The organism is Tellurirhabdus rosea, assembly GCF_026278345.1.
GTDB classification, from domain to species: domain Bacteria; phylum Bacteroidota; class Bacteroidia; order Cytophagales; family Spirosomataceae; genus Tellurirhabdus; species Tellurirhabdus rosea.
Genome location: NZ_CP111085.1, coordinates 433,014 through 490,684, shown reverse-complemented (window position 1 = coordinate 490,684; position 57,671 = coordinate 433,014). Strand labels below are relative to the sequence as shown.

General features: G+C 57.3%; 48 protein-coding genes (2 of these 48 cut by a window edge). 24 read left to right on the top strand and 24 right to left on the bottom strand.

Features of this window, described 5'->3' with window-relative positions; genetic code table 11:
• On the top strand, positions 1-1,835 hold the 3' portion of the coding sequence (locus ORG26_RS01995; RefSeq protein ID WP_266366850.1) for an autotransporter outer membrane beta-barrel domain-containing protein. The gene continues 31 nt to the left of window position 1, outside the view; the window shows 1,835 of its 1,866 coding nt (coding positions 32-1,866); its start codon lies off the left edge, out of view; it ends in the stop codon at positions 1,833-1,835.
• Between the two features lie 70 nt (positions 1,836-1,905).
• On the opposite strand, the gene ORG26_RS01990 is transcribed toward ORG26_RS01995, so the two are convergent.
• From ORG26_RS01990 to ORG26_RS01975, 4 genes are all read right to left on the bottom strand, one after another.
• Positions 1,906-2,208, bottom strand: a complete 303-nt coding sequence (locus ORG26_RS01990) for a DUF3817 domain-containing protein (protein WP_266366849.1) — start codon at positions 2,206-2,208, stop codon at positions 1,906-1,908.
• A gap of 4 nt (positions 2,209-2,212) precedes the next feature.
• Positions 2,213-2,482, bottom strand: a complete 270-nt coding sequence (locus tag ORG26_RS01985) for a nucleotidyltransferase family protein (protein ID WP_266366848.1) — start codon at positions 2,480-2,482, stop codon at positions 2,213-2,215.
• A 229-nt stretch (positions 2,483-2,711) separates the two neighbouring features.
• Positions 2,712-4,157 (bottom strand): Fe-S cluster assembly protein SufB, encoded by a 1,446-nt coding sequence (gene sufB / locus ORG26_RS01980; protein ID WP_266366847.1) that lies wholly within the window; start codon positions 4,155-4,157, stop codon positions 2,712-2,714.
• A 190-nt stretch (positions 4,158-4,347) separates the two neighbouring features.
• On the bottom strand, positions 4,348-4,809 hold the full coding sequence (locus ORG26_RS01975) for an Lrp/AsnC ligand binding domain-containing protein (RefSeq protein WP_266366846.1): 462 nt from the start codon (positions 4,807-4,809) through the stop codon (positions 4,348-4,350).
• Positions 4,810-5,409: 600 nt separating this feature from the next.
• Here ORG26_RS01975 and ORG26_RS01970 point away from each other — a divergent pair.
• Both ORG26_RS01970 and ORG26_RS01965 read left to right on the top strand, forming a co-directional pair.
• Positions 5,410-6,636 carry a DUF819 family protein gene (locus ORG26_RS01970; RefSeq protein ID WP_266366845.1) on the top strand — a complete coding sequence of 409 codons (1,227 nt, stop codon included), beginning with the start codon at positions 5,410-5,412 and terminating at the stop codon, positions 6,634-6,636.
• A gap of 109 nt (positions 6,637-6,745) precedes the next feature.
• Complete coding sequence (locus ORG26_RS01965; RefSeq protein WP_266366844.1) at positions 6,746-8,836, top strand: M3 family metallopeptidase; 2,091 nt, start codon at positions 6,746-6,748, stop codon at positions 8,834-8,836.
• Between the two features lie 108 nt (positions 8,837-8,944).
• On the opposite strand, the gene ORG26_RS01960 is transcribed toward ORG26_RS01965, so the two are convergent.
• Positions 8,945-9,838, bottom strand: coding sequence for a 3-keto-disaccharide hydrolase (locus ORG26_RS01960; RefSeq protein WP_266366843.1), 894 nt, complete (start codon positions 9,836-9,838; stop codon positions 8,945-8,947).
• A gap of 141 nt (positions 9,839-9,979) precedes the next feature.
• Here ORG26_RS01960 and lepA point away from each other — a divergent pair, with 141 nt between their 5' ends.
• The 4 genes from lepA (at position 9,980) to ORG26_RS01940 (ending at position 13,706) form a co-directional block, all read left to right on the top strand.
• Positions 9,980-11,767, top strand: a complete 1,788-nt coding sequence (gene lepA / locus ORG26_RS01955) for a translation elongation factor 4 (protein ID WP_266366842.1) — start codon at positions 9,980-9,982, stop codon at positions 11,765-11,767.
• Between the two features lie 198 nt (positions 11,768-11,965).
• A complete protein-coding gene (locus ORG26_RS01950; protein WP_266366841.1) occupies positions 11,966-12,535 on the top strand; it encodes a Crp/Fnr family transcriptional regulator in 570 nt (189 codons plus the stop codon).
• A 95-nt stretch (positions 12,536-12,630) separates the two neighbouring features.
• Entirely contained in the window at positions 12,631-13,197 is a 567-nt protein-coding gene (locus ORG26_RS01945) for a hypothetical protein (protein ID WP_266366840.1), read from the top strand.
• A gap of 56 nt (positions 13,198-13,253) precedes the next feature.
• Positions 13,254-13,706, top strand: a complete 453-nt coding sequence (locus tag ORG26_RS01940) for a GNAT family N-acetyltransferase (RefSeq protein WP_266366839.1) — start codon at positions 13,254-13,256, stop codon at positions 13,704-13,706.
• 104 nt (positions 13,707-13,810) lie between these two features.
• On the opposite strand, the gene ORG26_RS01935 is transcribed toward ORG26_RS01940, so the two are convergent.
• Together ORG26_RS01935 and ORG26_RS01930 are read right to left on the bottom strand one after the other, a co-directional pair.
• Positions 13,811-14,623, bottom strand: a complete 813-nt coding sequence (locus ORG26_RS01935) for a hypothetical protein (protein WP_266366838.1) — start codon at positions 14,621-14,623, stop codon at positions 13,811-13,813.
• Positions 14,624-14,838: 215 nt separating this feature from the next.
• Complete coding sequence (locus ORG26_RS01930; RefSeq protein WP_266366837.1) at positions 14,839-17,391, bottom strand: TonB-dependent receptor; 2,553 nt, start codon at positions 17,389-17,391, stop codon at positions 14,839-14,841.
• Between the two features lie 159 nt (positions 17,392-17,550).
• On the opposite strand from ORG26_RS01930, the gene ORG26_RS01925 reads away from it, so the two are divergent.
• The 6 genes from ORG26_RS01925 to ORG26_RS01900 all read left to right on the top strand — a co-directional run bounded on the left by ORG26_RS01925 (position 17,551) and on the right by ORG26_RS01900 (position 24,457).
• Positions 17,551-18,318, top strand: a complete 768-nt coding sequence (locus tag ORG26_RS01925) for an oxygenase MpaB family protein (protein ID WP_266366836.1) — start codon at positions 17,551-17,553, stop codon at positions 18,316-18,318.
• Between the two features lie 103 nt (positions 18,319-18,421).
• Complete coding sequence (locus ORG26_RS01920; RefSeq protein ID WP_266366835.1) at positions 18,422-19,705, top strand: Gfo/Idh/MocA family protein; 1,284 nt, start codon at positions 18,422-18,424, stop codon at positions 19,703-19,705.
• A gap of 360 nt (positions 19,706-20,065) precedes the next feature.
• The gene (locus ORG26_RS01915) at positions 20,066-21,814 is read left to right on the top strand and encodes a pyruvate dehydrogenase complex dihydrolipoamide acetyltransferase (protein WP_266366834.1); all 1,749 of its coding nucleotides are present in this window, start codon (positions 20,066-20,068) and stop codon (positions 21,812-21,814) included.
• Between the two features lie 180 nt (positions 21,815-21,994).
• Positions 21,995-22,534 (top strand): ATP-dependent protease subunit HslV, encoded by a 540-nt coding sequence (gene hslV, locus ORG26_RS01910; protein WP_266366833.1) that lies wholly within the window; start codon positions 21,995-21,997, stop codon positions 22,532-22,534.
• Between the two features lie 59 nt (positions 22,535-22,593).
• A complete protein-coding gene (locus ORG26_RS01905; protein ID WP_266366832.1) occupies positions 22,594-24,045 on the top strand; it encodes a sensor histidine kinase in 1,452 nt (483 codons plus the stop codon).
• Positions 23,999-24,457 carry a response regulator gene (locus ORG26_RS01900; protein WP_266366831.1) on the top strand — a complete coding sequence of 153 codons (459 nt, stop codon included), beginning with the start codon at positions 23,999-24,001 and terminating at the stop codon, positions 24,455-24,457. Before ORG26_RS01905 ends, ORG26_RS01900 begins: the two co-directional genes overlap by 47 nt.
• A 126-nt stretch (positions 24,458-24,583) precedes the next feature.
• Here the strand turns inward: ORG26_RS01900 and dacB are convergent, their stop codons facing one another.
• Positions 24,584-26,119: a D-alanyl-D-alanine carboxypeptidase/D-alanyl-D-alanine endopeptidase gene (gene dacB / locus ORG26_RS01895; RefSeq protein ID WP_266366830.1), complete on the bottom strand. Its 1,536-nt coding sequence runs from the start codon at positions 26,117-26,119 to the stop codon at positions 24,584-24,586.
• Positions 26,120-26,511: 392 nt separating this feature from the next.
• Here dacB and ORG26_RS01890 point away from each other — a divergent pair, with 392 nt between their 5' ends.
• The 5 genes from ORG26_RS01890 to ORG26_RS01870 all read left to right on the top strand — a co-directional run bounded on the left by ORG26_RS01890 (position 26,512) and on the right by ORG26_RS01870 (position 31,699).
• Positions 26,512-27,939 (top strand): MBL fold metallo-hydrolase RNA specificity domain-containing protein, encoded by a 1,428-nt coding sequence (locus ORG26_RS01890; RefSeq protein ID WP_266366829.1) that lies wholly within the window; start codon positions 26,512-26,514, stop codon positions 27,937-27,939.
• A 174-nt stretch (positions 27,940-28,113) separates the two neighbouring features.
• The gene (locus tag ORG26_RS01885) at positions 28,114-29,067 is read left to right on the top strand and encodes an acetyl-CoA carboxylase carboxyltransferase subunit alpha (RefSeq protein ID WP_266366828.1); all 954 of its coding nucleotides are present in this window, start codon (positions 28,114-28,116) and stop codon (positions 29,065-29,067) included.
• 97 nt (positions 29,068-29,164) lie between these two features.
• On the top strand, positions 29,165-29,833 hold the full coding sequence (locus tag ORG26_RS01880) for an HAD family hydrolase (RefSeq protein ID WP_266366827.1): 669 nt from the start codon (positions 29,165-29,167) through the stop codon (positions 29,831-29,833).
• A complete protein-coding gene (locus ORG26_RS01875) occupies positions 29,796-30,941 on the top strand; it encodes a site-2 protease family protein (RefSeq protein WP_266366826.1) in 1,146 nt (381 codons plus the stop codon). The genes ORG26_RS01880 and ORG26_RS01875 overlap by 38 nt, the downstream gene beginning before the upstream one ends.
• Before the next feature lie 188 nt (positions 30,942-31,129).
• The gene (locus ORG26_RS01870) at positions 31,130-31,699 is read left to right on the top strand and encodes a 1-acyl-sn-glycerol-3-phosphate acyltransferase (RefSeq protein WP_266366825.1); all 570 of its coding nucleotides are present in this window, start codon (positions 31,130-31,132) and stop codon (positions 31,697-31,699) included.
• Positions 31,700-31,755: 56 nt separating this feature from the next.
• Here the strand turns inward: ORG26_RS01870 and hslU are convergent, their stop codons facing one another.
• The 4 genes from hslU to ORG26_RS01850 form a co-directional block, all read right to left on the bottom strand.
• Positions 31,756-33,153: an ATP-dependent protease ATPase subunit HslU gene (gene hslU / locus ORG26_RS01865; protein ID WP_266366824.1), complete on the bottom strand. Its 1,398-nt coding sequence runs from the start codon at positions 33,151-33,153 to the stop codon at positions 31,756-31,758.
• 152 nt (positions 33,154-33,305) lie between these two features.
• Positions 33,306-34,031: a DUF3575 domain-containing protein gene (locus ORG26_RS01860; RefSeq protein ID WP_266366823.1), complete on the bottom strand. Its 726-nt coding sequence runs from the start codon at positions 34,029-34,031 to the stop codon at positions 33,306-33,308.
• Entirely contained in the window at positions 34,032-34,781 is a 750-nt protein-coding gene (locus ORG26_RS01855) for an LVIVD repeat-containing protein (protein WP_266366822.1), read from the bottom strand.
• A gap of 11 nt (positions 34,782-34,792) precedes the next feature.
• On the bottom strand, positions 34,793-35,326 hold the full coding sequence (locus ORG26_RS01850; RefSeq protein WP_266366821.1) for an LVIVD repeat-containing protein: 534 nt from the start codon (positions 35,324-35,326) through the stop codon (positions 34,793-34,795).
• A 96-nt stretch (positions 35,327-35,422) separates the two neighbouring features.
• On the opposite strand from ORG26_RS01850, the gene ORG26_RS01845 reads away from it, so the two are divergent.
• Positions 35,423-37,009, top strand: a complete 1,587-nt coding sequence (locus ORG26_RS01845; RefSeq protein ID WP_266366820.1) for an acyl-CoA carboxylase subunit beta — start codon at positions 35,423-35,425, stop codon at positions 37,007-37,009.
• A 90-nt stretch (positions 37,010-37,099) separates the two neighbouring features.
• On the top strand, positions 37,100-37,855 hold the full coding sequence (locus tag ORG26_RS01840) for an SDR family NAD(P)-dependent oxidoreductase (RefSeq protein WP_266366819.1): 756 nt from the start codon (positions 37,100-37,102) through the stop codon (positions 37,853-37,855).
• A 78-nt stretch (positions 37,856-37,933) separates the two neighbouring features.
• Here the strand turns inward: ORG26_RS01840 and ORG26_RS01835 are convergent, their stop codons facing one another.
• The 7 genes from ORG26_RS01835 to aceB all read right to left on the bottom strand — a co-directional run bounded on the left by ORG26_RS01835 (position 37,934) and on the right by aceB (position 47,546).
• Positions 37,934-38,848 carry an EamA family transporter gene (locus tag ORG26_RS01835; RefSeq protein WP_266366818.1) on the bottom strand — a complete coding sequence of 305 codons (915 nt, stop codon included), beginning with the start codon at positions 38,846-38,848 and terminating at the stop codon, positions 37,934-37,936.
• 119 nt (positions 38,849-38,967) lie between these two features.
• Complete coding sequence (locus ORG26_RS01830; protein WP_266366817.1) at positions 38,968-39,144, bottom strand: hypothetical protein; 177 nt, start codon at positions 39,142-39,144, stop codon at positions 38,968-38,970.
• 82 nt (positions 39,145-39,226) lie between these two features.
• Positions 39,227-39,610, bottom strand: a complete 384-nt coding sequence (locus ORG26_RS01825) for a hypothetical protein (RefSeq protein ID WP_266366816.1) — start codon at positions 39,608-39,610, stop codon at positions 39,227-39,229.
• 194 nt (positions 39,611-39,804) lie between these two features.
• Positions 39,805-42,597 carry a M16 family metallopeptidase gene (locus ORG26_RS01820; protein WP_266366815.1) on the bottom strand — a complete coding sequence of 931 codons (2,793 nt, stop codon included), beginning with the start codon at positions 42,595-42,597 and terminating at the stop codon, positions 39,805-39,807.
• Between the two features lie 197 nt (positions 42,598-42,794).
• Positions 42,795-44,411, bottom strand: a complete 1,617-nt coding sequence (pckA, locus tag ORG26_RS01815) for a phosphoenolpyruvate carboxykinase (ATP) (protein ID WP_266366814.1) — start codon at positions 44,409-44,411, stop codon at positions 42,795-42,797.
• 98 nt (positions 44,412-44,509) lie between these two features.
• A complete protein-coding gene (aceA, locus tag ORG26_RS01810; RefSeq protein ID WP_266366813.1) occupies positions 44,510-45,796 on the bottom strand; it encodes an isocitrate lyase in 1,287 nt (428 codons plus the stop codon).
• A gap of 139 nt (positions 45,797-45,935) precedes the next feature.
• A complete protein-coding gene (gene aceB, locus ORG26_RS01805) occupies positions 45,936-47,546 on the bottom strand; it encodes a malate synthase A (protein WP_266366812.1) in 1,611 nt (536 codons plus the stop codon).
• A gap of 232 nt (positions 47,547-47,778) precedes the next feature.
• On the opposite strand from aceB, the gene ORG26_RS01800 reads away from it, so the two are divergent.
• On the top strand, positions 47,779-49,290 hold the full coding sequence (locus ORG26_RS01800) for a helix-turn-helix domain-containing protein (protein ID WP_266366811.1): 1,512 nt from the start codon (positions 47,779-47,781) through the stop codon (positions 49,288-49,290).
• Between the two features lie 26 nt (positions 49,291-49,316).
• Here the strand turns inward: ORG26_RS01800 and ORG26_RS01795 are convergent, their stop codons facing one another.
• Complete coding sequence (locus ORG26_RS01795) at positions 49,317-50,432, bottom strand: flavin-containing monooxygenase (RefSeq protein WP_266366810.1); 1,116 nt, start codon at positions 50,430-50,432, stop codon at positions 49,317-49,319.
• A 103-nt stretch (positions 50,433-50,535) separates the two neighbouring features.
• On the bottom strand, positions 50,536-51,015 hold the full coding sequence (locus tag ORG26_RS01790; RefSeq protein WP_266366809.1) for a DUF2147 domain-containing protein: 480 nt from the start codon (positions 51,013-51,015) through the stop codon (positions 50,536-50,538).
• A gap of 145 nt (positions 51,016-51,160) precedes the next feature.
• Here ORG26_RS01790 and ORG26_RS01785 point away from each other — a divergent pair, with 145 nt between their 5' ends.
• Positions 51,161-51,688: an acyl-CoA thioesterase gene (locus ORG26_RS01785; RefSeq protein ID WP_266366808.1), complete on the top strand. Its 528-nt coding sequence runs from the start codon at positions 51,161-51,163 to the stop codon at positions 51,686-51,688.
• A gap of 85 nt (positions 51,689-51,773) precedes the next feature.
• Here the strand turns inward: ORG26_RS01785 and ORG26_RS01780 are convergent, their stop codons facing one another.
• On the bottom strand, positions 51,774-52,880 hold the full coding sequence (locus ORG26_RS01780; protein WP_266366807.1) for a leucine-rich repeat domain-containing protein: 1,107 nt from the start codon (positions 52,878-52,880) through the stop codon (positions 51,774-51,776).
• Positions 52,881-53,436: 556 nt separating this feature from the next.
• Between ORG26_RS01780 and ORG26_RS01775 the strand changes: the two genes are divergently transcribed.
• On the top strand, positions 53,437-53,808 hold the full coding sequence (locus ORG26_RS01775; protein ID WP_266366806.1) for a BlaI/MecI/CopY family transcriptional regulator: 372 nt from the start codon (positions 53,437-53,439) through the stop codon (positions 53,806-53,808).
• 39 nt (positions 53,809-53,847) lie between these two features.
• Complete coding sequence (locus ORG26_RS01770; RefSeq protein ID WP_266366805.1) at positions 53,848-56,010, top strand: M56 family metallopeptidase; 2,163 nt, start codon at positions 53,848-53,850, stop codon at positions 56,008-56,010.
• Positions 56,011-56,065: 55 nt separating this feature from the next.
• On the opposite strand, the gene ORG26_RS01765 is transcribed toward ORG26_RS01770, so the two are convergent.
• Together ORG26_RS01765 and ORG26_RS01760 are read right to left on the bottom strand one after the other, a co-directional pair.
• Positions 56,066-57,019: an L-threonylcarbamoyladenylate synthase gene (locus ORG26_RS01765; RefSeq protein WP_266366804.1), complete on the bottom strand. Its 954-nt coding sequence runs from the start codon at positions 57,017-57,019 to the stop codon at positions 56,066-56,068.
• A 105-nt stretch (positions 57,020-57,124) separates the two neighbouring features.
• Positions 57,125-57,671: the final stretch of a flavin monoamine oxidase family protein gene (locus tag ORG26_RS01760; RefSeq protein WP_266366803.1), read on the bottom strand. 1,049 nt of this gene lie beyond the right edge of the window; 547 of the gene's 1,596 nt are visible here — the last part of the coding sequence; its start codon lies off the right edge, out of view; it ends in the stop codon at positions 57,125-57,127.

The window sequence follows — 57,671 nt, the reverse complement described above, 5'->3', positions numbered from 1 at the left end:
CTGCTTCCATTGCTCTGGCTCTATCCCATTCCCTCTTCGCTCAAACCAAACCGGATTCAGTCGCCAACGCCAATCGCTGCGAACCGACTGAACAGATTTGGCGCAAAACGGATGCCGCCACGCTGACTCCGCTCAGCCGTTCGGCGTTCAGGCAACTGGCACCGGATGTCAAAGAGTTGCAGGATTGCGACACCACCTTGCAGACCTTTATACTGAAGCGGGGAATGTCCCCGTGGCGACTGGCTTTCAACGCCGGACCCAATTTTGCCTACTGCGGTTCGTGGGAAGGGACATTCGGTCCCAACCAGCGGGACAACACCTTGTACAACGGCGCCGGGATTCACCTGTCTACAGGTCTTGACTACTTTTTTCCGCAAAAGAATCGGCTGCGGTTTGGACTGGGCGGGACGTTCGGGTATCAGAACTTCTTTACCCGAAACAGCTACAAGGATTTTCTGGTAGATATGGGCCGCCAGATGGGCATTCCGGAAAGTCAGATAAAACTGAAAAACCGGCCTTCCGAAGATTTTTACCTCACGCTCGGTCCCGTTCTGACCTATGATTTAAAACGGGCTTCTGGGCCTGTCTGCGTACCGTATCTGGAAGCGGCGCTTCGCGGCGGCGTTTACCGGACGGATGCGGCCCTGGTGGGTGCTTATGCCGACGGAACAGATCGCCTGATCCGGTTGGTTTCTCCGGGTTCGCGGCACTATCGCCCCGGGGTAAACTTTTCCCTGGGTGCCTTTTTTCCGCTGCGGAACAACTGGCACTGGGGCGTTCAGGCCCAGGGCTGGCTGACCCGTCAGAACTACTTCATCATTAACGGCCAGCAGGATGTCCTGATGGATTACGACCGGCAGCATGGTGGTTTTAACGCCGCGCTGGCAGTGCGTAAATCGTTCACGGAGAAGAAGCTGGTGCCGCGCAGTATATCCGCGGATTGTAACACCTGCGCCGGTAGCCTGAGCCTGTCGCTGACCGACGGAACGCAGTCCATCAACGGCCGGACGCTGATGACGAGTCAGCTGACCGATAGTTTCAAGCCGCAGCTTTCCTGGAAATCGTCCGCTTCCGGCGCCAATGAGCAGTATACGGTCCGCCTTTACTACCGGTCGGATGCTGATACGGAGCCCCGTGAACTGCCCGGTCTGCTGAACACCACGGAGCTGAGCCTTCCGCTGAACAGTGCCCAGCTGAGTCAGCCCGGTTATTACTATGTGACCGTCGAACATCAGCAGAAAACGGCCTGCGGCTGGCGCATCTGCAGCGTACAGGTTGGCAGCTTCTCGATCAAGGAAGAGCCCAAGCCCTGCCCGACCTGCGAAGTGCGATTTACGTTTACACCTACCCGGATCAACTACCAGGCCCGCTGGAAGGACAAGGTTCTTGTCTGCAAATGCGACGAGAGCGACTTCGATACGCTCGCCCGCAACCGGTACTATTTCAGTTCACTGGCCATTGCCGATGGCGAACCGACGCAGAAGGTTTCGGAGGATGGTTCGCTGCAGCTTCCCGATGGGTTTGACACGAAGTTTGAGCCCTATCTGCAGAAGTTGGCCAGCATGGGCAGCCGACGCGTTCGGGTGCGCGGCAAGCGGTACGAACAAATTTCGGACATTCGTCCGACGACCTACGAAGGACGGTACGTGGTTGAACAACTGGCCTGCGGTGATCGCCCGGCCCGGCAGCTGATGTCGTACGACGTGGAAGTGGTTCGGATAGGGGATATGTTCCAGATTCGTCGTCTGAAGCCAACCACGCCCGTGACGATGCAGGCCAGCAAGCCGACTCCCAGACCGGTAGCCACCGGCAAAGCGGGGAAGAAAAAGAACTGATAACGACTGGATACTTAAAAGCCGGATGGCCCGCAACAGGCGGGCCATCCGGCTTTTTTATGCACGAAAATCAGGCGGTCTGTTCGGCCCGGAGTTTTTTGTCCAGGTAAAACGCCCCAAACGGAATCAGGGAAAGCACAAAAGCGAGCACTACCCGTCCGAATGACCAGCTTCGGTCATGCCAGACGTCGATCAGGGTAAACAGATAAGCGACGAAAAGAGCTCCGTGCGCCCAGCCGACTACTTTCACCGCCTCAGGCATGCCGGCGGCGTATTTCAAAGGCATGGCGATAAAGAGCAGAATCAGAAAGGAAATGCCTTCCAGCACGGCGACGAGGCGGAAACGGGAAAGGGAATCTTTAAAGGAAAGCATGCAGTTACCGGTTGTTTGAAAAGAAAACCCGATGGCAAAAATAAGAGTTCGCCTGATTTTGATTAGCACTCATGACGACGGGCCTTCCGGCGCATCTTTCAGATAACCAATCCCCCAGCGTGTATCCTTCTGCCAGTTCATAAACCAGATCAATATCACTCCTGTCGGTTGCCTCATTCCGGGCGTAGCTTCCAAACAGGCCAATACGGCTGGTGACAAACTCCTCGCGGAGTTGAGGAAGGGCCAGCGTTTGAAGAATTTCGGCGCGCTGCATAAGTAGGAGGAGTTATGATGTTTAAAGAGTCTAACAATCTCGTATTAAGAATTACTATAAACGCCGGAGGATTTGAATAACTCTTTAACGATAGCATCATGGTCAATCCAGTATCTATTCCAATAACAATTGGAATGTGCTTTTTTCTCACCTTGCGTTGGTTATAACCTACAAAAAAAGCCCCTACGCTTCCGCAGGGGCTTCAATATATCAAAACCGGTAACTGAAATCAACCTACTGAACCTTCCAAGCTGATTTCGAGCAGCTTCTGGGCTTCAACGGCAAATTCCATCGGCAGCTGGTTGAGGACTTCCTTGGCGTAACCGTTGATAATGAGCGCCACGGCCTGTTCGGTCGGGATGCCGCGCTGGTTGCAGTAGAACAGCTGATCCTCCCCAATCTTGGACGTGGTCGCTTCGTGTTCGACGGTGGCGGTCTGGTTGCCTACCTCGATGTATGGGAAGGTATGCGCGCCGCATTTGTCGCCCAGCAGCAGGGAGTCGCACTGCGAGAAGTTCCGGGCGTTTTCTGCCCGCTTGAACACCTGTACCAGTCCGCGGTAAGAGTTCTGGCTCTTCCCGGCCGAGATGCCTTTCGAGACGATCCGGCTCTTGGTGTTCCTGCCGATATGGACCATTTTGGTGCCCGTATCGGCCTGCTGCATGTTGTTGGTGACGGCTACCGAATAGAACTCACCGATGGAGTTGTCGCCTTTCAGAATGACCGACGGGTATTTCCAGGTCACGGCGGAGCCGGTTTCGACCTGCGTCCACGAAATCTTGGCGTTCGGCCCGTCGCAGATACCGCGCTTGGTCACAAAGTTATAGATACCTCCGCGGCCTTCCTTGTCGCCGGGGTACCAGTTCTGTACCGTTGAGTACTTGATCTCCGAATCTTTGGCGGCGATCAGTTCGACCACGGCCGCGTGCAGCTGGTTTTCGTCCCGCATCGGGGCCGTACAGCCTTCCAGATAGCTTACATACGAACCTTCGTCGGCCACGATCAGCGTCCGTTCGAACTGCCCCGTGCCCGCCGCGTTGATGCGGAAATAGGTCGAGAGTTCCATCGGGCAGCGAACGCCTTTCGGAATGTAGCAGAACGAACCGTCGGAGAAAACCGCGGAGTTGAGGGCGGCAAAGTAGTTGTCTTTCGGCGGAACCACCGAACCGAGGTGTTTACGCACCAGTTCCGGATGCTCCTGAACGGCTTCGGACATCGAACAGAAAATGATGCCGAGGTCTTTCAGTTTATCCTTGAAAGTAGTCGCAATCGAAACCGAGTCAATAACGGCGTCAACGGCAACACCCGAGAGACGTTCCTGCTCCTGCAGCGAAATACCAAGGCGCTCAAAAGTCTTACGCAGTTCGGGATCAATGTCGTCCAGCGACTTCACTTCCTTCTTCTGTTTGGGCGCTGAGTAGTACTTAATAGCCTGGTAATCAATGGCCGGATATTTCACGTTGGGCCAGTGCGGCTCTTTCATTTCCTTCCAGAGGCGAAAGGCTTTCAGGCGCCACTCCAGCATCCACGCGGGTTCGTTCTTCTTCTCGGAGATAAACCGAACGGTATCCTCGTCCAGACCGGCCGGGGCTTCGTCGGCTTCGATCAGGGTCTCGAATCCGTACTTATATTCGGAATTGGTAATACTTTCTAAAATTTCGACGTCTTTGCTCATGATCGAGGTAGTGGTTCTGAAAAACCGGCAATTCGTTAGGAGTGTAACAAATTGAAGCAGGCAGCCGTTCCGCCCATATTTAGCAAATATCGAAAAATTTTCAACATGATATAAATCAGTCGTAAGTCGCCAGGTCGTAAGTGGCTCCGCCGTTTCCTGATCTGGCGGAGCCACTTGCGACTGATCGACTTTAAAACGGTATCGGTCGGTTGAGGCGTTCTTCGAGAGAGATAAAGGTTTCGGTCCGCTGGATGCCCTGGACTTTCTGGATTTTGTCGTGCAGCACTTCGCGCAGATGCTGGGTGTCGCGGCAGATGATTTTGGCAAAAATACTGTAGTTGCCCGTCGTATAATTAATGTTCACCACTTCCGGGATTTCCAGCAGCTGGGTCGCCACCTCGTCGTAGAGCGAACTTTTGTCGAGGTAAATGCCCAGAAAAGCGCTGATATCCCAGCCCAGTTTGGAGTAATCGATAATCAGCTGCGAGCCTTTCACGATGCCAAACTGCTCCATTTTTTTCATCCGCACGTGCACCGTTCCGCCTGAAACCTGGATGCGTTTTCCGATCTCTGTATAGGGCATATTGGCATCTTCCATCAGAAGGGTAAGGATCTTCAGATCGATGCTGTCAATTTCGGTGTTCTTGTCCATGGGGAAGCTTTTGGTCATTTTAAATTCTTCAACGAAAGACCGAATTTTTTGCCAACAAAAAAATTTTCAAAAAAATTTGTTGAAATATTTGCAATGTATCGGTCCGCGATTCTATCTTTGTAACATCAAAACGGCGAGAGACAACGCAAGAACGTTTTGAACGAGTTCTTTTCCAAACACTGTAGGATGTCGAAACTGGCAGACGTGCCCTCCTGTCTCGGGGGTGGTGATAAAGGATAAACGCAGCATAATGCCCACTATACGTGGACTGGGGTTGACCACCAGGTTTGTGTTGTGGCTAACTGCACCGTGGGTGGTTCGAATCCCCCTCCTACAGCATTAAAACGCTAAAGTTTTGTCGTTTGCTAAGAAAACGATAGAATGTCACTTGACAATCCGACAAAACAAAGTTTTATTTGGTTTTTAGTTTGTTGATGAAGTGTAATCTTGACACGCCGGCTCAGTTTGAGGCCGGCGTTGTTTGTTTATAGCCATCTGAACTTTGATTAATAGTGATTGGATTGATTAACTATGAGTAGCTTCGCCTTCATCTGAATCAGTTCAATCAATAAAATCACCGTCAATCACCGTTCAGACATAATGACCGACACCGTAACCCTTGGCGTCCTCTTTCTCATTCTCGCCGCCGTCCTCCGGCTGGCCGACAGTGCCAGACCTTTCTGGCGGCAGTTTTTTAACTACGTTCCGGCTACGCTTCTCTGTTACTTTATCCCTTCCTTATTAAATACGTTTGGGCTGGTCGACGCCGACAAGACCCAGCTGTATCCCATCGTCTCGCGGGTGCTGCTGCCGGCCTCGCTGGTGTTGTTTACGCTGAGTGTCGATCTGCGAGCCTTTCGGCGGCTGGGGCGAAAATCGGTGCTGATGTTTGCGGCCTCGGCGGTGAGCATCATGCTCGGCGGGCCGCTGGCGGTCTGGCTGCTGGCCCTGCTGGCCCCTGAACTCGTCGGCGGGGTGGGACCGGATGCCGTCTGGCGCGGTCTGGCCACCCTGGCCGGCACCTGGATCGGCGGCGGGGCCAACCAGACGGCGCTCAAGGAGGTTTTTCAGCCGAGCAGCAACCTGTTCTCCGCCATCGTCACGGTCGATGTGTTTGTGTCCAATCTCTGGCTCGGCGCTTTGCTGTACGGGGCGGGCCAGTCCGCCCGGATCGACCGCTGGCTGGGAGCCGACGCTTCGGCGGTGGAGGCGGTCAAACAGCGGGTGCAGCAGCAAACCGAGGCCGCGCGGCGTTTCCCGTCTTCGACCGACCTGATAACCATACTGGCCGTGGGTTTCGGTGCCACGGCGCTGGCGCATTTTCTCGGCGACCGCATTGCGCCCTTCATCGGAGCCAATTATCCGGTGCTGAGCAAATTCAGCCTGGACGCCCCGTTCTTCTGGATCGTCGGGCTGGCCACGGCCATCGGCCTCGGCCTGTCGTTCACCCGGGCCCGGACGCTCGAAGGGGCGGGGGCGTCCAGAATTGCCACCGTCTTTCTGTACCTGATGATCGCCACCATTGGCCTTAAAATGGACATCCTCGCCATTGCCGACCATCCGGGGCTGATTCTGGTCGGCCTGATCTGGATGCTGTTTCATGTGCTGCTGATGATCGGATTCAGCCGCCTGATCCGGGCGCCGTATTTTTTTCTGGCGGTGGGCTCGCAGGCGTGCATCGGCGGACCGGCCACGGCTCCGATTGTGGCGGCGGCTTTTCACCCGGTGCTGGCTCCGGTGGGCGTCCTGATGGCCATTCTGGGCTATGCCGCCGGAACGTACATGGGCTATGTCTGCGGGATTCTGATGCAACTGGCTTCGCCTTAACTCTTTTTATTTCCCAATAAATTATTTTGCCGTAAATCCTGTTTGTAGTTCGTTGTTCCTCCATTCATCATCAATCCGTATGAAAGTAGCCAGTGCTATCTTGGCATCTATGCTAACCTTAACCATGCTGGACGCGTCGGCCCAGTCGCCGGGTTCCGACAATCCGTTCTTTACCGCCTACAACACGCCGTTCGGGGTACCGCCTTTCGACAAGCTGAAGCCCGAACATTTTGAACCCGCCATTGAAGAAGGCATGAAACGGCAGGCGGCCGAGATTGCGGCGCTGACGGCCCAGAGCGCCAAGCCGACCTTCTCCAACACCATCGAAGCCCTCGAACGCAGCGGCGATCTGCTCCGGCGGGTCAACACCGTTTTCGGGAATCTGAACGGGGCCAACACCAACGAGGCGATTCAGAAAATAGCCCAGAATGTTGCCCCGAAGCTGTCGAAGCATGGCGATGACATTTCGCTGAATCCGCAGCTGTTCGCCCGCATCAAAGCCGTCTACGACCAGCGGGCCAGCCTGAAGCTGACCGGCGAACAGCAGCGCCTGCTCGAGAAAACGTACAAGAATTTCGTTCGCGCCGGAGCCGCTTTGCCCGCCGACAAGCAGGAACGCCTGCGGAAGATCAACGCCGAAAGCTCCCTGCTGACGCTTAAATTCGGACAGAACATTCTGGCCGAAAACAACGCCTACACGCTGGTTATCGACAAAAAAGAAGACCTGAGCGGCCTGCCTGCCTCCCTGGTGGCCACGGCGGCCGAAGAGGCGAAAAAGCGGAAACTGGACGGCAAATGGGTCTTTACGCTGCATAACCCGAGCGTGATGCCGTTCCTGCAGTACGCCGACAACCGGGCGCTGCGCGAAAAGATGCTGAAAGCGTATTTGGAACGCTGCAACCACAACGACGAGCGCGACAACAAGGAGAATCTGGCGAAGATTGTAGCACTGCGGGCCGAACGGGCGCAACTGCTCGGGTACGAGAACCACGCCGCCTACGTGCTGGAAGAAAGCATGGCGCAGACGCCCGCCAAGGTGAACGAACTGCTCCAGCAACTCTGGTCGGCCACGGTGCCCGTCACGAAGCGCGAAGCGGACGAACTGCAGGCACTCATGAAGCGGGAAGGCAAAGGAGAGACGCTGGAAGCCTGGGACTGGCGCTACTACGCCGAGAAACTGCGGAAAGAAAAATACGCCCTCGACGAACAGGAATTACGCCCCTATTTTTCGCTCGAAAATGTCCGTGACGGAATCTTCACGCTGACCAGCCGCCTGTACGGCATCAAATTCGAGCAGCGGAAGGACGTGCCCGTCTACCACGACGAAGTGACGGCCTGGGAGGTGAAGGAAGCCGACGGCCGCCATATTGGCATCATGTACATGGACTTCCACCCGCGGGCGAGCAAGCGCGGCGGGGCCTGGATGACGAGCTACCGGCCGCAGTCGGTCGAAAACGGCAAGAAGGTGGCCCCGGTGGTGTCGATTGTCTGCAACTTCTCGCGGCCCACGGCCGACGCCCCGGCGCTGCTGAACCTGGACGAGGTGAACACGTTCTTCCACGAGTTCGGCCACGCCCTGCACGGTCTGCTGTCGAACGTAAATTACCGCAGCCAGTCGGGTACGGCCGTGCCGCGCGACTTTGTGGAACTGCCTTCGCAGATCATGGAAAACTGGTCGGTGGAGCCGGAAATGCTCAAACTTTACGCCAAACACTACAAAACAGGTGAAGTCATTCCGGACGCGTTAGTGGAGAAGATCAAGAAAAGCAGCCTCTTCAACCAGGGTTTTGAAACGACCGAGTACCTGGCCGCTTCGCTGCTGGACATGAGCTACCACACGCTGAAGCCCGGCCAGACGCCGACGGACGTGATGGCTTTCGAGAAAACGGCGATGGACAAAATCGGCCTGATCGGCCAGATTCCGCCGCGCTACCGCAGCCCGTACTTCCAGCACATCTTCTCAGGCGGGTATTCGGCCGGGTATTACAGCTACATCTGGTCGGCCGTTCTGGATGCCGATGCGTTTGAAGTGTTCAAGCAGAAGGGCCTGTTTGACCAGAAGTCGGCCCAGTCGTTCCGCAAGAACGTGCTGGAACGCGGCGGCACCGACGAGCCGATGACGCTCTACAAGAAGTTCCGCGGTGCCGAGCCGGACATCAAACCGCTGCTGAAACGGCGGGGGCTGATGAAGGCGATCTAAAAATGTTTATTTCTCGCAGATGTACGCGGATTTTAAACGCAGATTGTCACAGAAAAACTCTGCGAAAATCTGCGTTTAAAATCCGCGTACATCTGCGAGAAAAGACCCCTACTTCTTCCCGTACCGGCAGTCCCCCGGTTCGTGCTTCACGTAGTATTTCTTGTAATTGACGGCCTTCGGGTCCATGCAGCCTTTCAGGTTCAGCAGTTCGATGTTGCGGAAATCAATCGCGTGACTTTCGGCCTGGAGCGCGATGTACCCTTCCTTCAGCGGCGTATTGAGCTTGCCCGACCACACATCGGCGTTGCTGATGTTCATCATTTTTCGAAAATCGCCTTCCAGATTCCCGCCGACCCGAACGTTCTGGTACGCCAGCACCGTATCTTTTTGGATAACGTGGTAAACCATCGAATCGCCGAGCACGATGGCCTCGGCCTCGATCCACTGGTCGCCGTCGTAGGTTTTGGAGTCGGAGTCGATGCAGTGGGCCGCCCGGAATTTTCCGTCGATGTCTACAATCGTACCCGGCGAGCAGAGGTTACCCGTGTGCCGGACGCCCCGGCCGAGTCCGCCCAGCAACTGCATTTCGAGCGAAACCGGGAAGTGCTGCTCCATCGTCAGGCTCCGGGCCGACTGCGAGTGCATCATGATGCCGCTGTTGCGGACGTTCCAGTTGGCTCCGCCCGGCACCTGCTCGCCCTGGAAGCGGTATTGAAAGCGGACCCGGTAGTAGGAGTAAGGCGTCTTGTAGTAGATATGCCCGTATTTGTCGTTGAACTTGTCGTATTCCTTGTAATTCACCCGCAGCATGCCGTCCTGTACCAGGAAGGTGTTCTTGTAATTGTCGTTCAGCGGCTGGTTGGCAATCTTGATGTCCCAGCCGGTGAGGTCCTTGCCGTTGAAAAGGCGAATCCATTCTTCGCGTTCATTGGCTTTCTGTTTCTGGGCGGAAGCGCCGCTAAGTACGAGGGCGAAAAGGAATAGGAAGGTAAGGTGTTTCATGCCGTAAAAAGGAGCGGAAAGGTTGGGTTTACTAGGCACCAGGCCGATAATATCCGGAAGTCGCGGGGCCGGGCAGGATTAAACTTCTGTTATTTTGAGTAAATTTGCGAATTCAACTTACGAATCGAACGTTATTCCAACGTGAAACATATCCGCAATTTTTGCATTATCGCCCATATTGACCACGGGAAAAGCACCCTGGCTGACCGTCTGCTGGAGTTTACCAAAACCGTTTCTAAGCGGGACATGCAGGCACAGCTCCTGGACGATATGGATTTGGAGCGGGAGCGGGGCATCACCATCAAGAGCCACGCCATCCAGATGGATTACCTCTACAAAGGGGAAAAGTATACGCTGAACCTCATCGACACCCCGGGCCACGTGGACTTCTCCTACGAAGTATCGCGTTCCATTGCCGCCTGCGAAGGGGCGCTGCTGCTCGTCGATGCCGCACAGGGCACCGAGGCTCAGACCATCTCGAACCTGTACCTGGCCATGAACAGCAATCTGGTCATTATCCCGGTGCTCAACAAGATCGACCTGCCGGGTGCCATGCCCGAAGAAGTAAAGGACGAAATGGTGGACCTGCTCGGCTGCGAACGCGAAGACATCATCCCGGCCTCGGGCAAGGAAGGCATCGGCATTGAAGAAATTCTGAGTGCTATTATCGAGCGGGTGCCGCCGCCGAAAGGTGAGCCGGGCGGCGAGCTACAGGCGCTGATTTTTGACTCGGTTTACAACTCCTACCGCGGAATCGAGGTTATCTTCCGCGTCGTCAACGGCTCCATCCGCAAGGGCGACAAGGTGAAATTCATGGCCACGGGCCGCGAATACTTCGCCGACGAAATTGGCACGCTCCGGCTGGAAAAAGAACCAAAGGACGTGATCGAATGCGGCGACGTAGGTTACCTTATTTCGGGCATCAAAGTCGCCAAAGAAGTTAAAGTCGGGGATACCATTACGCAGCTCGACCGTCCGGCCAAAGAAGCCATCAAAGGGTTTGAGGACGTGAAGCCGATGGTCTTTGCCGGGATTTACCCCGTCGAAACCAGCGAGTACGAAGACCTGCGCGAGGCGATGGAAAAGCTGCAGCTTAACGACGCGGCCCTGGTCTGGGAACCCGAAACGTCGGCGGCTCTGGGCTTTGGTTTCCGCTGCGGCTTCCTGGGGATGCTGCACATGGAAATCGTGCAGGAACGGCTGGAGCGGGAGTTCGACATGACCGTCATCACCACCGTGCCGTCGGTACGCTTTGAAGTGGTTACCACCAAGGGCGAAACCATTCAGGTGTCGGCCCCGGCCGAAATGCCCGACCCGTCGAAGATCGACTGGATCGAGGAGCCGTTCATCAAGGCGCAGATCATCAGTAAGTCCGAGTACGTCGGGGCCATCATGGGCCTCTGCATGGACAAGCGGAGCATTCTGAAAAACCAGGTGTACCTGACCGCCGACCGCGTGGAGCTTCAGTTCGAAATGCCGCTGGCCGAAGTAGTTTTCGACTTTTTCGACAAACTGAAAACGATTTCCCGCGGCTACGCTTCGCTGGACTACGAGTTTCTGGGTAACCGCGAGTCGAACATGGTGAAGCTCGACATCATGCTCAACGGCGACCGGGTGGACGCCCTCTCGGCCATCGTGCACCGCGACAAGGCCTACGAGTGGGGCAAGAAGCTCTGCGAAAAACTCCGCGAATTGCTGCCGCGTCAGATGTTCGAAATTGCCATTCAGGCGGCCATCGGCCAGAAGATCATCGCCCGCGAAACGGTGAAAGCCATGCGGAAAGACGTACTGGCCAAGTGTTACGGCGGCGACATCAGCCGGAAGCGCAAACTTCTCGAAAAACAGAAGAAAGGGAAGAAGCGGATGCGCCAGGTCGGCAACGTCGAAATCCCGCAGGAGGCATTTATGGCCGTGTTGAAGATTAATTAACGAACCAACGATAGTTCAGCCAGCTCTCGAAAAGGGCTGGCTTTTTTTGTAACTACGCACCGAATTGACCGGACATCGGACGCGGGCCTGCTCTGATGAAAGCAAACTGGAGCGTTTTAAGGGCAGGATTTGACGGGTGTTTTCTATTCCTCTGAGGACCCTGTTTGTACGGTCCGCTTTTTTTAACCGTAACGAAACGTGATCGCTGCAAAACTTAGACGGGCCTTCGACCCCTACTTCGACGCTCCACTCGACGTCTGGATAGCGTTTGCCGGTTTTTGCGAAGAAATCAGATTCCGGAAGGGGCAGGTCATCAAATCCTCCGGCGCGGTGGAGCGGCATGCGTATTTTCTGCTGAAAGGAGCCTGCGGCGTGTTTTTGTGGCGCGAAAACACGTTTGCCTGTCTGGACATCGTTCTGGAAAACAATTTCTTCGCCGACCACATGTCCCTAATCACCCAGTGCGCCTCGCCCCTGGAAACGGTGGCCCTGGAAGACACCGTCGCCCTGCGCATCAGCAAAGCGAATGTCGATAAACTGAAAAGCAGCCCCTGGGGCGCCCGGCTGTTTCTGATCGGCGCCGAGGAGTCGTTTGTCGAAAAACAGCAGCAACAAATCGACCTCCTGACCAAAACGGCCGAACAGCGCTACCTCGAATTGCTCGAAAAACGACCGGAACTCATCCAGCGCATCGCCCAGAAACACATCGCTTCGTACCTCGGCGTGACGACCCAGAGCCTGAGCCGCATCCGGAGAAAACTCCCCTGACCCCGTTCGCCCCGCTTCATTAATTAACATAAGGTAACTTTTTCGCCGTGCGTGGATTCTAGCTTTACGCCTGAAAATCAACCATCAGGCATTTCATGAAAAAGCTGCTTTTCCTTGCTCTCGTCCTCTGTTTCAGTATCGCCGAAGTCAAAAGCCAGTCGCGGGTGAACCGGAAAGGCATTCTGTTCGGGGCGGCGCTGGGCGCGTCAACCCTGCACCTGCGTTCCGCGCAGCAGGTCAACAGCACCGATCTGGCGATAAACTGGAAGGTGGGGTACGTCCTTACCCCAAAACTGGCCGTTCTGCTCAACGGGACCGTTTCGATTTACGATAGCCACCTGCAGGGAAGAACCCGGAAACGGGATTTCGGCGGCGTTTTTCCTGCCGTTCAATACCTTCCGGCTCGCCGGGTCTGGGTGCTGGGCGGTGTCGGGGTGGGTACGGACGCGCCGGTTTTCTACGATCTGAACCCCGAGAATAAAGAAGAAACAAAATACTATTCCGGTCTGGGCGGGGTGGCCGCCATCGGCTACGAACTGTACCAGAAAGGCAATTTTACCCTGGATGTGCAGGGGCGCGTGACCTACGGCAGTGTCCAGGTGCCGCAGGGCAGGCTGAACGGGCTGACGACGGGCCTTTTGCTGGGTTTTACGTTTTATTAAGCCCGTCAATTTTTTGTAAACTAGAGGCCGGAAGGGTAACGCCCATCGCCTGTGCCATGAACATTCGCGCCCACACCGCCGCCGACGCGGCTTCCATCCTGCACCTGCTCCGCCTGAACACCCCGCGCTATTTCGCCCCGGAAGAGGAGCAGGACCTGACCGAGTATCTGGAACGCCACACCGACCAGTATTTTGTGCTGGAAAAAGAGGGCGAAATCCTCGGTTGCGGCGGTTTTAACCGGATGGACGATGGCGAAACGGTCCGGATTTCCTGGGACATCATCCACCCGGACCACCACGGCAAAGGATTGGGGCGGCGGCTGACGGAGTTCCGGATTCAGAGAATTAGGGAAATCGCGCCCGAACGACGCCTGGTGGTCCGGACGTCGCAGCATGTGTACCGGTTCTACGAACGACTGGGCTTCCGCCTGAAGGAAGTGGTGAAGGATTACTGGGCGGAAGGGTTCGATTTGTACCACATGGAACTGGAAGATTTCGTTGAGAAATGAAGCGGCGAAAAACGCTTGAAAACTGAAATCGCCGGTCATACCGAATGTCGGTGACCGGCGACAGAATCAGGCCCTTTCGGAAAACCGGGCCCGGAAAACAAGGATTAATAAGGTTCGTACTTAATGTCCATGGTTGAAGGCGCAACGATATTGGGAGTGAAGAATCGGGTGGGCAGACCCTCACTGTTATACGTAAGAGTCCTCTCGATGGTGCTGTTGTTTTGACTTATCTGTAAAATGTTGTTTTCGTTTATCTGAAGGTAAGGGGCTGTCAGATTATTGCCAAAAAGGGTCTTGTAAGGATTATACTTATCATCGAACGTATACACTGTTTCAAGCGTAGAAACGGGAGTGGACTGACCGGCCCTGTATTCAGTTGCGGTAATTTTTGTGATGTTCTTTCCGGTGTAGGTATACTGATATTCAGTTCGTTGGTCGCCGGATGCTGAACGACTGGTGTATCCGGTCATTTGGCCAGTCGAACTGTAACTATATTCGTGTGTGCTGTTTAGATTGGCGGTTTGCGAACCGGCGGTAAGACTGTAAAAGGCGACTGTCTGCGGCAGACCGGCGGTATTGTAAGTGATCAGGGTCCGTTCATCCGCTATCTGATTCTCGTCCAAGGATTCAATCCTGACAAGGCGGTTGTTTCCGTCGTAATAAAACAATCGGGTATCGAGAACTCTTCCCGTGACGGGATTAAAACTTACATGCCGGGCAAGGCGCTTTTGCGCATCGTAAAAAAAATCATCGAAGACAAGATTCCGGCCAGCCGAAAGCTGAAACTGAACGACCCGCAGACCGTGCTGGGGCTGGGTGGGAACGCCGTGGTCCTGGCAGGAGGCAAGCGACATGAGCAGTCCGGCGAGCAGCAGAAAAGAGTACCTGCGGCCCGGGGGCAGGAGAGGGATTTTCATACGTGTAAAGGGTTTGTGGATAGCTTCCGGATTGTCCGGTTTGTCGGGCCAAAGCTGGAGAAAGTGTCAGTTAATTGTGTTACCAATAGCTAAAAACTATCGGTAATGAGGATTAAAGTTTGGGGCAAAAAAGGAGGGGAGCGGAGGCTGGCAGAGAATCGTTTCTCCGTCAGTCTCCGCTCCCCTCGGCCAAACTCGCGACAGCTCGCTGCTTTCTAGAAACGGATGTTCGCCTTCACGAACCAGAAGGCCCCGTTGCTGCCCATCTGCACCGGGTCCCAGGCCCCGCCGCTTTCGGTCAAAATGGGGCTCGACATGTCCGGGTACACGTTGAAAATGTTGGAACCGCCCACGCTGATGCCCAGATTGCGGGTCGGGCGGTACGCTACGGTCAGGTCGGTGGTCACTTTGGGGCTGTACACGTCCAGCGCGGCCTCATCGTAGTCCCAGTTGGCCAGTTTTATTTCGCCGAAGCGCACGGCCCGGGCCACAAAATTCCACTTGCCGATGCCGTAGTCCAGCGTCAGATTGATTTTGGAAGGAGGCGCCGAAGCCCGGACGAAATACTGCTCACGGAGGTCAAAATACGTATCTTCCTTGCCGCGCAGTTTGTCGGTGGTCGTGATGTCGCCGATGGTCAGCCGGTTGAAGTTCGCGGCCAGCGTCGTACTCAGCCGTCCCGCTCCGACCGCCGCCGAATGCGCCAGAATCACGTCCAGCCCGAGCGTCTCCGTCGAAATGGCGTTGGTAAAAAACTGCGCTTTCTGCACGCCCAGCCGTTGCAGGTCGGCGCCGATCACGTCATCCTCGTCCGTAAACTGGCCCGTCAGCACGACGCGATCCTGAATGTCCACATAATACCCGTCCACCGTCAGGGAAAAACCGCTACCCAGCTGGCTGGTAAAACCGAGGCTGGCGTTGCGCGAAGTCTCCTGCTTGAGCGCCGGAATGCCCAGAGCCTGCGTCACCGGACTGCCGTTCCGGGCCAGCAGTACCTGCACAGCCTGACCGTTCACGAAGTTGGTAAAGGTCGAATTGAAGTTGATCTGCGCCAGCGAAGGAGCCCGGAAGCCCGAGCTGACCGTTCCGCGCAGCATGAACGCCGGGGACACCCGCAGCCGGGCCGACAGTTTGCCGTTGAGGGTGCCGCCGAAGTCGCTGTAATTTTCGTACCGGACCGCCGCGCCGAGCATGAAGGACTTCGTAAAATCGGCTTCCGTGTCGATAAACACGCCCAGGTTCCGGCGGGAAGCATTCACTTCGTCGCCCGGCTGGAAACCCGGAAAGCCCTGCGAACCGGCCGGCTTGGTGAGGTCGTAGGCCCGGTAAGACCCTTCTTCGCCCGCAAAAATCTGGTACCATTCCTTCCGGTATTCTGCCCCGAAAGCGATGTTCACGCCCTGCAGCCGGTCTTTGAAAAAGCGGCTGAAGGTCAGGTTGGTGACGTTCTGCTGGAGCTGGAAGCCACCCGCGTCGAAGGACCGGGGCGACCGTTCGGCCAGCGACGTGTTGAGCGTATTGTTGACCGTAAAGCCAAAACGGTTGCTGCCGAAGACGTTGCTGATATCCATATCCCAGCCCTTCAGGTTGGCCCGTAGACCCGCCGCCAGCGACCCGTCCAGAATGTCGCTGGAGATAATCGGGTCAAAACCGTTGGGGTAGAGGGCGGGCACGTTGCGCTCGCTGTCGGGGAAGCGGGTCCAGGCGTAGGCGTCGCCCTTCCGGAAGTTCAGCCCGCCGAAAGCGTAAAACTGGGTATTGGCGCTCAGCGGAATCTGCGAATTGGCATAGAACGAAGTGTTCTGAATCTTGGGGTCGCCAAACTGGCGGCGCTGCAGCACGCTGTCCGGCGACGTGTTGGCCCGGTTGGTGTGGTCGCGGAAGTTGTAATCGGCCGTCAGGTTCAGAAAGCCGCTCTTGCCGACCCGCCAGCCGTAGTTACCGTTGACGTTGACGTTTCCGCCGTCAAATTTCCGGTCGTCGTAGCGGTATTTGGCCTGATAGGTGCCGTAGTTGACGTTGGCCGTGCCTTCGTTGACGCTGGATTTCAGCACGATGTTGATGACCCCGGCGATGGCGTCTGAACCGTACTGGGCGGCGGCTCCGTCGCGGAGGATTTCGATGCGTTCGATGGCGGCGGCGGGAATGGCGTTGAGGTCCGTACCGGCGTTGCCCCGGCCGCGCGTTCCGAAGATGTTCACCAGCGAGGACTGGTGGCGGCGTTTGCCGTTGATGAGCACCAGCGTCTGGTCGGGGCCGAGTCCGCGCAGGGAGGCCGGATCGACGTGGTCCGTCCCGTCGGAGCCGGTCTGTCGGTTGGAGTTGAACGAGGGGGCCGTAAATTGCAGCAGCTGGTTGACGTCGAGCTGGCCCTGCCGGGTGGTGACTTCACGAATGTCGATGAGGTCAATCGGGGAGGGGGAGTCCGTCACCGAGCGGTTGAGGTTGCGCGAGCCGACCACATTCACCTGCTGCAGGGTCGTCGATTCGTCCAGCTGCACGTTGAGAGCCGTCTGCCCCGCCACTTCCCGTTCCACTTTCTGGAAGCCGACGAACGAAAAGACCAGCACGGGATTGGCCGTCCGGCAGGTGATGGAGTAGCTGCCCGAGGCGTCGGAGACCGTACCGTTGGAAGTGCCCCGTTCGATGACCGAAGCCCCGGCCAGGGCTTCGCCGCGCGAGTCGGTAACTTTTCCGCTGATGGTGGTCACCTGGGCAAAACCAGTGAACGCGGCCAGCAGCAAAACAAACGTTAGATACTGTTTCATGTCCGGAATAAATAGCTTTGGTGTTTCTAATCTTTTGCCAAATTAAAAGAATGCGTCTGAAATGAACTATGAAAAGTATTTTTTCGTGAATAAATGCAGTCAGTTAAGGAATTAGCCAAACGACTTCTGTGTTTTTTTTATACGTCATATTGAAGTACCATGAAAACCGAAACCACTCTCTTTGTACAGCCTGATTCCATCGTGCGCCGGATCTGGGGCGATGCCGATGTGATTCTGCTCATTTTCGCGGGTTCGGCGGCAGAATTTGCCCTCAACCGGGAAGTGGACTGGCTGTTCTTTACCGGAAAGCTGCCCGCCGACCCCATCGGGCGGCTTTTCTCGACGGTTCGGTATGCGCAGGAGATTGTTTTTCAGGATGAACAAAAAGCCGGAAAGGCCGTCGGCCGGATGCACGCGATTCACGGCGTCGTCGAGCAGAGCCGGGGTCGGCAGATTCCGCCGCACGCCTACCGCGATGTGCTTTACATGCTCATCGACTATTCGATCCGGGCTTTCGAACGGCTCCACCGGCCGCTGACGACCGCCGAAAAGGAAGAGGTCTTTGTCACCTTCCGCCGCGTGGGAGCGGGCATGCACATTCCGGACCTGCCCCAGACGCTGGCCGACTGGCTGACCGACCGGCAGAAACACCTCGAAGCGGACCTCGAACGAAGCCCGTTTACCGATAAACTTTTTGTCCGGTACCGGGAAGAACTCGGCGACTGGCGGTACAACCTGCTGTTGCAGGCGCAGGCGTTGCTGGTGCCCGACAAGGTCCGGACGCTGCTGAACCTGCCCGACAAACCGCTGCTGGCGTCCACGATGTGGCTCTACGGCGTGCTGAATGCGCTGCAGCTGCGCGCCGTGGTGCAACGGGTCCTTCTGCCGCCGAAATACCTGGCCCAAGTGCAGGCCCTCGACCGGTAAAATGAACGCCATATCTGGGAGATATGGCGTTCATTTTACCGGTCGGAATTAGTTAGAAAAGGGTTATTTTCAGGCTTTTACCGAAAAGCTCTTTCCTGACCCCATGAACCCTTCCTTCAACCGCCGCGACTTCCTTCGCCACGCGGGCACCGCCGCGCTGGGCCTGACCGTACTGCCCGCTTTTGCCCGCAAAGCCGCCCCCAGCGACCGGCTGCGCGTAGCCCATATCGGCCTCGGCGGCATGGGAACCCAGCACCTGAAATGGTTCGCTGCCCTGCCCGAAGTCGAAGTGGCCGCGCTCTGCGACGTGGACGAAACCCACCTGGCCGCCGCCGTGCAGACGCTCAAAGGGTTTCAGCCTGACACAGCCGTGCAGACCTACAGCGATTTCCGCCGCATCCTCGACCGCCCGGATATTGACGCCATCACCTGCGCGACCCCGGACCACTGGCACGCCCAGATCGCTATTCTGGCTTTTCAGGCGGGCAAGGATGTCTACGGCGAAAAACCCCTTTCCTTCAGTGTCCGCGAAGGACAGCAGATGCTGAAGGCGATGAAGCGCCACAACCGCATTTTCCAGCTGGGCACCCAGATTCACGCCACCGACAATTACCACCGGGTGGTGGAACTGGTCCGGTCCGGCGTCCTCGGGAAAGTCCATACTGTAAGGCTATGGAAAACCGGTTTTCCGCCCGTGCTGGGTCCGGCCAGCTACCAGACGCCGCCCGCTTCGCTGAACTGGGATATGTGGCTGGGACCCGCCCCGATGGCCCGCTACACGCCCGAACGCTGTCATTTTACGTACCGCTATTTTCTGGATTATTCGGGCGGCGTTTTTCAGGACTTCTGGAGTCATATTGCCGATGTTGTCTGGTGGAGTCTGGAACCCAAAGGACTCAAAAGCGTCAGCGCCCGGGGCGAATTGCCGGAAGGCATAGGCGACGCGCCGAAGTGGATCGACGTGGATTACGAGTTCGACGGGCTGAACATCCATTGGACATCAACGCCCCCGGCCGTCCCCGGCGCCGAAAAACGCTCTATCGGGGCTTTTTTTGAAGGAGACAAAGGGACGCTGATCTGCGATTACAATTCCCGCGAAATCACCATCAACGGCGTGGTGATGAAGGATGTGCCGGAGGTGCCCATCACGGTGACGCGTTCGCCGGGCCACCAGCAGAATTTTGTAACGGCCGTCAAAAACCGGACCCAGCCGGAATCGCATCTGGAGTATGCCCGCCAGATGACGCTGCCGATGCACCTGGGCCTGATTTCGTGGCGACTCGGCCGAAAACTGCTCTGGAACGAGCGAAAAGAAAAATTCCGGCGGGATGCCGAGGCCAACGCCCTGCTCGGCCGGGACTACCGCAGGGGCTGGGACTGGATCTGACAGTCTTTGGTGGAGCCGTCTTCAGGGCTAGCCTTCGTCCTGGAATTGAGCTTTCGAGGCGTACGGACCGCCCCGCTTAGTGGCAGGGCGAAAGCGGATCGTACGCCGGGAATCCGGTTTATATCTTAGCCCGGCAGCGGCCTTCTTTGCCGGAAATGGTGGCGACCCAACGAATCTTTCCCCAACATAACCAACTTTCCCACGTTTCCGCTAATTTTGGGCGCTTGAAGGAAACTCTACAGATTAACCTAAGTCTCAATTAAGGTTTACCGTTTATAGTTTATAGTCTATAGTTGGTAAAAGCCCGCTACATTGAACCATAAACCATAAACCAGAAACCATAAACTTTTTGCGAAAAGTATGGCAGAATTAATCCGGATGCCCAAGATGAGCGACACCATGACCGAAGGTGTCATCGCTGAGTGGCATAAAAAAGTGGGCGATACCGTCAAATCGGGCGATGTCCTGGCCGAAGTTGAAACTGACAAAGCCACGATGGACCTCGAAGCGTATGACGAAGGAACGCTTTTATACATCGGGGTAGAAAAAGGACAATCGGTGGCCATCGATGCGGTGATTGCCGTGATCGGTGCTGCCGGCGAGGATTATCAGGCGGCTCTGAACGGCGGCAACGGGGCGGCTCCCGCGGCTCCGGCCGAATCGCCCGTGGCCGAAAAACCGGCTCCGGCACCCGCTGGCGGCGCTCCGGAACAGGTGGCTACCCAGACTCCCGCTCCGCAGGCGGTTTCGGCGGCTCCGGCCGAGGAAGTCAACGCCGCGGTCATCCGGATGCCCAAAATGAGCGATACCATGACCGAAGGAACGCTCGTGAAATGGCTCAAGAAAGAGGGGGATACGGTAAAATCCGGCGACATTCTGGCCGAGGTGGAAACCGACAAGGCCACGATGGACCTCGAAGCCTACGAAGAAGGAACGCTGCTTTACGTCGGAGTGCAGGAAGGCGCTGCCGTCGCCGTTGACGCCGTGATCGCCGTCATCGGGGAAAAAGGAGCCAACTTCAAAGTCCTGCTGGAAGGCGGCCCGTCGAACGGCGGAGCTTCAGCCGCCGACTCAGGCAATGCTACGGCCCAGCAAAACCGTACCGACGGACCGCCACAGGCCTCCCAGCCCGCCAATGCCGCTACCGACCTGTCGTATGCCGGTGAAAATGGCAACGGCGCCGAAACGGACGGACGCGTCAAAGCGTCTCCGCTGGCGAAGCGTATTGCGGAAGAGAAAGGCATCAACCTGTCGCAGGTGCAGGGTACGGGCCCGGAAGGCCGGATTGTCAAGCGCGATGTGGAGGCCTTCAACGGGGCTCCCGCGGCCCAGCCGGCGGCTCCGCAACCGGCCGCTGCGCCCGCTCAGCCGGCTCCCCAGGCGGCTCCGGCACCCGCTCCGCAGCCCGCTCCCGCTCCGGTGGCCCTTGGCGAGTACGAGGACATTCCGGTCAGCCAGATGCGCAAAACCATTGCCCGTCGCCTGAGCGAAAGCCTCTTCACGGCTCCGCACTTCTACCTGACCATGGAAATCACGATGGACAAGGCAATGGACCTGCGCGGCAAAGTCAACGAAGTGGCCCCGGCGAAAGTGTCGTTCAACGACTTCGTTATCAAAGCCGCCTCGCTGGCGCTGCGTCAGCACCCGGCCGTCAACTCCTCGTGGCTCGGCGACAAAATCCGCCGGTACAAATACGTCAACATCGGCGTGGCCGTCGCGGTGGACGAGGGACTGCTGGTTCCGGTTGTGCGCAACGCCGACCAGAAAACGCTCTCGACCATTGCCGGTGAGGTGAAGGAAATGGCGGGCAAAGCCAAGGACAAGAAACTCCAGCCGAAAGACTGGGAGGGCAGCACCTTCTCGATCTCCAACCTCGGCATGTTCGGCATCGAGGAGTTTACAGCCATCATCAACCCGCCGGATGCCTGCATCCTGGCCGTGGGCGCGATCAAACAGACCGTTAAGTTCGAAGGCGAGGTTGCCAAACCGACCAACGTCATGAAGGTAACGCTCTCCTGTGACCACCGGGTCGTCGACGGGGCCACCGGCGCCGCCTTCCTGCAAACGCTGAAAGGCTACCTGGAAGACCCGATGAAGATGCTCGTATAGGTTCGATTCTGAATCCCCGGCGGTTTATTCCGCCTCCTAAGGATGACACCTCTACCGGGGGTGTCATCCTTTTTTGTAGCCGCAACCTCCGGCAACCACCGATAAACAGGTCACAGGCGAAGTTTTCCGGGCAATCAGTGCCGGTTTTTTGTTAAAATTGAAGTTTAATTGAAAATCTACATGCAACAGCCTATTCACGCAACGACAGTTATCGGAATTTATCATAACGGCCAGATTGCCCTTGGCGCCGATGGGCAGGCCACGATGGGCAATACAATCGCCAAAAGCAACGTTCGGAAAGTACGGGTCCTGGCGGGCGGAAAGGTTCTGGCCGGTTTTGCCGGTTCTACGGCCGACGCCTTCACGCTCATCGAACGGTTCGAGGAAAAACTGAACGGCTACGGCGGAAACCTGAAGCGGGCGGCCATCGAACTGGCCAAAGACTGGCGCATGGACCGCTTTCTGCGGCGGCTGGAAGCCATGCTGATTGTGGCCAGCAAAGACGATCTGCTGATTATTTCCGGCACCGGCGACGTGCTGGAACCCGACAACGGGGTGGCGTCCATCGGCTCGGGCAGCATGTTTGCGCAGTCGGCGGCCGTGGCGCTCAAAAAGCACGCCCCGCATCTGACGGCCGAAGAAATGGTCCGCGAAAGCCTGAACATCGCCGCCGACATCTGCATCTATACCAACCATAACCTGGTCGTCGAAACCCTGTAACGGGCTCGGCGGGTTCGTTTACCATGAATACCATGATTCGGTCAGGAGGGCACAATTTGGTGAGGAAGCGTATCCAATACGGCTTCGTGATTGCGCTGCTCCTGATTGCGCTCGGCTTTGCCCTGACGTTGCTGAGCTATAACGGCCACCGCCAGCAGGGAAACGAAATCCAGCAAAGCGAACAGATTCTGAACCATCTGAACGAAGTGCGTCAGCTGCTGGTGGATGCCGAAACCGGGGTCCGCGGGTACATCGCCACGCGGGAGGAGTATTTTCTGGAACCGCAGCGGAATACGGCCCCACGGATCAGGCAGACGTTCGACCGCCTGCGCCCGCTGGTGACGAGCCCCGGAAAAATAGAGAAACTGCGGCAAATAGAAGACCTCGCCTCCGAAAAGCTGGTGCTGATCGACCGGCAGATTCGCGCCGTCCGGCAGGGAGAGTCGCCGGAGATGCTCAATACGTACATGCGGCTGGGAAAATCGAAGATGGACTACATCCGGCGGATGGTCAGCGAGATGTACGGGCAGGAAGCGGAACTGATCAGAACCAAGGCCGCCGAGGCCGATGAATCATTTCGGAACACGGTAATCCTGACTTTCATTCTTTCGGTTCTTACCTTTGTCACGCTGATCGTCTCGTACAATCTGCTGGAAAGCGAGCTGTCGACCCGTCAGAAAACGGAGGAGCAACTGCGGTCCTACGAACTGGATTTACAGGAGAAAATCATTCAGCTGGAAGTGTCCAACGAGGAGCTGGAGCGGTTCGCCTTTGTGGCTTCGCACGACATGCAGGAGCCGCTGCGGAAAATCCAGTCGTTTGCCTTCATGGTGCGCGACCGCTACGGCCCGCAGCTCGACGAAGACGGCCGGCTGTTTCTTGGAAAAATTCAGCAATCGGCGGAGCGAATGTCGAAAATGATTAAGGATTTGCTTAATTTTTCGCGAATCTCCAACAAGAAAGAGGCGTTTCAGGAGGTTCATTTGCAGGATGTGGTGGCGGGTATTCTGAACGATCAGGAACTGCGGATCAAGAACCTGCACGCCCGCATCGAGGTGGGGCCGCTGCCCGTGGTGGAGGCCGTTCCGGACCAGATGGACCACCTGTTCATCAACCTTATTTCGAACGCCCTGAAGTTTAGTAAACCGGACGTTCAGCCCGAGATAAAGATTTTTTCGGAACCCGTGGACGGCTCGGCATTCGAGGAACTTTTACCGGGTAAAAACTATTTTAAAATAACGGTCCAGGACAACGGAATCGGTTTCGACGAGAAGTATCTGGATCATATTTTCAAAATTTTTCAACGTCTGCACGGCAAAAGCTCATACGAAGGAACCGGTATCGGGCTTGCCATCTGCAAACGGATTCTAAACAATCACCGGGGCGTCATCACGGCCCAGTCAAGTCCTAATGCGGGTGCTGCCTTTATTGTGGTATTGCCTGAAAATCAAAATCAACCTAAGCATGACACTACAGCCCACGAAACCCGTTCACATCTTGTTGGCGGATGATGATGAAGATGACCGCTTCCTGACCCGGGAGGCGTTTCAGCATCATTTTCCGGTAAGCAAAATGCAGTTTGTGGAGGATGGGGAAGAACTGATGGAATACCTGCGCCGTACCGGACGTTATGAAAACGCAGCGCACGAACTGCCCGAACTGATCCTGCTCGACCTGAACATGCCGCGTAAAGACGGCCGGGAGGCGTTGCAGGAAATCAAGATGGATCGGCAACTGCGGCACATTCCCATTGTGGTTCTGAGCACTTCCGACGCTCAGGATGATATTGAAAATTCGTATTTCTGGGGTGCCAACAGCTTTATTACCAAGCCCACCTCGTACCAGAAACTGATGGACGTAACCAAAGCCATCGGTAGCTACTGGTTCGAAACGGTGAAAATGGCAGCGAAGGAAGATGAATAGGAGATGAGGTTTTAGGTATGAGGTTTTAGGTATGAGGTGGCTTCGCCGGTCAAAAACTGATTGGCAAAGCCACCTCCTTCTTTATACCGCACCCCCAACCTCATACCTATCCCCTCATACCTCTTTTCACAGCTCCGTCATCAGCACCATCAGCCGTTCCAGGTAGGGCATGACGGCGTTTAGGGTGCCGGATTCGTATTTGCTCACGATGACCGAAAAGGCCAGCAGTTCTCCGCTGCGGGAGGTGGCGTACCCGGCATACGCCCGGACCCCTTCGATGGTGCCGCTCTTGGCCCGCACATTCCCGGCCGCCGACGTTCGCCGGGCCAGCGACCGCACCGTTCCCGATTCGCCGACCACGGGAATGCTTTCGTAGAAGGCGCCAAACGATTTTTCCCGACTCATGGCGGCCAGAATGGCGCTCAGGCCCGAGGTGGTCAGGGCGCCGCTGGTAGACAGTCCGCTGCCGTCGCGCATGCGGAAACCACCCAGATCAATGCCCTTCCGCTGCCAGAAACGGACCACTTCCTGAGCCGCTTCGCTGGTCTCCAGCGGCCGTTTGGCCAGATGGGTGCCCACCGCCTGAAGCAGCGCTTCCGCATAGAGATTGATGCTTTGAAAATTGGTCTGCCGGGTTAGTTCCGACAGCACGGGCGAAGAATGCACGTGCAGGGCCGTCCGTTTGCCGGGGAAAGCGGCCGGTTCGCTGGTCAGAACCGAGCCGGGACCGATGGAAAGGGGACCGCCGGTGACCACAATGCCGGATTTTGTCAGGTGGTCGTGTAACTGCTGCGCCGCCGCGTAGGCCGGGTCGGGCAGGGAGCCGCGCACGGCGAACGATGCCACACCCGCCGGTACCGTGCCTTCCAGAAACACCTGCGAGGAGTAGGGCGCGTTGTAAATGATGACCTCATCGCCCGACCCCGCCGGACCCGTCCGGACGCGGTTACGCAGCTGAAGGTAGGGCGCGGCGGGTTCGGTACGCAGGATACGGGCGGGCTGGCTGACCGTCCGGGCGGGCTGGAAAATTACCCGGTAGAGGTTTTCGTTAAAATTAAGGCCAAACACGCCCGCTCCGTAATAATTCCCCATGTCGTCCCACGACCAGGTTCCCGGTACGGGCAGCGCCTGAACGGCCGTGGCGTCGCCGACCAGACTGCCTTCGATGCGCCGGATGCCCGCCTGCCGCAGGGCGTCGAGCCAGTTGCGCAGGAGGGTATTCTGGTCTGCAAAACCGGCAAACCGGCTGCTGCCCAGCGAGGGATCGCCCGTACCGCGGATGAACAGGTTGCCCGTCAGCACGCTGTCGCGGATAGCGCCGTCGTATTCCAGAAAGGTCTGGTAGGAGTATCCTTCGCCCAGCACGGCCAGGGCGGTGGCGGTGGTGACGAGCTTCTGGGTGGAGGCGGGGGCGAGGCTCTGGACCGCGTTCAGTTCGGCCAGCGGCTGCCCGTCGCCCGCCCGCCGCAGGCTGAATCCGACGGTGCCGTGACGCACCAGCGGACTGTTGCGCAGTTCTTCCAGAACGATGGATAAACGCCGGAGCGCCGCCGTATCTGGCGCGGCGGGCAGGGCCGTCGGCGCTCCGGTGTAATTCTGGGCGGGGGAATAATGCGCACCAAATACCAACAATCCGACAAGAATATACGTTAGAAACCGCATAGGAGCGTACAGGCTAAGGTTATGAAGGTCTTTGGAGAAAGGTGTCACTTTGCCAGCGGGTTTTTTGTAGATTTGCAAACTTACCGATTCTGCGACTCTTTAGCGGCCACTTTCCGGAGGGCGACGCAAATCATTCACCGTACAGACTTCGATAATCGTAAAGCCTATTCCCTAAACCAGGCGGCATAGTGGATTTATGGTTACTAATTTTTGGAATAACGAGGCCGACAACTCCTGATGGTACACCATAGCAGGCCATAGCAAAAGAGAAACGACTTACAAGGGTTCAATCAGGAACGACAGCTCGTCTCCTTTCTCCTGTTTCTATTGCCTGAAGGTGCAAACCGCAGACTATAAATTGATTTTGAACTAATTACCTAGATGATAAACGAATGAAGTTGACATTTTGGGGGGCAGCCCGGCAGGTAACCGGCAGCATGTTTATGCTGGAGACCGACGACGATTTCAGAATCCTGATCGATTGTGGTTCTGACCTGGATCGTTCGACCGAAGGCAGCGAGCTCCCGACCAACAACCATACCGGGTACTTTCCTTTTGAGGCATCCGGTATCAACCTTGTTTTATTGACCCACGCCCATATCGACCATAGTGGTAACCTGCCTAACCTGTACCGGGAAGGCTACGAAGGGCAGATTCTGTGTACCGAACCCACGTACGCGCTGACGGAACTCCTGCTCCGCGACTCCGCTTCCCTCAACCAGCGCCGTCTGAACGACCTGGCCCGCAGCAAAAAACAGCGGGTGAAGAAGCGGTTTGTGGAAATGCAGAAAGAGCTGTTTCTGGACAAACAGGTGACCGAAACGATGGATAACGTGGTTCCGATTGCTTTCAACCGGAAGTTCAAAGTGGCCGACAACGTGGACGTGACGTTCATCCAGGCCGGACACCTGCTCGGGGCGGCGCATATCGTGGTGGGCGTCTACGAAGACGGGCGGCGCAAAACGATCTGCTTCTCGGGCGACATCGGGCGCAGCAACTACCCCCTGCTGGTCAATCCGGATACGGTGCCGCCGGTGGACTATCTGGTCTGCGAATCGACCTACGGCAACCGGCTGCACGTCGATCAGGACGCGCCCGAAACGGTGCTGGCCGACGTCATCAAGCGCACCTGCATCGACATTCCGGGGCGGCTGATCATTCCGTCGTTTTCGGTGGGGCGGACCCAGGCGCTGCTCTACACGCTCAACCGGCTGTATTCGGAACACAACTTTCCGGCTATCAAGGTCTTCTCCGACAGTCCGCTCGGCTTCGAAAGCACGAAGGTGTACCAGAAAAACATCCGGATGCTGAACAAGGAAGCGCGGGAGTTCTTCGATGAAAACGAGACGCTTTTCGACTTCGAAAACTTCCAGTTTCTCGAAAGCTCGAAGGCCAGCAAGGAGGTGTCGAACTACAACGAGCCGTGTATCATCATCTCGTCTTCGGGCATGGTGCAGGGCGGGCGCGTGGAGTACCACGTCGCCAACAACATCAGCAACCCCTACAGCACCATTTTCATCATCGGCTACTGCGCCGAAGGAACGCTGGGGTGGCGGCTGCTGAACGGCCAGCCCACCATTTCCATCAAAGGGAAAGAACAGCCGGTGAATGCCCGCGTGGAACGGACGGACGTGTTCAGCGGCCACGGCGACCGCGACGATCTGCTCCGGTTTGTGAAACAGCAGGACCCCGGAAAGTTGCAGAAGGTGTTTCTGGTTCACGGGGAATACTCCAGCATGATCGCTTTCCAGGAAACGCTGAAAGAAGAAGGCTATGCGCAGGTAGAAATCCCTAAACGCGGACAGAGCTATCCGCTCTGACCGTTGCCGATTCGGATTTTCCGTTAACTTTGTCGCACTAAAGTCGTAAGTCATAAGTCACAAGTCGTAAGTCATAAGTCGTAAGTGCCTGGCCGGATGTTACAATAGGCATAGCACTTACGACTTACGACTTATGACTTACGACTTATTAATTTACGCCTCAATTTTTTTAGAATGAGAACGTATCTGGATTTTGAAAAGCCCATCGCTGACCTGGAAGCACGACTGATTGATATGAAGAAGCTGGCTGAAACAAATAATGTTGATGTCAGCGAAGCCGTTCAGTCGCTCGAAGTCAGCATCGACAAACTTCGCCACGAAATTTTCGAAAACCTGACCCGCTGGCAGCGGGTGCAGCTTTCCCGTCATCCGGACCGGCCGTACACGCTGGACTACATCGAACAGATGTGTGAGCAGTTTATCGAACTGCACGGCGACCGGACCGTCCGCGACGACCCGGCGATGGTCGGTGGTTTCTGCGAAATCGAAGGGCAGACCGTGATGATTATCGGACAGCAGAAAGGCCGCAACACCAAGCAGCGCCAGCACCGGAACTTCGGGATGCCCAACCCTGAAGGCTACCGCAAGGCCCTGCGTCTGATGAAGCTGGCCGAGAAATTCAACAAGCCCATCGTGACGCTCATCGACACGCCGGGCGCTTTCCCGGGTCTGGAAGCCGAAGAGCGTGGACAGGGTGAAGCCATCGCCCGGAACCTGAAGGAAATGTTCATGCTGCGGGTGCCCGTTATCTCCGTCATCATCGGGGAAGGCGCTTCCGGCGGGGCCCTCGGGATCGCCATCGGCGACCGCGTCCTGATGCTGGAAAATACCTGGTACTCCGTTATTTCGCCCGAAAACTGCTCGACGATCCTGTGGCGCAGCTGGGACTATAAGGAACAGGCGGCGGAGGCCATGAAGGTGACCGCCCGGGATATGCAGAAAAACGGACTGGTAGACGGCATCGTTGAGGAACCCATGGGCGGCGCCCACAACGACCACGTCGAAATGGGCCAGCGGCTTAAAAAAGTCATTCTGGAAACCATCGCCGAACTGAATGAACTCTCCCCGGAAGAGCGGATCGATCAACGGATCGAGAAGTTCTGCTCGATGGGAGTAGTGGTAGAATAATCAGAACCCGGATTACGCAGATTTACGGATTAACAGGAGATTGCCCCTAATTTTCTCCTGTTCATCTGTAAATCTGCGTAATCCAAGTTCAAGACTTATGAGCAGCGTCCTGACCCCCAACATCAAAAACATCATCTTCGACCTCGGAGATGTCATTATTCCCATCAACGTCAGCCTGACGGCACTGGCGTTTTCGCGCTTGTCGGGCCTGACCCTGGAGCAGGTGCAGATTCTGTTCCGGGAACACCAGGTGTTTCAGCAGTTCGAAACGGGACTGGTGGACGACAAGGGGTTCCGCGACCACATCCGGCAGATTCTGGCCAATAAGGAATGGGCCGATGAGGTGATCGACGAAGCCTGGAATACACTCCTGCTCGACCTGCCCATCGAGCGGATCAAACGCATTCAGGAGCTGAAAGGCCGCTACCGGCTCTTCCTGCTGAGCAACACCAGTCCCATTCATATTCGGGAAGTCAACCAGAAACTGCACCAGGTGGCAGGCGTCCCGACGCTCAACGAACTCTTCGAGAAGGTGTATTATTCCTACGAAATCCGGATGATGAAGCCTTCGCCCGATATTTATCAGTATGTGCTCGACGATGCGGGGCTGGTGGCCGGGGAGACCGTTTTCCTCGACGACAATGCCGATAACATCCGCGGGGCTGCTGAGTTAGGTATTGTGGCGGTGCAGGTCCAGCCGCCCCTGACGATTCTTGATTATCTGCGCGATGAACCCACGAACGAAGACGCTACTATTGCAGGTTAGCCTGTTTCTGCTGACGCTCATTACCACCACCCTGGCCGGTACCGAATGGATGACCGGCCGTTCTTTTCTGGACCCCACGGCCAACCTGGGCCTGCCCGAATTCCTGAACGGCTTCCAGTATTCGCTGCCGTTTCTGGCCGTTCTGACCATCCACGAGTTCGGGCATTACTTCACGGCCAAATACCACCAGGTTCGCGTGACGCTGCCGTATTACATTCCGCTCTGGTTCGGCCTCGGCCAAAGCCTCGGGACGCTCGGGGCTTTCATCCGGATTCAGGACTACATTGCCAGCCGGAAAAAATACTTCGACATCGGCATTGCCGGGCCGTTGGCGGGCTTTGTGGCCGCCCTGCTGGTGCTGTGGTACGGGTTTACGCACTTGCCGCCGCTGGATTATGTGTATTCCATTCACCCCAATTACCGGCAGTTTGGCGAGCGCTACGGGGAGTTTGTTTACGGCAACCTGCCCCCCGAAAGCCTGCTGTCGTTTGGCGATAACATCCTGTTCTGGCTCTTCCGGACATACGTGGCCGATCCGGCGCTGATGCCGCACCGTTACGAAGTAATTCACTACCCATTCCTGCTGGCGGGCTACTTCTCGCTGTTTTTTACCTCGCTCAATCTGCTGCCCATCGGCCAGCTCGACGGCGGGCACATTCTGTACGGCCTGATTGGTCGCCGGGCCTTCCGGGTGGTGGCCCCGACGCTGTTCGTTTCGTTCATGTTCTACGCGGGAATCGGGTTTTTCAAGCCTTCGGACTTTGCCGTGGCCAACGACGAACTGTTCTGGAACGAAATGGGAAAACTGGCGTTTTACGTCTTTGTGCTGTACCTGAGCTGTTTCCGGCTGAGCGAAAACCGGATGACGGGCCTGCTCATCGCGCTGGGCGTGGTGGCGGGGCAGTTTCTGCTGGCTTACCTCCAGCCGGATTGGGAGGGCTATCCCGGCTTTCTGCTGTTTATCTTTATTCTGGGCCGTTTTCTGGGCGTACACCACCCGGATACGGAATACGACGAACCGCTGGACACCAAACGGAAAGTGCTGGGCTGGCTGGCGCTCCTTATTTTCATCCTCTGCTTCAGTCCGCAGCCCTTCGTGATTACCTAGTCCGTCTCAATTTTCGGTCAGGACGTAGTCTGAGCGTTGGTCATTCCATCGCTCCATCATACATTCGGGCAAGTACCGGTTATGAATTAGTTTGAGGTTTATCGTTTATGGGCATCGTTCTGACTTACAGAGGGTTATTGCTTGCCTCCCAAACTATAAACCCTAAACTATAAACCAAGAACTTCTTTATGTTTCGCTTACTTTTTAAATGGCTTTACCGGCTGGCAGGCTGGAAAGTGGCCGGGCCGGTGCCCCATCATCTGCCAAAAAGCATCTGGGTGGTGGCTCCGCATAGTAGCAACTGGGACTTTCCGGTGGGCGTGGGGGCGCGGGCGACGTTCAACATGAACGTGCGGTATCTGGCCAAGAAAGAACTGTTCAAATGGTATTCGGGCTGGTTCTTCCGGGCGCTGAGCGGTGAGCCGGTGGACCGGAGCCGCTCCAACAACTTCGTGGATGCGGTTGCTGAAAAGTTTAATTCCAGTGAATCACTGCATATCTGCATTGCGCCCGAAGGCACCCGTAGCGATGTGGCGCGGCTCAAAACCGGCTTTTATTACATGGCGCTGAAGGCCGGCGTTCCCCTGGTTCCGGTCGGGTTCGACCACCCCCGCAAATGCGTCATTCTGGGAGAACCCATCTACGTAACGGGCGATTATCAGCGGGATATGCTGGCCGTCTACGAATTTTTCAGCCAGGTGCAGGGAGTGCATAAAGAATGGCTGAAACGGTACGAACGGACAGGAGAGATTGCCTGAATGACCCCAAGTAGGGAGGTCGTCGGCCAATGGCCTCTGACTTCCCTACTTGGATTTTATAGAATAAACTGACTCAAATCCCGGTTCTGCACCAGACTGCTGAGTTTTTCCTGCACCATTTCGCGGGTAATGACCACGTGCGCGTTGGGTCCGATCACGTCCGGAATGTCGAACATGAAATCGTTGAGCAGCTGACTCATGACGGTTTGCAGGCGACGGGCGCCGATGTTTTCCATCTCCGAGTTGACCCCGAACGCAATCCGGGCGATTTCCAGCAGGGCTTCGTCCTGAAACGTCAGTTCCACCCCTTCGGCCTGCATCATCGCCACGTACTGCTTTGTCAGGGCGTTTTTGGGAGCACTCAGAATCCGGTAAAAATCGTCTTCCGACAGGCTTTGCAGTTCCACCCGGATCGGGAAGCGGCCCTGTAGCTCCGGAATGAGGTCGCTGGGTTTGGAGACGTGGAAGGCCCCCGCCGCGATGAACAGAATATGGTCGGTGTTGATGACGCCGTACTTCGTGTTCACCGCGCTCCCTTCGACAATCGGAAGTAGGTCGCGCTGCACGCCTTCCCGGCTTACGTCCGGGCCGCCCGAACCGCCATTGCCGCGTCCGGAAGCAATCTTGTCGATTTCGTCGATGAAGATAATGCCCGTATTTTCGGCCTTGCGGATGGCTTCGTCCTTCACCTCGTCCATGTCGATGAGCTTGGCCGCTTCTTCTTCCAGCAGAATCTTTTTGGCTTCGGCGATGGTCACCTTGCGTTTGCGGCCGCGGCGGGGCAGCATGCCGCCGATCATGTCCTGAATGTTCATCATCGACAGTTCGTCCACGGTCCCGCCGATCATCCCGATATTGGGCGTCTGGGCCTGCTGCACTTCAATTTCGATTTCGCGGTGATCCACTTCGCCGGTCCGGATTTTTTCGCGGAAGCGGTCGCGGGTGCGCTCGTTCAGTTCGGCATCCGAGTCGGGAATGCGGTCGCTGTTCCGGTCTTCCATCACAAATCCGGTGGCGGGCTGTTTGACGGGCGGAATCAGAATGTCGAGAATGTGGTCTTCCACCAGCCGGGCGGCGCGGCTTTTCACCTGCTCTTTTTTGGCGGCCTTGACCATGTTGACGGCCTGTTCGACCAGGTCGCGCACCATGCTCTCCACGTCGCGGCCCACATAGCCGACTTCCGTGAATTTGGACGCTTCGACTTTGGTAAACGGGGCGTCGGCAATTTTGGCCAGCCGACGGGCAATTTCGGTTTTACCGACGCCGGTAGCGCCGATCATCAGGATGTTGTTGGGGACAATCTCGTGCTGCATCTCCGGGGCGCTGTTCATGCGCCGCCAGCGGTTGCGCAGGGCAATGGCGACGTTGCGCTTGGCGTCGTGCTGTCCGATAATGTATTGATCCAGTTCGGCAACGATCTGGCGTGGCGTAAGGTCCTTCAGTGATTGGGTCATGTTTCTTTAATGAAAAATGAATAATGAATGATGAAAAGGGGCATCAATCATCAGGCATTCGGGGTTGCTCAACAAAGAAACACAGGAAACGGCATTGTGGATTCGACCACGCCGTTTTTTTTGACGCATGGCCTAACCCATAGCCTGCAAAATCAATTGTTGCGCTGGAGCAGATAACCCACTTTGAACCCCACCGTCAGGTCTGGGACCAGCGGCGTATCGGGGTAGTCGAAGCGGTCGAACCACGCGCCTCCGAAGAAGTCCGCCTCGGCCCCGTACCGCCGCACTTTCACGTGCCGGAAGCCGATACCCACGTTGAAATCCATCAGAAAGCGGCTGAGCGGGCGGGTCGAAAACGGCATCTGCCAGCCAATTTTGAAATAACCCGCCTTGACAAACCGCGAAACGGGCTGGTACGTGTCTTCGAAATACGCGCAGTTGAAACCGCCGTCGGCACAGTCCCGGCCGACCGTTCCACGGTCCAGAACGTTGATCTGCTTGTAAAAAAGCTCCGCCGCCAGATACGTCCCGAACGGAAACGCGCCCAACTGCCCCGGACGCTGCCGTTTGCGGTAGGGACGCAGGTACCAGCGGTACTCGGCCCGGGCGCGCCAGGTTTCCTTGAAGCGGTATTCTTCGTTGTCCGTCCCCCAGGAGGCAAAGCGACCGTAGCCGACCTCCGCCTGCACCGATTCGCGGGCAGAGGTCCGGAATTCGGCGCCCACCTGCAGCGAGGGGTCGGGGTTCAGCAGCGTCAGCGGCGACCATTTCAGGACCGCAAACGATTCTTTTTCAAATTGTTTCAGCGTCAGGGTGTCCTGGGCGTGCGCCATTTGGCCGCCCAGTAGTACGGCGAGTAACAGGAAAAGTTTCTTCATTTATTTTTCAACCGCAAGACTGCTGAGCAGTTTGAGGCTGCCCGCTTCGGTATAACTATATTGGGAAATGCCGCCTTTGCCCGTCACGATCAGGATGTTGCGGGCCGGAATAACGTCGTACGACTGAATATCTTCCAGAAACCGAATCTCCCGGACGTTCTCCGGGTCGGTGATGTCGAGGACTTTCAGGCCAAAATCTCCTTCGCAGACAAACAGCAGGTTGCCGTCCACGCCCAGCCCGTGCGGGTTGCGCATCGGGTAGCTTTTGACCAGCCGGGGCGCCGACAGGTTCCGGATGTCCACCACATCCAGCGAATTGAGGTTGTTGTTCCGGCAGGTCGTGCCGCTGCGCAGGGTCACGTAGGCGTAGTTGCCCTGGGCCACCACCGGGTCGCAGCTCACAAAGTGGCTGTAAAACGAGAGCTGCCGGGGCGCGTTGGGCTGGCTGATGTCGAAGATGTACATGCCCGTCTGGGTGCCGATGAAGAGATTGTTCCGGTACGGAAAAATCGTCTCCACGCCAAAGTTCAGGGGAATGTTCTGTCCGGGTTTGGGGTCCGCGGCGCTGCTGATGTCGTAAGCCTGCAGGTTGTTGGTCCCGACGCGGTACAGCGTATTGCCGGCGACGGTAAACCGGGCCATCGAACCGCCAATGCCCGTGCCCGGTGAAACGGCGTCCTTGCTGCCGATTTCGGACGAACAACTGCCCAGCAGGGCCGCCAGGGCCGAAAGGAGGAAAAGCTTTTTCATGTCGGAAGGGCTTAGCGGTGACAGCGGGCGTTTTTAAGACTGGTTTTCTCCCAGCGCACGACCACCCCTTTTTCGGGATCGGCGCATTCGAAGCGGACGCCGCGTTCGCTCGGGTAGGCCTGGTACGGGAAGGCGTTTTCGATGCGTTTAACCACTTTCACGGCGCGCGGATTCGACAAATCCAGCGCCACCAGGTCCAGCGTATTGTCGGCATACAGCACCGACCCTTTCATCGCCAGATCCAGATTGCCGGGAATGGACACAAACGAAAGTTTGACGGGCTGGGCCGGGTTCGAATTGTCGATGAGGTGAATGCCCCGACCGACCTCGTTGACCAGCAGCAGGTTGTCTTTGAGGTAAATCTTGCCGGGATTGCGCATGGGCTGCGGGTCCAGCGTCTGGATGCTGCGGATTTCGGTATAGGAAGCATAAACCGGCCTCAAACCCGTCGTAGTCGTTTCGGGTTCACTGTCAACCGGTTCGCAGCCCATCAGCAGCCCCGTCAGCACACACAGACCCAGGGAAGGGAAGTAGCGTTTTGGCATAAGATGTCTTTTACCGGTGATGATACAAAAACTGTTCTAAGCGTTGGATTCTCAACAAAAATTTAACTTTGTTGCAGACACTTTCCCATACACCGCATGCAGACTGAAACCCCGAACCCAGTGATATCCCCGGACTCTTCGCAACCCTCAAAAAATGAAATACTTGCCCGTAAAAACGCCGAGGCCGAACTGGGCGGCGGGCAGAAACGAATCGATGCCCAGCACAAAAAAGGAAAACTGACCGCCCGCGAACGCGTCGCCCTGTTGCTCGACGAAGGCTCCTTTGAGGAAATCGGCAAATTCGTCATGCACCGGACCAAGGACTTCGGGCTCGACAAGGAATATTACCTCGGCGACGGCGTGGTGACGGGCTACGGCACCATCGACGGTCGGCTGGTATACGTCTTCGCGCAGGACTTCACGGTCTTTGGCGGGGCCCTGTCGGAAACGCATGCGGAAAAGATCTGCAAAATCATGGACCTGGCCATGAAAAACGGCGCGCCGGTCATCGGCCTCAACGACTCCGGCGGTGCCCGGATTCAGGAAGGCGTGCTGTCGCTGGCCGGATATGCCGATATTTTTTACCGTAACACCCTCGCCTCGGGCGTCATCCCGCAGATTTCGGCCGTGATGGGGCCCTGCGCGGGCGGCGCGGTCTACAGTCCGGCCATCACGGATTTTATCATGATGGTCGAAAATACGTCCTACATGTTCGTGACCGGCCCGAACGTGGTCAAAACGGTGACGCACGAAACCGTCACGAGCGAGGAACTCGGCGGGGCGAGTACGCATAGCACCAAGTCGGGCGTGACGCACTTTGCCTGCGCCAACGAACTGGAATGCCTCCAGTACATCCGGCAACTGCTGAGCTACATCCCGCAGAACTGCGAAGACGATGCCCCGCGGCTGCCCTACGAACCCGCCGACGAGACCCGCAGTAAGCTGGACCGCATCATTCCCGAAAACCCGAACCAGCCCTACGACATGCGCGAGGTCATTGAGGAACTGGTGGATGCGGATTCCTTTTTCGAGGTACATAAGAATTTTGCCGAAAACATCGTCGTCGGCTTTGCCCGGATGGCGGGCCGCAGTATCGGCATCGTGGGCAACCAGCCGGCGGTGCTGGCTGGCGTTCTCGACATCAACGCCAGTACGAAAGCCGCCCGGTTTGTCCGTTTCTGCGATTCCTTCAACATACCGCTGCTGGTGCTGGAAGACGTACCGGGCTTTCTGCCGGGCACCGACCAGGAATGGAACGGCATCATTACCAACGGGGCCAAGCTGCTTTACGCCTTCTGCGAGGCGACCGTGCCCCGCGTGACCGTCATCACCCGCAAGGCTTACGGCGGGGCCTACGACGTCATGAACTCGAAGCATATCGGTGCGGACCTGAACTACGCCTGGCCCAGCGCCGAAATCGCCGTGATGGGCGCCGGCGGAGCCGCCGAAATTATCTTCAAGCGGGAAATTGCCGAGGCCGACGACCCGCAGGCCAAACTGCAGGAGAAGGTGAGCGAATACACCGAGAAGTTCGCCAATCCGTACAAAGCGGCCCACCGGGGTTATATCGACGAGGTGATCTACCCGCACCAGACCCGGCAGAAGCTCATCCGGGCTCTCGGGATGCTGGAAAATAAGGTAGCCACGCTGCCGAAGAAAAAACACGGCAATATTCCGCTGTAATTCCCAAATCGCGGAGCGGACCCGCTTCTGGGTCCGCTCCGCCTTTGTTTTCTTTTTCGCGAATCAAAAATCCGCGCGTTGTAGCTGCGTATGTTTCAGAACCAAACCGCCCTGGTCACCGGGGCCGGGCAGGGGATCGGTTTTGCCATCGCCCGCCAGCTGGCCCGTCAGGGAGCCGCCGTCCTGCTCAATGATTCCGATGTTGAACTGGTCCGAACCGCCGCCGAAACCATCCGGCAGGAAGGGGGGCGTTGTCTGGCCCTGCCCGGCGATGCCTCCGACGTGTCCTTTATCCGGAAAATGGTCGCCGTGGCCGTGCAGGAGTTCGGCGGTCTGACGCTACTCGTCGCCAATGCGGGCATCACCATCTTCGGCGACTTCTTTGAATATTCGCCGGACGATTTTCAGAAAGTGATGGACCTCAACCTCCGGGGCAGTTTTTTTCTGACGCAGGAGGCCGCCCGGCACATGCGCGAGCAGAAAACCGGCGGGAGCGTTCTGCTCATGTCCTCGGTCGTGGGCCATCAGGCGCATCCGGGGCTGGCGGCCTACAGCATGACCAAGGCTGCCCTCGAAATGCTGGCCAAAAATCTGGTGCTTGACCTCTCGCCCCACGGCATCACCATCAACGCCATTGCGCCCGGAGCCACCCAGACCGAGCGGACGCTGGACGATCCGAATTACATTCCGGTCTGGTCGAAGATAACGCCGATGGGCCGCCCGGCCACCGTGGACGACATCGCCAACGCCGCCCTCTTCCTGCTTTCGCCCGCCTCCCGCCACATCACCGGCCAAAGCCTCATCGTCGACGGCGGCTGGACCAGCGTAAGCCCACCGCCGTTTTGAAATGATTGAATGATTGAATGACTGAATGACCGATTAGCTCCATAGTACCAGAATTAGCAGAGCTAATCAGTCATTCAGTCATTTTCTTCCCAGCGTAATCAACACCACGCCGGCCAGAATGACCGCGGCGGCGATGAAGGAGTGGAGGGTGAGGTGTTCGCCGGCGAACGCCCAGCCGAGAATCATCGCGACGACGGGGTTGACGTAGGCGTAGGTGGAGACCAACTGCGGGGGGGCGTTTCGGGCCAGCCAGGCGAATGACGAAAAGCCGATGATGGAGCCGAAAATGATGAGGTAAATCAGTGAGCCAATGGCTTTGGGAGGTGCCTGGCTGATGCTGAGCAGGGTTGCGTCTTCGGTCAGCATGCTCAGGCCGAACATGATTCCACCGCCGACCAGCATCTGGACGGCGCTGGAAATCAGTTGCGGCGGCAGCGAAAGCCGGGAGGAAAGCAGCGTGCCGACCGCCCACGACAGGTTGCCGATGGTAATCAGCCCGACGCCGGTCCAGAGACCCGGACCGCCGGTGTTTCCGCCGCCCGGCCGCACCAGCAGGGCCACCCCCAGCAGGCCGACCCCAAGGCCAAGCATCGCCAGCACCGTCGGGCGGACGCGGTTGAAGGCAATCCAGTTAAGCGAAATGATGAATACGGGCACCGTGGCCGAAATCAGCGCGGCGATGTTGGTAGGAATGTACTGGAGGGCCAGCGTCATACAGCCGTTTGCAATGGTCAACAGCAGCACGCCGATGGAGCCGGCCGACAGCCACTGCTTGCGGCCGGGAGCGGCGGTTCCGGTCAGCCGTGCGTACAGATACAGCAAAGCCCCCGCCGAACTCAGCCGAAGGGAGGCCATATACAGCGGAGGCATCTGTTCCGTCATAAAGTGAACGAACAGATACGTAGACCCCCACAACACATAAACGGAAGCCAGGGCCAGAAACAGCGTCAGTCGATTTTCTCTGGCGGGTGGGCTGGCAAGTTGGGTATTCATAACGCACGGGACAATGGCTATGCAGACGTAAGTCGCAAAAGAATAGAATAATTCCCGGAAGCGCCTATGAAATTAGAAAAAGGGCCAAAAAAGTATTTAACGAAACGTAGATGTAGTGTTCAGGCAAACGGAATGTCGGGGCTTGGTTGTGGGACATGGGTATAGGCGGAGGCGGCGCGAATGCGGGCACGGCACCGCTGGACATACACCAGAAAAAGCGCGTCAAATAATTGGGGATCAGTGGTTGATTTCACCTGCTTAAGCAGTTCAGCAATGTAAATGTCGCTGTAGGTCACGGAATACGGTGAGTTATACGTAATCCTGTTCGGGTGCCCTTACGGTGTAGGCGTAAACAGGGATAAATTGTTCTTATCGGATTCATTCGACCCCTTCCTTCAAGGCTGGGAATTGGTCGATCAATTTCCCGGCGGCGGTGTCAACCTGTTGAACGACAGCCTGAATGACAGAAGCGTGACGGCGAAGCTGGGCGGAAACCTCGCGTTCGCCCGCAGCGGCGGCGGTCTCTGCAGAAATGTCTTCGACCAGTTCCACGAGCGTTTCCATCAGAACCTGCATCAGGTGGCCGATGGTCAGTTGATGGACTTCATCGATCGGAAGCTGCCGGGCCCTCGTCTGCAATTCGGATAAATAATGGTAGCGCGTGTAAAGCTCCTCCGCGGCAAGCCCCCAGTCCGGCAGGGCCTGGCTATTATTTTCCGATTGATTGTCTAAGTGATTTAAGTGATAAGAGACAGAGTTCATCGTTACTATTTTATGGATTCGGTTGCAACGTTTATCGAGGCAATATCCGTGCCACTTCCTTCATTTGTCTAACGGCGGTTACATGTAATTTAAAAAATTATTTAATATTCCCTGAGTGTGAAGGAGATAAATAAGTAACGCGGGTTTCGACCCGCGTTACGAACAGAAAAGAGATACAATTGGCAAGCCCCGGACTACTGCTTCTTCGCGCCCCCGGCGGCACCCGCGGGTTGTTTTTCGGCAATTTTTTTGGCCGCCTTCTCAAAATCACCGGCTTTGATAACCACCAGCTTGCTGTAATCCATGTACTTTTTCATGGCGGCATTGATCTGGTCCGGCGTCAGGGATTCGATCTTCTTCTCCAGGTCGGCGTCCCAGACCATCATCCGGTTCAGGTCCAGGAAGTAGTTCAGGCGGCTGGCCAGCGAACCATCCTGCGACCGGGTAACCTGACGGCTCTGCAGCCAGCCGCTTTTGGCCGCCTTGATTTCCTCCGGCGAGAAGCCTTCTTTCACCACTCTCTCGAACTCTTCCTGATAGGCTTTTTCAAGCTTCTCGGCATTTTCGGGATTGTAGATGGCATAGGTCATAAACGAGCCCACCTTGTCGCGCGGGTCGGCACTCACCTGCGAGCCTACGCCGTACGAAATGCCTTCTTTCTGCCGAATCCGGGTAGCCAGCCGGGAATTGAGGAACCCGCCGCCAAACATGTAGTTCCCCAGCACCAGCGCCGGATAGTCCGGGTCATCGTCGCGCATGGCGATCTTGTAGCCCGCTACGTAGGTGGCATTGGCCTTGTCCGCCGTCTGGACGGACTGCGTGCCCGGTTTGATTTCCTGATACGACTGGGCAATCCGGGTGTAGGGCTTTGGCGACTTCCACCTGGCCAGATCGGTTTTCAGCATGGTTCGCAGCGACGCTTCGTCGAAATCGCCGACCACGGCCACGGTAGCGTTATCGGCTCCGTAGAAGTCCTTGTAAAACTGTTTGACTTCATCCAGCTTCAGGTTTTTGATGGCTTCAATCTGCTCGTCGAAGGTCATGACGTACATCGGGTGGCCTTTCGGATACGGGTTCAGGGTCCGCTGGGAGAGGTTGAAGGCAATGGCATCCGGTTCCTGCTTCTGGGCTTCGATGCCGGCCAGGCGTTCCTGCTTCAGTTTTTCAAATTCGGCTTCCGGGAACGTCGGATTTTTGAGGTAATCCGTCACAATCTTCATCACGGCCGGCAGGTTGTCTTTGGACGTTTCAACCGATACGCCCGCCGTCTGTCCGCCGCCGTAGGTGTACACGCGTGCCTTCAGCTTGTCGAACTCGTCCCGGATCTGCTGGTAGGTGCGGGTTTTGGTGCCGCGTTCCAGCATGGCCGCCGTAAAGCTGGCGGCGGTGGCCCGGTTCATCAGGGTTTTGTCGTCGCCAAAACGAAGCGTAAGCTGGGCGTTGACGCTGTTGCCGCGGGTCGATTTGGGCAGCAGGGCGTATTTGAGGCTTTTCGGCTCCTGGCCGCGTTTGGTGCGGGCGTCGATGTTGGCGGGAGTGACGTCAAACGCTTCCCCGGCAGCCAGCGCCTTTTCGCCCTTGTACTCTTTCACCATCGCCATCACATCCGGCTTCTCCGGGATTTCGGCCCGGTCGGGCGTCTGGTCCGGAATAAACGTGCCGACCGTGCGGTTCGAGGGCTTCAGATAGGCCGCCGCCACGCGCTGCACATCGGCGGGCGTTACCTTCCGAATCCGGTCGCGGTAGAGGAAGACCAGCCGCCAGTCGCCCGCGGCCATCCATTCGCTCAGGTTTAGCCCCACGCGGTCGGAACTCCGGAACAGGGTTTCGATGTCGGTGAGCAGCTTGGTTTTGGCCCGCTCCACTTCCTCGGCCGTCGGCACTTTTTTCGCGGCGGCATCCAGCGTACTGAGCAGGGCGGTTCGGGCCGAGTCCAGCGATTGTTCTTTCCGCACTTCGGCGTAGAAATAGGCAAAGCCGGGGTCGTGCAGGGCGGGGGTCCAGCCGTACTGGAACGCCGCTTTTTTCGATTCGACCAGCGCCTTGTACAGTCGGCCCGAAGGTTCGTTCGTCAGCACGTCCATCAGCACGTCGAGCGTCGCGTAGTCCGGATGGGCACCCGCCGGGGTGTGGTAGGCGACGCCTACGCCCTGCGTATCGCCGACCCGCCGCAGCGAGACAAAACGCTCGCCGTCCTGCGTAGGCTCCACCGTGTAGGTTTTGGCCAATTGGCGCTCCGGACGCGGAATGGAGCCGAAGTGCTCCTGAACCAGCTGGATGGTTTTGGCTTCGTCGATCTTTCCCGCCACCAGCAGAATGGCATTGTCGGGCTGGTAGAATTTTTTGTAAAAAGCCCGCAGGTTGTCGATGGGCACCCGCTCGATGTCTTCCCGGGAGCCGATGGTCGATTTGCCGTAATTGTGCCACAGATAGGCCGAGGAAAGAATGCGCTCCATCAGCACGTACTGGGGTGAGTTTTCGCCCATTTCAAATTCGTTGCGCACCACGGAGAATTCGGTCGCGAGGTCTTCCGCTTTGATGAAGGAGTTAAGCATCCGGTCGGCTTCCAGATCGAGCGCCCATTTCAGGTTTTCGTCGGTGGCCGAAAAGGTTTCGAAGTAGTTCGTGCGGTCGTACCAGGTCGTGCCGTTGGGCCGGGAGCCGTGTTCGGTCAGTTCCTGCGGGATGTTGGGGTGCTTGGTCGAGCCTTTGAACACCATGTGTTCGAGCAGGTGCGCCATGCCGCTTTCCCCGTATCCTTCGTGCCGGGAGCCTACAAGGTAGGTAATGTTGACGGTAATCGTCGGCTTCGACGGGTCGGGAAAGAGCAGGACCCGCAGGCCGTTCTTCAGCTGGTACTCCGTGATGCCTTCCACGGACGTTACCTTGGTGACGCCCTCGGGCAGACTCTGGGCCAGCAGACTCGTGGTGCCGGGCAGCAGAACCGCCAGCAGGAGCAGGCGGGTGATGGTGAGAAGTGTTCGCATAGGGGAACCTGGAAGAGTAAGGTTATCGTTGCCCTATAGTTAGGAAATTAGCGTATCAGTGTCAAGATGAGGAGGATAGGCGGTATCTTCGGAAAATAAAAAAGCCGACCTCGGCAGGTCGGCTCTATGTTTGTTGAAGTGCGTAATCCAGACACCAGAAACTATATAACCAATTTTGGTTACACTTGTTCACACAATCATGCTGCCTCGATAGTTTCTGTTTTCATAACGCTTTCGAACCGGCGGAAATTGTCCTCGAACGCGCTGGCCAGTTCCGCCGCTTTCGCCAGATACTCTTCCTGATTAATCCAGGTCTGCTGCGGGTCCAGCAACTGGTGCGGAACGCCGGGGCAGGTGGTCGGCATGCGCAGGCCAAAGACCGGGTGCGTGATGTAGGTAGCCGCCACCAGTTCGCCTTTCAGCGCCGCCCGGATCATCGCCCGGGTAAAATCGAGCCGGATGCGTCGCCCCGTGCCGTAAGGTCCGCCTGTCCAGCCGGTATTGATCAGCCAGACATTGACGTTGTATTTCTCGATGAGTTCGCCCAGCAGTTCGGCATACCGGACCGGCGGCAGGGGCAGAAACGCCGCGCCGAAGCAGGTGGAAAAGGTGGCTACCGGCTCGGTAATGCCCATTTCGGTGCCTGCCAGCTTGGAGGTATACCCCGACAGAAAGTGGTACATCGCCTGTTCGGCCGTCAGCCGCGAAATCGGCGGCAGCACCCCGAACGCATCGGCGGTCAGGAAGAAAATATTTCGGGGGGCACCCGCTACCGACGGAGCGGCGGCGTCCGGAATGTAGTCGATGGGATAGGCCGTGCGGGTGTTTTCCGTTACCGACCGGTTGTCGTAATCAACTTTTCGCGTGCCGGGAAAAAAGCGCGTATTTTCCAGGACAGCCCCGAACCGGATGGCATGGTAAATCTGCGGCTCCCGTTCGGCGCTCAGGTTGATGACTTTGGCGTAACAGCCGCCTTCAAAATTAAAGATTTCGTCACCGGCCCAGCCGTGTTCGTCGTCGCCGATCAGCCGACGTTCCGGGTCCGCCGAAAGGGTGGTTTTGCCCGTTCCCGACAGGCCGAAGAACAAAGCCGTATCCGGACTGCCGTTCGGACCTTCGGCGCCGATATTGGCCGAGCAGTGCATGGACAGCACCCGGCGTTCGACGGGCAGGACAAAGTTCAGGACGGTAAAAATGCCCTTTTTGATTTCTCCCGCGTAACCCGATCCGCCGATCAGAATCATTTTGCGGGAAAAGTCCACAAGAGTAAAGTTGGCTTTGCGGGTTCCGTCCGTGGCCGGATCGGCCTGAAAACCCGGTACGCAGAGGATGGTCCAGTCGGGTTCGAAGTCGGCCAGCTCGGCAGGGGCGGGGCGCAGGAAGAGGTGGTTACAGAAAAGACTCTGCCAGGCCTGGGTCGTCACGACGGCGATGTTGAGGCGGTAGGCGGGGGAGGCGCAGGCGCGGGCGTAGCGCACGTATACATCTTTCTCGGCCAGGTACGCCAGCATTTTGAGCCGGAGCTGCTCGAATTTTTCGCTTTCAAACGGCTGGTTGATATCGCCCCATTCCACGGTATCCCGGGTTTTGTCGTCGCAGACGATAAACTTGTCTTTCGGCGAACGGCCCGTAAACGTCCCCGTATCACACATGAGCGCCCCGGTTTCGGTCAGGACGCCCTCGCTGCGGGCCAGCGCGTGTTCGACCAGCTCGGCCGGCGACAGATTCAGGTAAATGCTCCGGCACTCGGCCAGACCCAGGCGCGCCAGCAGCGAAGTCGCCGGTGCGGATGCAATTGTTTTGGTCGCAATCATGGAAATGGTGTTGAGAAGTGAAAAACGATTGAGTGAATGAGCGATTGAGTGATTGAGCGGTTCATCACACAATCACTCAATCGCTCATTCATAATTTGTCAATGAAACTGTTCCTCCTCCGTCGAGCCTTTCAGCGCGGCGGTGGAGGCCAGACCGGCCGTGACGACGTTCTGGACGGCATCGAAGTAGCCCGTGCCGACGAAGGCCTGGTGTCTGACGGCCCTGAAGCCGCTGCTTTGCAGGGCAAATTCCCGCTGCTGAAGCTCCGAGAAACCGGCCATACCGCGTTCCACATAGGCTTTCGAGAGTTCGAACATGGCCGTGTTGAGCGCGTGAAAGCCCGCCAGGGTGATGAACTGGAACCTGTAGCCCATGTCGGCAATCTGCTCCCGGAAGGCCGCCATCTGCTTTTCGTTCATGAACTTGGCCCAGTTGAAGGAGGGCGAACAGTTGTAGGCCAGCAGTTGGTCGGGGTACTTCTCCCGGATGCCCTGCGCAAACTCGCGGGCCAGGCCGAGGTCCGGATTGCCCGTTTCCATCCAGATCATGTCGGCGTAGGGCGCGTAGCTCAGGCCCCGGTCGATACCCTGTTCCAGGCCGTTGTGGACATGGAAGAACCCTTCTGACGTGCGGCCTCGGCCGGTTTGGATGAATTTCAGGTCGCGTTCGTCGATGTCGCTCGTGATGAGGTTGGCGGCTTCGGCATCGGTACGGGCGACCAGCACCGTCGGCACGCCCATGACGTCGGCGGCGAGGCGGGCGGCTACGAGTTTGTTGATGGCTTCCTGCGTCGGCACGAGCACCTTGCCGCCGAGGTGGCCGCATTTTTTGGCGCTCGACAACTGGTCTTCGAAGTGCACCCCCGACGCGCCCGCTTCGATCATCATTTTCATGAGTTCAAAAGCGTTGAGGTTGCCGCCGAATCCGGCTTCGGCATCGGCCACAATGGGCACCAGCCAGTCCGTGTTGCCGTCGCCGCTGACCGACTGAATCTGGTCGGCGCGCAGCAGGGCGTTGTTGATCCGCTTCACCACGGCGGGCACCGAATCGGCCGGATACAGGCTCTGGTCGGGGTACATATGGCCGGAAAGGTTCGCGTCGGCGGCCACCTGCCAGCCGCTGAGGTAAATCGCCTTCATCCCGGCGGCCACCTCCTGAATCGCCTGGTTGCCGGTGAGTGCGCCAAGACCGGCCACCCAGCGGTCTTCCTGCAGCATGCGCCACAGTTTTTCGGCCCCGCGCCGGGCCACGGTGTACTCGATCTGGTACGATCCGCTCAGGCGGACAACCTCTTCGGCCGTATACGGTCGTTCAACGCCGCGCCAGCGGGGATTCAGCGCCCAGTCCTGAATCAGGCCCTGGATCCGGTCTTGTGCACTTTTCATGGAAGCTTTACGAGTTATAGGTTGGAATAAAATGAATCCGGGCAATTATTAATGACTGAATGAATGAGTGATTGAATGACTGGCTCTGCCGGTTCTGCTGACGACGCTGAGCCAGCCATTCAGTCATTCAGTCAATCAATCATTCAATCATTTCATACGCTCCCAGCGTCAGGAATGCGTCGAATGACTCCTGCGTTACAAGTCCATCGAAGAGGCGGGCGGCTTCGCGGAAACGGCCCTGGTTATAGCGTTCGGAGCCGAGACTGCGGCGGATGGCTTCGATTTCCTCAAACAGCACCTGTTTGTACCAGGAAACATCGATGGGGCGGCCGTCGTAGGTTTTGGCCCCGTGCCGAAGCCACTGCCAGACCTGCGCGCGGCTGATTTCGGAGGTGGCGGCGTCTTCCATCAGGTTGTGAATGGCGGCGGCCCCGACGCCCCGCAGCCAGGACTCGATGTACAGTATACCCACGTTGATGTTCATCCGCAGACCCGCCTCAGTGATGCTGCTGCCGGGAATGGTGGGATTCAGCAGGTCGCGGGCGGTGATGGACAGGTCGGAAAGCCGTTTTTCTTTCTGGTTGGGCCGGTCGCCGAGCACGGCATTGAAAGGAGCCATCGCGACGGGCACCAGATCGGGATGGGCCACCCACGTTCCGTCGAAGCCCGTGGCCGCTTCCAGTTCCTTGTCGGCTTTCACTTTGTCAAAAGCAAACTGGTTGATTTTCGGGTCTTTACGGTTCGGAATAAACGCCGCCATCCCGCCGATGGCATGAATGCCCCGCTTGTGGCAGGTCTGCACCAGCAGCTGCGCATAAGCCCGCATGAACGGCGACTGCATGGTGACCTGCGAGCGGTCGGGCAGGAGATAAGCCGGATGGGCCTTCAGCTTTTTGATAAAACTGAAAATGTAATCCCAGCGTCCGGCGTTCAGACCGGCAATATGGTCGCGCAGTTCGTAGATGATTTCGTCCATCTCGAACGACGCCAGAATGGTTTCAATCAGCACCGTGACCTTGATGGTGCCGACCGGCAGACCGACGTATTCCTGCGCAAAAACAAACACCTCGTTCCAGAGGCGCGCCTCCCGGTGGCTTTCCAGCTTGGGCAGATAGAAGTACGGCCCGGAGCCGCGCCGGAGCAGTTCGTGCGCGTTATGGAAAAAATAGAGTCCGAAGTCGAACAGGGAACCAGAGACGGGCTGGCCGTCGATGGTCAGGTGGCGTTCGGTCAGATGCCAGCCCCGCGGACGGACCTTCAGCACGGCGACCTGCGGTTTGAGGGCGTACGTTTTCCCGTTTTCGGCCGTAAAATCAATCTGGCGCCGGATGGCATCCCGCAGGTTGATCTGTCCCTGAAGAAGATTGTCCCAGGTGGGCGAGTTGGCATCTTCAAAGTCCGCCATGAACACCCGGGCCCCGGAGTTCAGGGCGTTGACGATCATTTTCCGGTCAACGGGGCCGGTGATCTCCGTCCGGCGGTCCTGCAAATTGGCCGGATACGGGGCCGCCTGCCAGTCCTGCCGACGAATTTCTGCCGTTTCGGTAAGGAAATCGGGCAGCTCTCCGGCATCAATCCGGCGTTCCCGTTCCTGCCGACGAGTCAAAAGCTCCCGTCGGGCGGGTTCGAAGCGGCGGTGCAGTTCGGCCAGGAAAGCCAGCGCCTCGGGTGTCAAAATCTCTTCGTAACCGCCTGAAAGGTTGGCGGATAAACGTATCAGGGTGTCGTTTAACGTTTCAGTGAGGCTCATGTGCATCGGAGGTTTAGCGGCAAGGCAGCAGCGCGTTGCAAACTTGGATCAAACATAATCAGCGAATCAATTCATGTCAAGCGAATATTCGCTAAAGGGATATAGATTTGCTAAAATTTATAAATTCGTTACCTTCAGGATGGTATAGGTCCGGCAGGAGATGCTTTTTAAAAAGGGAGTGTCGGTCCCTGTACCGCCTGCAAATGATGATTTAACGCTTACCTCTGTTTCCATGACGACAAATGCTGAAAAAGTCCGCCTGATATTTGGCCTGAAAGTGAAGCAGTTACGGCAGGACAAAGGAATTCCGGCGTACGAGCTGGCGGACCGGGCGGGCGTTTCGCCGTCCTACCTCAACGAGATCGAAAAAGGAAAGAAGTACCCGAAGCAGGAGAAGATTTTTGCGCTGGCGGCCGCTTTGGGGACCGACTACGATACGCTGGTTTCGATGAAACTCAGCAAAAAGCTGGAGCCGATCGCCGAACTGCTGAATTCCAATATTCTGCAGGAAATGCCGCTCGACCTGTTCGGTCTCGATGCGGCTGATTTGCTGGAACTGCTGTCGGCGGCCCCGTCGCGGGTGAGTGCTTTTATCAGCACGATCATCGAAATCAGCCGGACGCACGGCATGAACGTGGAGCAGTTCTATTTTTCGGCCCTGCGTTCGTACCAGGAACTGCACGACAATTATTTTGAAGAAATTGAGACTGTTGCGGATCACTTTCTGTCCGAAAATACCTTATCCAAAGAAATGGCTCTGGCCGCGGGGCAACTCACGGACCTGCTGAGCCACCGCTTCGGCTACCGCATCGAGCCGTTCGAAGAACGCGAACGACCGGCACTGGCCGGGCTGCGATCGCTCTGGCTCCCGGACTCCCGAACCCTGCTGGTCAACAGCCGGATGGAGCCGGAGCAGGTGATTTTTACGCTGGCGCGGGAATTAGGCTACGAGGTCATGCAGATTCGGAACCGGCCCCTGATTTCGTCGGTGATTGAAGCCGAATCGTTTGAACAGGTACTCAACAATTTCCGGGCGTCGTACTTTGCCGGGGCCATTCTGATTCCGAAGATGGAACTGGTGCAGCAACTAAACCGCTTTTTTGCCCGGACTGAGTGGAGCGACCACGCCCTGCCCGACATTCTGGGCCTCTTCCCGGTGACTCCCGAAGTTCTGCTCCACCGCATCAGCAACGTCCTGCCGGGCCATTTTGGCATCAACGAGCTGTTTTTCCTGCGCTTCGACCACCGGACCGGCGAAAAACGGTTTGTGCTTTCCAAAGAAATGCACCTGGCCAAGCTGCACAACCCGCACGCGACCGTGAACGAACACAACTGCCGCCGCTGGGTGTCGCTGACGGCCCTGATGGAACTGGACGAAATGCAGCAGGCGGGCATCTGGAACGGCCAGCCGCTGGGGCGCGGACAGGTGTCGGAGTACCTCGATTCGCAAAGCCGTTACCTGATGCTGACGCTGGCCAAGCCCTCGCCGCCGAAAGCGGGCGTCAACAGCAGCGTGTCCCTTGGTCTGGCCATCGACGACAAGCTCCGGGCGCTGGTCCGCTTTCTGAACGACGACAAACTGATTCATCGCATCGTCAACGAAACCTGCGAGCGCTGCTCCCTGGCCGACTGCCACGAGCGGGTCTACGCGCCGGTCGTGTGGCAGCGCCACCGGCGGCATGAGGAACTGAAACGGGCGGTGAAGGAACTGAGCGCTGGAAACGTAACGGCTTCGGCTTCCTGAATCCGGCTTCCGGGCGCGATGGGTGGCTAGCTCCGGAACTGCCGGATGAGCTTCTCGGACTCTTTGCCGATGTTGTACAGAATGCCCGTCAGCGGCGTCGAAAAGCCGATGAAATAAAGACCCTGAAGGTCCGGCTTAGCGAACCAGAGGGCTTTGGGGTAGCCTTTTTCATTCAGAATCTGCTCCTGAAGAGCCTCCGGAAATAACGCGCCGAGGCCCGGCCGGTAGCCCGTAGAAACGACAACCGCCTCAACGGCCAGGTCTTCGCCGTTCGTGAGCCGGACGCCCCGTTCGGTGAAGCGTTCAACGCCCGGCACGACGTGAATGTTGCCCGCTTTGATCTGGTCGAGCGTGCCGAGGTCGATGACGGGAATCTTGCCCAGTTCGCGAATCTGGTAGGAGGGCGGATAAGGCGGTTTGCGAAGGCCGTAGGGCGACAGGTCCCCGACCGAAATCCGCTGCGACAGACCCGCCATGAGGTCATAAAACCAGTTAGGGAATTTATTCAGAAAGATCGCCGTCGGCTGGGCGGGTTTCCCGAAAACATCGCGTTTGACGATGTTGACCGGACTCCGGACCGAAAGAAACGGGTTGGCCCCGTGCTCGTAGAGGTCGAGGGCCAGTTCGGCGCCCGTGTTGCCCATGCCAATCACCAGCACATTCTTCCCCCCAAAAGCGGCTCCGTTCCGGTAGTCCCGGCTATGCATCAGCGTCCCGGAATATGTCTCCTGCCCCGGCCAGGTGGGCTGAAACGGCACGCGATTATACCCGGTAGCGACCACAACCCGGTCCGCCATAAACCGGTCGATGGCCGTTTCAACAAGCCATGCCCCGTCCGCAGTCCGGGAAATCCGGCGAACGGACTGGTTGAATTCCGGCCGGATGTCAAACTGCTGACAATACAGCTCCAGGTAATCAACGAGTTGCTGCCGGGAGACATAAACGGGATAGTCGTCGGGGAGGGGGAGATGCGGCAGGGCCGAGTATTGCCGGACGGTGTGCAGGTGGAGCCGGTCGTAATGGTTGCGCCAGGAATGACCCACGGCGTCGCTTTGTTCGAGAAGGGTGAACGGCAGTCCGGCGTGGCGCATCTGGCCCGCCATGGCCAGTCCGGCGGGACCGGCGCCAATAATTAAAGTCATTCGGTGTTTTCTGTTTTCGGTTTTCAGTTTTCTGGTGTGGTTATTGGTTTCAACCCGCCAACGTTACAAAACTCTACATAGAAAACTGAAAACCGAAAACGCTTTATTTAATTCGGGTCCAGGTCTGGGTTTTGCCGATGAGCGAAATGCCCACGTAGCCCCGGACGTCGAGCGTATTGGGGTCTTTCAGGGTCATTTTGCAGCTGTATTCCTTGCCGTCCTCCGGGTTGTAGATTTTTCCTTCGTCCCAGACGTTTCCGCCGTCGAACTCAAATCCGGTCATCACGTTCAGTCCCATCAGGGCCCGTCCCCGCAGGCTGGCGTTCGGATTTTTGGCGTCGAGTTTGGGTTTGTTGGTGGAGGGGTCGTTGGGTTCTTTCAGCCAGATGATTTTGCCGAAATATTTTTCACCCTGCTTATAAATCTGGATATGACCGCGTTTGGTGCCGTTTAACCAGGTGCCTACCACCGCATCGGGGTTGTCGCTGGGCGCGAACGCCGTCTGGATGGTCAGCAGAAAGAGGGTGGCAAAGAACCCGAGAACAGAAGGCAACAGACTGGTTTTTCGTTTTGAATGGGACATAACAAAGTAATAATTGAAATACAAAGATAAAAAATCTGAAATGGGAACGAAGTTTCGACGAAACGACTGATTTATTGATTAACTAGGACTCCAAAAGTTTAATGTAAGATCGTATTCTTATCGTGGAATACGCATTTGTTGCCTCATGTTTAAACGCGACCCCGAAAAATCATACCCCACGGAAGTTGAATCCCGGGTGATCATTCGTTTCCAGGACTGCGATCCGCTGCAGCACCTCAACAACGCCAAGTACTTTGATTACTACTTCAACGCCCGCGAAGACCAGGTTTCCAAACAGTACAGTTTCGATTACGGGCAGTTGTTCCGGGAATTTGGCACGAGCTGGGTGGTGTACCAGCACCAGATCGCCTACATCCGTCCGGCGCTGGTCAGCGAATGGATTCGCATTCGCTCCAGGATTATTTTCTACAACGATGACACCATCGTGACCGAGTTTATCATGACCGACGACACCGGCACCCAGCTCAAGAACGTGCTCTGGACCACCTCCAAGTACGTCAGTGTCGCCAACGGCCGCCGCATTCCGCACCACCCCGCCGTCATGGAATTCCTCGAAACCATCTGCCAGCGCGACGTCGATTTCCACAACCTCGACTTCAACCACCGGATCAAGGACATCAAGCAGGAGTTGGCAGGAAAGGGAAATGACTGAATGATTGAATGGCTGAATGACTGAATAGCTCCGCAGTGCCAAGATTAGCGGAACTGTTCAGTCATTCAATCATTCAGTCATTCATTCAATGAAACACTTCCGTCTTTCTCGCTTCCAGCTTCCGGACCACCGGAAGCTCGGCAGGGAGGGGATTGCCGCGGACGTAGCATTTTTCGAGGTTCGGGAGGTTGGCGAGGCTGGCGGGCAGTTCGGTCAGGCGGTTGTGGCCCATGTCCAGTTCGTGCAGCGTTTTGATTCGGGAAACCACCGCCGGAACGTGCCGGAAGGCGTTGTAGCCAATGTCCAGCAATTGCAGCCGACGGGAGCGGTGCAGGCGTTCGGGCAGACTCGCCAGGAAGTTGTGGTGGGCGTAAATCTTCTCCAGCCGCCGCATCCGGTGGAGCTTTTTCGGCAGATTGCCCAGTTTGTTTTCGGAAACCGCCAGCTGCTGCAAGCGGCGCAGGCGACAGATGGCAGCCGGCAGTTCGCGCAGGTTATTGTAGTACAGATCCAGAATCTGTAACCGCTTCAGTTTGCCGATGCCCGCCGGTAACTGGTTCAGACCGGCACTGTAGAGGTTGAGGTCTTCCAGCCTTTTCAGCTTACGCAGCACATCCGTGTTTACTTCGACCAGTTTATTGTGCCCGAGCCATAGGCTCGTCAGGTGGCGACAGTTGGCCACCGAGGCCGGTACGCGCGTCAACTGGTTGTATTGAAGATTCAGGAACGTAAGCCCGGAGCCGGGCGGAATCGTAAAGCTGTTTTCGGTTAATCGGTTGCCGGTCAGGTCCAGGCGTTTGAGACGGGGCAGGGCAAAAAGAGCCTCCGGAATTTGCGTTAGTTTATTACCGGCCAGACTGACCACCTCAACATTGGTAAACCGGTAAAGTTCCTCCGGAACCTCCGTGAGTTCTTCCAGTACCAGCGTAATTCTTTTAACCGTATCGGGTCGGGAGGTTTGCCGAAGTTGCTCCAGAGTCGTGATCAGGTTCTGTTTGTGCGCTGGCGGTTCGGACTCGGGACTGGTCCTGGCGTATACCATCACCCGATAAGGCTGGTTGGCCACGAACGGATATCGGTACGTTTTCAGCCATAAACACAGGGCCGCCTGCACTTCTTTTTCCTGTTCGGCAGAGGGTTTAGCCTCAGACGGTCGGCAGGAGAAGTGAGCGGGCCGTCCGTCTGGATGCAAATAAAGCTGGATTGAAAAAGCCAATCTGGTCTCCTTCAGACTCTGTATCGACCGTAAATGCTTCTTAAAATCCGCCTCAAATTTCTGAGGAGCCAGTCTGAACCGCCTTTCCTCGGGAGAGAGCGCGAAAATCCCGCCTATTTGCATCTGCCGCGCCCTGATATCCGGAAAAAGTTTGGTCTCGGGAGCAAAAGCCTTGTCCAAAAGACGCTGATGCGTTTTCAGTTCTTCTGGCGAAAGACATAAAGGCTGCGCCGCTGCGGAAATGGTTAGTAACAGCCCCACAAGGCATGTGAAAATCCGTTTCATGAGGAGACAAGAAGAGACATAGCAATTAACTAAAATATTAGTTATAAATATTGCATTTTTGTCGAAATCCTAAAAAAAGTTAATTACGAAAAAATTCGTAGCTGATGCTTGACATCTACGAAGCCATTCGTATATATTTGTTACGAAATAATTCGTAGGTCGTGCAACCCCGGCGCTATCAACCGCCTCCTTGACGAAAGCGGAGTCAGCCAGTCGACCAATCAATCATTCAGCCAATTAATCATTCATGACAAAGCCCACAGAATCTGAACTGGAAATCTTGCAGATCCTCTGGTCGCGTGGCCCGTCGACCGTCCGGCAGGTGCACGACGAACTGGCCCGGTCCAAGGATTCCGGCTACACGACGACCCTGAAGCTGATGCAGATCATGCACGAAAAGGGCCTCCTGAGCCGGGAAGAAGAAAGCCGTTCGCACGTGTACGCCGCGGCGGTAGCCGAAGAAGCCACCCGGCAGACGCTCCTCAACCGGTTTGTGGAAACGACCTTCCGTGGCTCGGCGGCCCAGCTGGTCATGCAGGCACTCGGCAACGCCAAAACCTCGCCCGAAGAACTCGACGAAATTCAGCGGCTGATCGCCGAACTGAGCAAAAAACAGTAAACAACATTACTAATGAACATTTCCTAACCGAATCCGGACATGAACAATCTGTTGCTTTTACCCGAAAATCTGGTGGCGGCGCTGGGCTGGGCCTTGCTGCACTCGCTCTGGCAGGGTGTCCTGATCGTGGCGCTGCTGGCCGTGCTGGTCCGCAAACGCCGGACCGCCACCCGCTATGCGCTGGGTGTAGGCGCCCTGAGTCTGCAAGTGGCCGCATTCGTGCTGACCTTTGTTCTGGCGTATGAGCCGCCGCGGCCGGCCGCACCGCTGACCCCGTACACGCCCCTGACGACCGCCGCCTGGCTGGACGAAGCGCCCGCCGCGCTGCCGGTCAACTGGCTGGTTCAGCTCGAATCGCTCCTGCCCATCTTCGTGACCGTCTGGCTGCTCGGCACGGCCGTTCTGGGTTTGCGTCTGGCCGGAGGCTGGCTGCTGGTGCAGCAGTGGACCCGTCAGGGCGTGCAGACGGTGCCGGTGGCCTGGCAGGACCACATTGCCCGGCTCAGCCGGGAGCTGGCCATCGACCGTCCGGTGCGGCTCCTGGAGTCGGTGCGCGTGAGTGTCCCGATGACGGTAGGCTGGCTCAAACCGGTCATTCTGATTCCGGTTGGCATGCTGACGCACCTCTCGCCGCAGCAGGTCGAGGCGGTACTCGCTCACGAACTGGCGCACATCCGTCGGCACGATTACCTGATCAATTTCCTGCAATCCGTTGCCGAAGTGGTGTTCTTTTACCACCCCGCCATCTGGTACCTTTCGTCGCGGGTTCGGGAAGAACGCGAACACCTGTGCGACGAGGTGGCCATTGCCCTCACCGGTCGCCCGCTGGAATATGCCCAGACGCTGGCCGCCGTCGAAAGTCTCCGTCTGGCGGCGCAGCCTTCGCTGGCGCTGGCCTTCGGGGGAACCAAGTCCCAGTTGCTGGAACGCGTACGGCGCGTGCTTGGCGTGGCCGAAGAGCCGTCCTCCCGCGGCATGACCGGATTTCTGCTGGTAGCCGGGCTGGTGCTGATTGCCGGGCTGGCCGTCGCCCGACAGGTGCAGCAGCCGGAAGAAATGCCGACAGTCGAAACGACGATTGAGGAACTGCTGGTCGAAGAGCCGGATACGCTTCTGCCGGAGGCAAAATCACCCGCTACGACCAGCCCCCGGGTGGTGGGAACGCCCCTGGACGCCAAACAGCTTCAGTTGCTGGAAGAAGAGGTTCGGCGGAAAGAAGAAAAAATGGAAGCGATCAGCCGGGAAATAGAGCGGCTGAGCGAACCCCTGGAAAGCCTGAGCGAAAAACTGGGTCAGGAGGGTGCGGCGCTGGAGCGGGTCGGTCAAAAACTCGACGCTCCCGGCCGGAAACTCGAAGCGCTGGGCAACCAGTTTGAAACGCTTGCCGCCCGCATGGCGGAAGACAGTGCCCGCCTGCCCAAAGTCAGGTCGGCCGAACAGAAGGCGTTGAAGGCCCGTATCGCGGGGCAGAAAGCGGAGTTGGCCCGTCTGCAGACCCAGATGGAAACGGTGATCGAAAAGCAGATGCAGCCTCTTCTGAAAGAACTGAATGTCCTTCAACAGGCTAAACTGGCTGGTGTTCAGGATTCCATGCGCCAGTACACCGACCAGATTGCCAGGCTGGCGACCGAGCAGCGCCTGCACGCCGCGGAGTTTGAGCGGGCCCACCGCGAACTCGAACGGGCTCAGCGGGCGCTGGAATTGGCCCGGCCGGAAGACGTACCCGACCCGGTTCTTGCCCCGGCGGCCCCCGCGGCTCCCCGGGCACCCCGGCGGGCAACCACACCCCGGGCGCCGAAACCGGCCGGCGTGAAAGGAGAGTACTGGTACAACGGCAAGCGGTACGACAGCCCGGACGATTTTCCCCGGCCGGCTCCGGTGGCGCGCCCCCCAAAGGCCGCCCGTCCGGCTCTGCCGGCTCCAGCTTCGGCTCCGAATCCTGCTATTACTGCCGAACCAGCCGAAGCGATTGAGCCTGCCCGTCCGGCCAGACCGCCGCGTGCTCCAAAGCCTGCCGATGCGACGACTCCTTCGGCTCCCGCCAATCCTCCGAAGCCGCCAAAGCTGGACGAAGACGAAGCCGTGTGGCTGGAAGCAGTTGACAAGAAGCACAAAGCCGAGGTCGTTGTGATCGTTGACAGCGTCCAGACCCAAAACGGCAGGTGGACCCTACACAAACGGTATCACTATGTGAAGAAGTAAAGAAAGACACGTTTGGGAAAGGCGTCCAGTCCGTAAGCGGGGTGGACGCCTTTTTTCAGGCCGCTGCCCGGCGCAGGCGGTCGTTTACGGCCCGGCCAAGGCCCTGTTCCGGAAGCAGTTCGGCGGCAATCACATCAATGTCCAGCGCATCCAGCTGGCGCATGGCTGCAAACAGGTTTTTGGCGGCTTCGGCAAAATCACCGGCGGGGGAAAGGAACTGCTGATTTTCGGAAGGAATCAGCGGAGAAATGTGCTGGAAAGCCAATGCGCCTATCCGCTCGGGAGCATACCGGGCGAGGAGTTCTTCCACCGGTTTCAGCACAAACGGCTTGCGCGGTGCGTAGTGGCTGCTAAGCATACCCGGCGCTTTAGGATTGGACGTCGAATGGTCCCGGACGGACAGGGGGCCGGTTACCGCTTCGATCTGCTCCAGAGCCATGCCGCCCAGCCGGTAAACGACCGGACCGGTTTCGGTGAACCCGATGATGGTCGATTCGATTCCCACGCGGCAGGCCCCGCCATCCAGAATGTACGGCACCTGATCGCCAAGCTGGTCGGCCACATGCCGGGCGGTGGTCGGACTGATGTACCCGAACGGGTTGGCGCTGGGGGCGGCCAGCGGAAAAGACAGCGCGCGCAGCAGCTCAAGGGTAAGCGGGTGGTTCGGCACCCGGACGGCCACCGTGTCGAGCCCGGACGTCACCAGATCCGGAATGAGGGGCTTTTTGGGCAGTAAGAGCGTCAGCGGGCCGGGCCAGAAGCGTTCGGCCAACAGGCGGGCGGGTGCCGGAATGTCCTCCACAAAAGAAGCCACTTTTTCCAGCGAATCGGTATGAACAATCAGCGGGTCGAAAGAGGGACGGTTCTTCACCCCAAAAATTTTCACGACGGCATCCGGCTCCAGGGCGTTGGCCGCCAGCCCATAAACCGTCTCCGTCGGAATGCCGACCACCTCGCCCCGCTCCAGCAACTGCTTCGCAGTCGTTAAATCCGTACCAATTTGCGTCATGAGCGCAAAGATAATGAGTGAATGAGTGAATTGTGTATGGCTCCACCTCCATCCGTAAACTGTCGAGGCCATTCACAATTCACTCATTCACTCATTCGCAATTTCTTACGCCAGCACGGCCTTCAACATTTCTACGGCGGCTTTGCGGCCGGTTTCGGCGCCGCCGTTCATGTAGCCCTGGTAGTCGGCGCTGCAATGTTCTCCGGCGAAAAAGAGGCGACCGGCCGTTTCGCCCTCGGCACCGCCGATGCTGGTCCATTGCCCGACTTTATAACAGGCGTAGCTGCCGAGCGTAAAGGGATGCGTCGGCCAGTGGAACCGGGCGTTATTGCCGTTGGCGCGGGCCTGCGTTCCCGGAAAAATCTGGTTCAGCAGCGGTAAGTACTGCTGGACCTGCGCCTGAACAGCGCCGTTGCCGACCTCCTGGCCGCGCCGTCCGCCGAGGTAAACGGTAAACCCGCCCGCCGTTCCGGGCTGCAACTGGCTGTTGTCCCAGCCCGACTGGACACCATTGTCCGAAAAGACGTAGCCCGAATACCCCAACGTGCGCCATTGCCGCTGGCTGACCCCTATCATCAGTTTGGCGTTGGTGCCGTAACCCAACTGCTGGATGGACTGGCGTTTCACGGCACTCAGCGGCACCTGAATATCG

Bases quoted from the DNA above. Each gene is read 5' to 3' on its own strand.
- ORG26_RS01990 (WP_266366849.1), bottom strand. From the start codon at position 2,208: ATGCTTTCCTTTAAAGATTCCCTTTCCCGTTTCCGCCTCGTCGCCGTG.
- ORG26_RS01985 (WP_266366848.1), bottom strand. From the start codon at position 2,482: ATGCAGCGCGCCGAAATTCTTCAAACGCTGGCCCTTCCTCAACTCCGC.
- sufB (WP_266366847.1), bottom strand. From the start codon at position 4,157: ATGAGCAAAGACGTCGAAATTTTAGAAAGTATTACCAATTCCGAATAT.
- ORG26_RS01975 (WP_266366846.1), bottom strand. From the start codon at position 4,809: ATGGACAAGAACACCGAAATTGACAGCATCGATCTGAAGATCCTTACC.
- ORG26_RS01970 (WP_266366845.1), top strand. From the start codon at position 5,410: ATGACCGACACCGTAACCCTTGGCGTCCTCTTTCTCATTCTCGCCGCC.
- ORG26_RS01965 (WP_266366844.1), top strand. From the start codon at position 6,746: ATGCTAACCTTAACCATGCTGGACGCGTCGGCCCAGTCGCCGGGTTCC.
- ORG26_RS01960 (WP_266366843.1), bottom strand. From the start codon at position 9,838: ATGAAACACCTTACCTTCCTATTCCTTTTCGCCCTCGTACTTAGCGGC.
- ORG26_RS01945 (WP_266366840.1), top strand. From the start codon at position 12,631: ATGAAAAAGCTGCTTTTCCTTGCTCTCGTCCTCTGTTTCAGTATCGCC.
- ORG26_RS01940 (WP_266366839.1), top strand. From the start codon at position 13,254: ATGAACATTCGCGCCCACACCGCCGCCGACGCGGCTTCCATCCTGCAC.
- ORG26_RS01935 (WP_266366838.1), bottom strand. From the start codon at position 14,623: ATGAAAATCCCTCTCCTGCCCCCGGGCCGCAGGTACTCTTTTCTGCTG.
- ORG26_RS01930 (WP_266366837.1), bottom strand. From the start codon at position 17,391: ATGAAACAGTATCTAACGTTTGTTTTGCTGCTGGCCGCGTTCACTGGT.
- ORG26_RS01925 (WP_266366836.1), top strand. From the start codon at position 17,551: ATGAAAACCGAAACCACTCTCTTTGTACAGCCTGATTCCATCGTGCGC.
- ORG26_RS01920 (WP_266366835.1), top strand. From the start codon at position 18,422: ATGAACCCTTCCTTCAACCGCCGCGACTTCCTTCGCCACGCGGGCACC.
- ORG26_RS01915 (WP_266366834.1), top strand. From the start codon at position 20,066: ATGGCAGAATTAATCCGGATGCCCAAGATGAGCGACACCATGACCGAA.
- hslV (WP_266366833.1), top strand. From the start codon at position 21,995: ATGCAACAGCCTATTCACGCAACGACAGTTATCGGAATTTATCATAAC.
- ORG26_RS01900 (WP_266366831.1), top strand. From the start codon at position 23,999: ATGACACTACAGCCCACGAAACCCGTTCACATCTTGTTGGCGGATGAT.
- dacB (WP_266366830.1), bottom strand. From the start codon at position 26,119: ATGCGGTTTCTAACGTATATTCTTGTCGGATTGTTGGTATTTGGTGCG.
- ORG26_RS01890 (WP_266366829.1), top strand. From the start codon at position 26,512: ATGAAGTTGACATTTTGGGGGGCAGCCCGGCAGGTAACCGGCAGCATG.
- ORG26_RS01885 (WP_266366828.1), top strand. From the start codon at position 28,114: ATGAGAACGTATCTGGATTTTGAAAAGCCCATCGCTGACCTGGAAGCA.
- ORG26_RS01880 (WP_266366827.1), top strand. From the start codon at position 29,165: ATGAGCAGCGTCCTGACCCCCAACATCAAAAACATCATCTTCGACCTC.
- ORG26_RS01875 (WP_266366826.1), top strand. From the start codon at position 29,796: ATGAACCCACGAACGAAGACGCTACTATTGCAGGTTAGCCTGTTTCTG.
- ORG26_RS01870 (WP_266366825.1), top strand. From the start codon at position 31,130: ATGTTTCGCTTACTTTTTAAATGGCTTTACCGGCTGGCAGGCTGGAAA.
- hslU (WP_266366824.1), bottom strand. From the start codon at position 33,153: ATGACCCAATCACTGAAGGACCTTACGCCACGCCAGATCGTTGCCGAA.
- ORG26_RS01860 (WP_266366823.1), bottom strand. From the start codon at position 34,031: ATGAAGAAACTTTTCCTGTTACTCGCCGTACTACTGGGCGGCCAAATG.
- ORG26_RS01855 (WP_266366822.1), bottom strand. From the start codon at position 34,781: ATGAAAAAGCTTTTCCTCCTTTCGGCCCTGGCGGCCCTGCTGGGCAGT.
- ORG26_RS01850 (WP_266366821.1), bottom strand. From the start codon at position 35,326: ATGCCAAAACGCTACTTCCCTTCCCTGGGTCTGTGTGTGCTGACGGGG.
- ORG26_RS01845 (WP_266366820.1), top strand. From the start codon at position 35,423: ATGCAGACTGAAACCCCGAACCCAGTGATATCCCCGGACTCTTCGCAA.
- ORG26_RS01840 (WP_266366819.1), top strand. From the start codon at position 37,100: ATGTTTCAGAACCAAACCGCCCTGGTCACCGGGGCCGGGCAGGGGATC.
- ORG26_RS01835 (WP_266366818.1), bottom strand. From the start codon at position 38,848: ATGAATACCCAACTTGCCAGCCCACCCGCCAGAGAAAATCGACTGACG.
- ORG26_RS01825 (WP_266366816.1), bottom strand. From the start codon at position 39,610: ATGAACTCTGTCTCTTATCACTTAAATCACTTAGACAATCAATCGGAA.
- ORG26_RS01820 (WP_266366815.1), bottom strand. From the start codon at position 42,597: ATGCGAACACTTCTCACCATCACCCGCCTGCTCCTGCTGGCGGTTCTG.
- pckA (WP_266366814.1), bottom strand. From the start codon at position 44,411: ATGATTGCGACCAAAACAATTGCATCCGCACCGGCGACTTCGCTGCTG.
- aceA (WP_266366813.1), bottom strand. From the start codon at position 45,796: ATGAAAAGTGCACAAGACCGGATCCAGGGCCTGATTCAGGACTGGGCG.
- aceB (WP_266366812.1), bottom strand. From the start codon at position 47,546: ATGAGCCTCACTGAAACGTTAAACGACACCCTGATACGTTTATCCGCC.
- ORG26_RS01800 (WP_266366811.1), top strand. From the start codon at position 47,779: ATGACGACAAATGCTGAAAAAGTCCGCCTGATATTTGGCCTGAAAGTG.
- ORG26_RS01795 (WP_266366810.1), bottom strand. From the start codon at position 50,432: ATGACTTTAATTATTGGCGCCGGTCCCGCCGGACTGGCCATGGCGGGC.
- ORG26_RS01790 (WP_266366809.1), bottom strand. From the start codon at position 51,015: ATGTCCCATTCAAAACGAAAAACCAGTCTGTTGCCTTCTGTTCTCGGG.
- ORG26_RS01785 (WP_266366808.1), top strand. From the start codon at position 51,161: ATGTTTAAACGCGACCCCGAAAAATCATACCCCACGGAAGTTGAATCC.
- ORG26_RS01775 (WP_266366806.1), top strand. From the start codon at position 53,437: ATGACAAAGCCCACAGAATCTGAACTGGAAATCTTGCAGATCCTCTGG.
- ORG26_RS01770 (WP_266366805.1), top strand. From the start codon at position 53,848: ATGAACAATCTGTTGCTTTTACCCGAAAATCTGGTGGCGGCGCTGGGC.
- ORG26_RS01765 (WP_266366804.1), bottom strand. From the start codon at position 57,019: ATGACGCAAATTGGTACGGATTTAACGACTGCGAAGCAGTTGCTGGAG.